Source organism: Granulicella sp. L60 (genome assembly GCF_009765825.1).
GTDB lineage: Bacteria > Acidobacteriota > Terriglobia > Terriglobales > Acidobacteriaceae > Edaphobacter.
In genome coordinates, this window is sequence record NZ_LMUR01000010.1 from 224,450 (window position 1) to 282,120 (window position 57,671).

The window sequence follows — 57,671 nt, forward strand, 5'->3', positions numbered from 1 at the left end:
CCATAACGCCTGATGAAGATGGTATTGTCTTTTGTCTTGATCTCAGTCGTCTCGAAATGATCGAGAGCTTCCGGTACGGCGCTCGTCTTCTGCCCCAAGGCGAACAAAGATTCTGGCGTCGATGAAAAGGCGCTAACAGTAGCAGCGGTGATGACTCCAATTACAGTTCGACGTTCCATTGCATCCTCCTATGGTTCTTTGTGAGATTAGGTGTGCACCGTTATTAGCAATAGAACCGGTGTTTTCAGCGATGACGAAGTATTCTTCACGTCTTGCGGCATCACAACGACTTTTACGAATTGCTTGGATCGACCGGCTCTTGCGGGGATCGCATTGATTCCCCGGAGATTAGACCTTGATTTCCGCGCCGAAAAACTCGCGAATCGCATCTGCAATTTCTTTGCTGTGCGTCTCCAGAGCGAAATGACCAGTATCCAGAAATCGAACTTCAACGTCAGATAGATCTCGACGAAACGCCTCGGCCCCAGCCGGAAGGTAATGAGGATCGTTCTCACCCCATACTGCCAACAGCGGTGGGTTGTAAGTTCGAAAGTATTCATGAAATGCCGGATACAGCGCGACATTCGATCCATAATCTTCGAAGAGATCCAACTGTGGCTCATGCGCCCCAGGGCGAGTCAAGTAGTAGCTGTCGAGACACGAGCCATCGGGAGAGACGAACGTTTCATCGGGAACGCCTTGGAGATATTGGCTTCTGATTGCTTCGGCCGAGAATGCGCTTCGCAGTGACTCCCGGTACTCATCGGTCGGCGATGCCCAATAGGACCGAAGAGACGACCAGCTATCGTTCAGCCCCTCCTCATAGGCATTGCCATTTTGAGAGATGATGAATTGGATGCTTTCCGGGTGCTTCAATGCCAGGCGAAAGCCAACAGGAGCCCCATAGTCAAACACGTACATCGAATACGAGCGCATGTGAATGGCATCGAGGAACCCGTCAATGATTCTGGCAAGGTTCTCGAACGAATACTTGAATGTCGTCGGAGAAGGCATGTCAGACTGGCCAAAGCCCGGCATATCCGGCGCAATCAAGTAGAATCTTTCCGAAAGAAGCGGTATGAGATCGCGAAACATATGACCTGCACTTGGAAATCCGTGAAGCAGCAACAGTGAAGGTGCTTTACTATCGCCTGCTTCGCGATATGCAATCCTGATCCCGTCGACCAAGATCGACCGATAGTTGACCGCGTACATTAACCTTCCTCCAGTGCTCTACTTGAAAGGTTCAGCACATCCAGCGCGCCGCGTATGAACTGGCAAGTTTCCGACGGCACCATAAGTAAGGACCGAAGGCCGTGCTGGCATAATCAATACGCCACAAGTAAATAAGCAATGCTCAGCCCGGAAATCTCAACGCCAGAGCGCAATCAACTGCCTCGCTACGCCTGGAAGATCGGAAGCAACGGCTTGCGGCTGCGGCAGTCCATGAACCGGCAACACAGCGTTGCCTGGCCGTGCCACCAAACCAGCCGAGAGGCCAACACTCTGAGCGCCCATGGTGTCCCATGTGTGAGCCGCAACTAAGCAGATGGCGGAAGGAGGAACGTCTAACAACTCCGCCACCATGTGATACGCCTGAGGAGCTGGTTTGAATCTGCGGACGGCATCGATACTGAATTGCCGCTCAATGAAATGAGAGAGACCTGCATGTTCGAGAGGGCTTCCCTTGGGATCGGGGGGCGAGTTTGTTAAAGTGATCAAGCGGAACCCTGCCTCCTTCAGCATTCGAAGCCCCTCAGCAGAATCTTTATGCGCTGTCATAGACAACATTCTGGTTCGCAGTTCCTCGACATCGCCAGCTCGCACAGGCACCTTGTAAATAGTGCCCAGCATCTCCAACACTCCCTGAGCTAAGGTAAAAAACGTCACGTAGAAGCCAGAGAGTGTGACGGCATCGGAATATAAGACGAGTTGGTTGAACCATTCCCTAACAACCCGACGATCGCCAAAGACACGTTCAAAGAGCGGGCCGATTGACTCGATGTCGATCAAAGTCTCATTGACATCGAAAACAATGATGGATGGTTTGGCGACTCTATTGTCAGGCTGGCCCACGACTGGCTGTGCCAAAAGCGTCGCGCCGTTGAACCCGATCGCCACTGTTCCGAGGGCCGCGCTTAAACCAGTCAATAGTTTGCGGCGTCCAAACGAGAAGCTGTTGTCAGTTGTCATGGTGTACCTCAAAGTGTCAGTGCTTGTGTAACCAGACTGAGCACATGAACAGAACTACTCCGCGCCTAAACAAAAGTCTAGCGAGTTACGGCCCTTCAACCCATATAGCCAGCGAATGAGACCAAGCATGCCGTTTTCGTACCACTGCAGCTGTCCGCTCGAATGTAGAAATATTCATGTGGATGCTTTGCCTAGTGGCGTCTTATAAAGGAGTAAAGCGATGGAGAAAACCGTTGCGATAGTAACCGGCGCAAGTCAAGGGATCGGTAGATCGACTGCTGTACGGCTAGCCAAAGATTTTTCCGTTGTTGTTTTAGCGGCACGCAATGGGGAGCTTCTCAATGAGGTCGCTGCCGAGGTAAGGGCTGTCGCGGCGGAGCCGTGGCCATGCAGTTTGGACCTGAGTGAAACTGGATCACCCAAACAATTGATCGACGGTACATTGGAGCGGTTCGGCAAGATCAATGCGATTTTGAATATTGCCGGAGCGGTTCCGCAAATCGACTTGTTTCAAATGTCCGATGACCAATGGATGAAAGGCACCGAATTGAAACTGCATGGGGCTCGCCGTCTTACACTTCATGCCTGGGAAGCGCTCAAAGCTTCAAAAGGTTCCGTCGTTTTCATTTCGGGGAGTGCAGCATTAGCCCCAAAGCCTGCGTCCGCTGCTGTCGCAACGATCAATGCGGCAATTATTGCGCTCGCGAAAGCATTTTCAGAGCAAGGAATCAAAGACGGTGTTCAGGTCAACAGTGTTGTTCCTGGAGCGGTCATGACTGGCCGACGTCGATCTTTCCTTGAGCATTGGGCTCTTAAGCAGAATCTATCTCTCGAGGAAGCGATGAAGCGCTTCCCAGAAGAGGCTGGAATCGAACGTTACGGTCAGCGAGAAGAAGTCGCTGGCTTGATGGCTTATCTGTTGTCTCCAGAGGCCCATTGGTTGACTGGAGCTTCGGTTCGGATGGACGGCGGCGAAATCAAGGGAGTCTAGACAGATTCAAATTTGCGAGTGCCTCGCACAAGAGATATCTCAGTTCGCTCATAGCTTTTCGGGGGCGGTGATGATCCGGTCTTTTCTAATCGATGAATCCGACATAGCCTCAAGCGAGTGCTCAACCCTGTCCCTTACGCACCCGACTTTGATAGGCGGCGACTTTGACTCTGTTTCCGCAGATGTTCATACTGCACCAGCGGCGCGAGCCTTTCTTACTTGTGTCGTGGAAGTGCAGGACACACGATTCGCACTTGCGGACGCGGGCGGCGTCTACGTTCGAAAACAAATCTGCCGCAGCAGCGGCGATGATTCCCCAGAGATTGTCCGCTCGTTGCAAATCAAAGACCTCTTCCTGTGTAAGGTGGGAGCCCTTCTTGCGAAGTGCAACAGTTCTTGGGTATTTCGTCAGAAGTTCATTCAATTCTGCGATGAATGCGTCAGACGGGAGCGATACCGCTTCGAATCGAGTAACCGCTGCTCGAAGGCGTTCTCGAAACGCGGTGAGATCTCGCACCAACCCATCGCCTTTATCGGAATCACTCCAGCGATGCACAATCGCTTTCTCTCTGCTACCGGTCACGATCCCTGATGCAAACAACCATCTCCCAAGCGCATCACCGTTGGTGAGCAACTCTTGAGGACCGTCATCCAATATGGGCTTGGTATTCAGAAAATCTAACGCAATGTGATTGGCAACGAATAAGAAGCCCTCGATCCAATCTGACTGTCCCTCCGACGCCCTCACCATGATGACCTCCGCTATAAACTGCTACAAGGAAAGAATAACACCTTTATTGAATCTTTTAACGGTGTTTCACAATCTCAATTCACGTAGCCGGTTGTGGTGGCAAGCGCATCCACAGCCCATAACAAATTCGATTCGAGGTTCCGAAATGACGACCTACAAGTATGCAACCGTACGCGACAGGAAGATGTTCTACCGTGAAGCCGGCCCTAAGGATGCAGATACCATCGTTCTTCTGCATGGGTTTCCAAGTTCCTCCCATATGTTCCGGGATCTAATTCCGCAACTGGCCGACAAGTACCACGTCATTGCGCCTGATTATGTTGGCTTCGGCTATAGCGACGCCCCGAGTACCAACGATTTCGCTTATACGTTTGATAATCTCGCCGCCTATACCGAAGAACTCCTTTTCAAAGTTCTGGGTCTAAAGAAATTTACCATTTACGTGCAGGACTACGGTGCGCCAGTGGGCTATCGTATCGCTTCAAAACACCAGGATGCAGTTCAAGGAATCGTGGTTCAAAACGGCAACGCATATGTCGAGGGGATTGGTGCAGCCTTTGATCCGATGAAGCCTTTTTGGGCCAATCGCAATGCAGAGACTGAAAAGCCTGTCCGCGCTCTCCTGACCAAAGAAACGACAATCTTTCAGTACACGCACGGGGTTAAGGATGCCTCTCACATTAGCCCGGATTCTTTCACCATGGATCAGCTCTTTCTCGATCGCCCAGGAAACGATGCCATTCAGCTCGACTTGCTCCACAATTACCAGTCAAACGTCGTGCTCTACGACACCTGGCATGGCTACTTCCGTAGCAAGCAGCCTCGCATGCTCATCGTTTGGGGGAAGAACGATCCCTTCTTTACGGTCGAAGGAGCACAAGCTTATCGGCGGGATCTCCCCGATGCAGAGTTACATCTCATCGAAACCGGCCATTTCGCTCTCGAAGACTCATGCGATTTCATCGCGCAGCGGATACGCGAATTCCTTGGCTGATCTCTAGCCTGTGGTGATTTCCCAGCAACAACAGTTCAGTTGTAACGAGGAATTAGCAATGAACTTACCTGAAGATGCAACGGTGGTTTTGGTCCACGGAGCGTGGGCCGACGGTTCAAGTTGGATGAATGTGATCCTTCCGCTCGAGAAACAAGGGCTGCGAGTAATCGCAGCTCCTATCCCTCTGACTTCTCTTAGCGACGATGCGGAGGCTTTGAGACGTGTCATAGCACGAACACAGGGGCCTGTAATTCTCGCGGGGCACGCTTATGCAGGCGCTGTCATCGCTACAGCAAATGATGACCGAGTGAAAGCATTGGTTTACATCGCAGCACTCGCCCCTGACGAAGGCGAGACAGTTGCTCAGGTGTTTTATCGGGATGAACCACATCCCCAGGCACCTAAATTGGCTCCTGACACTGACGGCCTCATATGGATGCCTGAGGATGGCTTCAGGAATGCATTTGCACATCTAGCCTCCGCCGATCAAGTGGCTTTGTCTAAGGCTGTCCAAAGACCAATTGCAGTGACGTGTATTCAAGAACCCGCTCCGGCACCGGCGTGGAGATCCAAGCCGTCGTGGTTTTTGATTGCTGAGCAAGATCGCATGATTAACCCAAAGACGCAACACTTCATGGCGGAGCGAATGAAGGCTACAACGCGAGCTCTCGAGGTCGATCACGCGCCGCTGGTAACAGCACCGGAAAGTGTGGTCGCGATCATCCTTGAGGCGGCAGCTTCGGTTCTCGTCTAGGAGGTGTGCCGGTTCATAGTTGCTATGGATCGGCTCCGCTACCGCCCGGTTCACCGAGCGTCACGGTGGCATATCGGGCCATGGAAAGGAATTGCGATGGATTGCATACAGGAAAAGCCGGAATCCGTGACTTTACATCAGTCACCGCTGTCGCCGGCGCCAGAGAACTTGGCAGCGCATAATCGCCACTCAGGATCCCTGCCGAAGTGGATGGCGGCTGCCGCAGTCGTAATCGTTGCGGTCGATCTTCGACCGGGTATCGTCTCGATCGGTCCGGCCTTGGCATCGATTAGGCAAGAGTTCGGCCTGTCGCACACCGGCGCTTCGCTCTTGACTGCTGTTCCTGATCTCCTGATGGGAGCATTAGCCTTGCCAACCCCGTGGCTTTCGCGACGGTTTGGGAGAGATCAGGTTCTTCTGACCGCTCTGATCATACTGTGCCTTGCAACTGCGGGAAGGGCCTTCGCGAACACCCAGGCCCAACTGCTCTTTGCAACCGAGGGCGTTGGGGTCGGTATCGCTGTGGCTGGAACCTTGATCGCCGGTTTTATAAAAGCGAACTTTGCTGGGCATGCAGCAATAATGATGGGAGTCTACGCAACTGCATTGTCTGCGGGCAGTACAATTTCTGCCGCAATGACAGGTTGGATGGCGACGCTCACACCAAGCGGGTGGCGCTTCGCGACGGGAGTCTGGAGTCTCCTGGGGGTCAGCGCAGTGGCCATTTGGCTGGTCGTCACGATTCGCGAGAGAGGATTGAAGTCTGCACAGCAACCAAGTGTTAGGAAGGCTCATTTACCGTTGAGAAACAAGACGGCCTGGCTAATCGCCGCGTTTTTTGCACTGAACAATTTCTTGTTTTACGCCCTCATCGCGTGGATAGCGCCAATGTCGCGAGAATCGGGGGCGTCCTCGACGGTTGCGGGACTTTTGCTGGCAAGCTTCACCGCAGCCTTTACGTTAGGGAACCCGGTTTTTGGCTTTGTGAGCAAATCGCACGACCGTCGTATTTGGCTAGCAGTCTGCACGTTATTAGCTGCAAGCGGCCTCATCGGAATAATCGTATTGCCGCAAATAACGCTCTTTTTCTGGCTTCCTCTGGCAGCCTTTGGTCTGGCTGGAGGATTTACCCTTGGCATGACGCTACCCCTCGACAACACTCACAGCGTCGAGGAATCGAACGTATGGACCGCTTTCACCCTAACCTTCGGCTATTTGGTAGCCGCTGCCGGACCCATTCTCGTGGGTGCGATACGCGATACAACTGGGAGTTTTGAAATTCCCTATAAGCTGCTGGCGGCAGTAGCGACTCTAATGCTGGCCCTTACTCCTCTATTAGGACCGCACAACACAGAGCTTTCGTCCGAATTGCAAATCGGCGATGTTGCTCGTTAAGTGCGCGGACTGCGGAATTGCCGCTTTCTACACGTCTTCCTTGAGCCAACCGCTTCTATCGGATCAAGGACAGCTTGGCAATTTGGCACTAGAACGTTGCCGTTGAAGCACATCGGAAATCTCAGTCGTGTTGCGCAGTGTCGTTTTGCTCCGTCGGTATCGGTTCGTCTGGCAAGAGCCGAACGATCCATGGGAAGAGGATTGGCTTCGGCGATACGACCACAGAGACGGCTTTATTCAGCATTGCACACCATTCTGACATACGACTTGGCTGTTGCTTCCGTGTTGCGATTCGTGCGACACACAAGAACCCTAGCTGTCGTTGAATGTCTCTTCACAGGCACACAGATATAGGACTTGCTGCAGGGCTTGGAATGGAATGGGATGGAATCACTCGAGTGTGGCACTCACCAGTGTGCTGGTGTCGAGGATGATCCGTAGACTTATCGAGTTTCATGTACCAGTCGATTGACTTCCTCAACTGTCAATGAGGCTGCCTCGGGCGAGGCGTTCTTCCGTGCCTGTGCGCTCCAGGCCTCAAGCTCCGACACTGCGTTGCTACGCTGGCGCCTCGCATCGAGCAACTCGTTCATCTCCTGCGGAGACACAATGAAGGCCGTGGGACGGCCATGTCTGGTTATTGCGACGGGCTCTCGTTGTGCCGTATCCAGCAGTTGTCCGAATCGGTTTTGTGCTTCTACCGAGGTCATTATGATCATGGGCCTACTCCTTAAACTGGCTAGTCACTCGAATATAAGCCGTGATGGAGTCGAAGTCGGAAACGCAAGAATTGGGACAGGTAGGGAAATTTGCGTAGCTGCGATGTACGCTATTTGTACGTCGGCTAAACGCTATCTCTATGGTCACAGCTAAGTGCTTTATAATGTGACGGCTAGAGACGGGATTGAAACAGCGCCGCCGGCCTTTTATCGTAGCAATTCTATATATCTCTATATATTGTTGAATATAAATGGCTTATAAAAAACTAAGAGGTCTCCATCGAGTGACGCATCAGATCTATCCCCACGTAACTTATTGATTCTAAATGGTGGCCAGAGACGGGATCGAACCGCCGACGCCGGCCCTTTTCAGGGCTGCTTGGCAAAGTATCTAAGCCCCCTAGAATCAGCGTAAGTTGCTGAGCATGGGTAGCTTAGGGCGACGCGCATGTAGGATCACTTAGGACGAAATGGGATCATTTCTACCTTACGATGTTCGGATATTGTTCGGATTTACGTTTTCTTCGAGCGTCGGTATCGCTGTGGAGGATATTCTGATTCGAACCGCCGACCTCTTCCAATGCCTTACAGTAACGAGACGCAACTCATTGAAATCAGTTGGAACAGACCGCTCTCTGCACCACTGATTACACAGAAAAATGCTGTTGTTGGATCCTTATTGGACCCTAAAACAATCCAAACATTCACGTGTAATGGGCTGAGCTCTGAATCGGAGAGCAGGTTGCGCGAAGCGCTCAGGCCTCTGTGTCCCTGCCGTTGAACTGTTTGGTGGAACCATTCTTTGATCTTCGAAAGATAATGCCACCGGGGACTACAAGCGTAATCTCGGTTCCGGAACTCGCAGAGCTAACGAGCGTAAGAGTAGCGCCGATCCGAACAGCTCGTTCTCGCATCCCCTGTAGCCCGAAATGTCCTTCTTTGCCCAGTTCTGCCACAAGGTGGTCGATGCCGATGCCATTGTCCCGTATTCTCATCACGAGATCTCGGGAATAGGCGAGTTCGATTTCAAGTTGGCTGGCTCTCGAATGAATATCCGCGTTACGTATCGCCTCGTAAGCAATACGGTAGACCTCGTCTCGGACGATTGGGTGCATCTTCTGAGTGGGGCCTATTACAGAGAGCGTAACCCTCATCTTGCCTTTGACAAGGCAATCTTCCGACGCTCGCCGTAGGCTCTCGGCGAGATCATTTCCCGGTGTGGTTGAGGTTCGGAGCGAATTGAGAGCCGTTCTTAATTCACCCATGGATTGACCAAGCCACTGCGATAGTCGTTCCATGGCCCGCCGCATGTGGTCGGGGTCTGACGGCTGATCGAGTGCATCGTCCGCGACCATCTTACTGCCCTGAATCGTCTGGAGAAGAGTGTCATGAAGCTCTCGTGCCAGACGAGTGCGTTCTGACAAACGCTCATCAAAGCTGGCGCTCAGGGCTTTGGCAATCTGCCGCATTCGCAATCGGTATAGAGTTCCGAATGCCAGGATGATGGCCATAACGCTTAAAATTCGGAACCAATAGGTTTGGTACCACGCCGGCGCAATGCTGAAGTCCAGAGCGGCCCCCACATCGTTCCAAAGACCATCGTTATTGCATGCGATGACATGAAATCGGTACTTTCCCGGACCAATATCTTCGTAGAACGCTTGCCGTCGAGTCCCCGGATCTTCCCAATGGTCGTCTTTGCCCTCCAGCCTGTAGCGGAAGCGCACCTTTCTCGGCGCAGAAAAACTTAGCGCGGTGTAATCGATCTGCAGTTCACGGGTCAATGCAGGAAGATGTAGGTGCTCTTGAGGTCCATACCTCTTATGATCGGCAATGATTTCTTCGATCTGCACGGGTGGAGGCGTGTCATTTTTGTACAACTTCGCTGGGTCAACCATCTGGACAAGCGTTCCGTTGGTAAACCACAGCTGCCCATTTGGTGCTTCAGAAACCCTGGGCTGAGATGCTCCTCTTCCTGGACTTGCGCCGTCTGAGGAGTCCAAAACATCAATGGCTACTTTCCTGTTCGGTTGTTCCCACCAATTTTGCAGTTCGGCTTCGGCAATCCTCAGAAGCCCACACTGCGTGTAGAGCCAAAAGAACCCACGATTATCTTTGTGTACGGAGAAGATCCCAGAGCAAGGAAGGCCGTTCCGTGTATCGAGAAGGTTTAACCGGCCATCCTTCCACCGGAACAGACCGTTGCTGGTTGCAGCCCAGATTGAATTGCTTGAATCTACCAGCAGACCTTCAACGGTACTTTCCTTCTCCTCACGTGGCAACGAAATGATCTCTCGATGGCCGTCATGATAATGAGCCAACTGGCCCGTGCGAGAACCTATCCAAACGCCGGTATCTTGATCGGCAGCGACCCATCTTGGATAGGGGATATCGCTCAAAGATATCTCTTCGCGAACATTTTGGTTTGCGATTCGGAAAAGGTGGGGTTGACCAAACCCTGTAGCCAAAGCCCAAACACTGTGATCAACGTCTTCAGTGATGGCATTTATCCATGCTCTAGCTGCTAGAGCAGTACCATCTTTTTTCTTGACTTCAAGAAATTGTCCCTGGTCGTAAACGATCAGTTTGTCATCTACGCCAAGCCACAATCGACCGGTATGATCCTCAAATAAAGCTGTAATGTCATCTCCGGGCAGACCATTCCGGCGTGTGATCGCCGACATCTTCCCATCACGAAGAAGGCTCAGTGCCCCCTCTCCTCCAATCCACACAGTACCGTCACCGGAAGCGAGAACGGAACGGATGTCTGCAGAGGGCAGGCCCTCATGCAACGAGATACTTGCAACAGCAGTGTCCCTGAAGCGATCAACTCCTCCGTTTGTCGTCACCCATAAATTGCCTTCTCGATCTTGATAGAAACTGCTAACAGAGTCACCCGAAAGACCGTCTGCGCTCCGATAGTGATCAACGGTTCTGTCATGAACGCGGTAAAGCCCTTGGTTTTGCGTTCCGATCCATAGCGAACCGCTTCGGTCGAGGAACAGGCGCTGCGCCTTAATCGAAGACCCGTCGAATCCCGCGGTCACATATCCGCTCCATTTCCCATCGATGTAATGGAGTATTCCTAGATTTGGTCCTACTCGTTCCAATGCCACCCAAACCGAGCCGTCGGGACTAGCGGCAATATCCATCACTCCAGGATCTACATTTCTATCCTGACTCTTGTTTTGGAAATAGATTGTTGACGAGCCTGATCTCCAACGGCAAAGCACGTACGATCCAATCCACAAATATCCCGCACTGTCTTCAGATAAAGCGACCGCGTAACCCACTGGAATACCGTCTGCTTTTCCGTAACAGTGAAGCTCTTTTGCTGCGACGCGGCATAATGGCCCTTTTCCATCTGTCGCTGCATATCGAGTGACCCAGACAGTTCCCGCATGGTCCTCAATAATTTTGCTGATACCCGCGACTGTACTCGAATATCTTTGCAGTATTCCGTCTTTCAAGTTACTCAGGCCGGTTGCTGTTCCAATCCACAGGCTGCCGTCGCGAGCGGTCAGGAGTGAGGTGATCTTGTCTTGCGGTAAAGACGTACCTGTCGAAGTTGTCCCTGGCACGAATCGGACACCATCAAAGCGGACTAATTCCGTTTGCGTTCCTACCCAAAGGTATCCATCTTTTGTCTGAGTAATAACATTAGGACTTCCCGTGAACGATCCATCCTGCATCCGCCATACTGTGTGGGCGTATTGGGAGATGTGTCGATTGGGATCAAGGGCGAAGAGCGAACTGGTTGCAAAGAGCCACAGAACGCAGAGTTGGATCAATCGCCCATGATGCGGATTCATCATCCTATCAGATTTTTGCAGGCAGCGCTTTTCGAGTGTGCTCATGACCGACCCTAGCTGCTTCTCACCAAAGCCACGCGAACAGCGGATGCTGCAGACTTTCCGCCCGATGATGCTGTCCGAGACAAGAACAATGAGCTATGCTCTGCACTAATTATCCAAACTATAGAGTTTCGAGATTCCGTGATACATCAAAACCTCCAGTCATGATCCTGTAGTTTTCTGCAGGCTCTGCGACGAGGTCAGATATGAAGTATGCCGCGCCGAAGAGCAATGGTAACCGCATGAGTTCGATCATTGGCCTGAAGCTTGTCTACGAGGTTCTTGATATGAAAGTTGACGGTAGTCTCGGCAATTGCCAGCTGATTGGCAATTTGTTTATTACGATATCCATCGCGAATGAGTCGAAGTACGTCCAGCTCTCGAGTCGTAAGGTCACCCTCTCCCAGGTGCTCGGCTAAACGGGCTACTACTTGTTCGGGGACGTGACGCCGGCCAGCATGGACCGACCGAATTACATTCAGGAGTTCGTTCTTAGGCATGCTCTTGAAGACATAGGCTGCGGCGCCTGCCCGTAGCGCCTGTTGAATCTCCCCATCGCTCTCCGATGTGGTTAACATGATGATTCGCGCGCGGGGAAACTCCCCCCGGATCGCTATAAGGGCATCTGTACCGTTCGTTCCGGGAAGCCGGAGATCCATCAGGGTAACGTCAGGTTGATGAAGGCGAAACTCCGTTACGGCTTCGGCTGCATTGACCGCCTGTGCCACAAGAAGCATGTCTTGCTGCGACCCTATGATCGTGGCCAGCCCCTCACGAAAGACCGGGTGGTCCTCTACGCTAAGAATTCGAATTGGTCCGGTCGAAACCATAACAGACGGTCTCCATTCCACAATCTTCGCGGACTTCATTTCTTTCTCTGCTCAGGCCAGGTCGAGAGGTATGGTGCAGATGATTGTAGCGCCAACGTCCGAGTTCAGTTTAGCGTCTGTTGCTGTTGATCGCCACTTCCGCAATCAATGCTCACTACCTGTAGAAGAATACAGTGCGGTCCCTATCGTGATTGAGGTGGTGGTGACGTTCAATTTGGATCATGCTTGTGCTCATTGAAGCAGAAGAAGGAGCCTGCATGACAAATACAGCGGTCAAGAGTGCTATTGTTACCGGCGCGTCCGGAGGAATCGGACGTGAAGTTGCGAAGAGGCTGGCGCATGATGGTTTTGCAGTCACCGTAAATTACGCCGGCAATCCTGACAAGGCAAAGCAAGTTGTCGATGAAATCCAGTCTGCGGGTGGGAAGGCAATCGCAGTAAAAGGTGATGTTGCCAACGCCACAGATGTGGATCATCTGTTCAAAGAAACTTCTACTGCTTTCGGCAGTGTGAATGTGGTTGTCCATTGTGCAGGGATCATGCCTCTCCTTCCGATCAACGGAGACGGTATCGAGAGCTTCGACAAGGTGATCGCGATCAACCTGCGCGGAAGTTTTCTGGTAATGGGGCAAGCGGCAAAGCAACTTTTAGCCGGCGGGCGCATCATCGTCTTCTCAAGCAGTGTCATCGCCAAGTCTTTCCCCGGCTATGGTCCTTACATTGCCTCCAAGGCAGGCGTGGAAGGTCTCATGAGGGTTCTTGCTAATGAACTACGGGGCCGGAACATAACCGTCAACGCGGTGTCGCCCGGGCCAGTGGCTACAGAGCTGTTCCTTAAAGGTAAGAGCGAAGCTCAGATCAATGAATTCAGCAAAATCCCCCCACTGGAACGACTGGGACGGCCAGAAGACATTGCTGACGTTGTTTCCTTCCTCGCCGGTCCCGATGGCGGCTGGGTAAACGCTCAGGTGCTTCGCGCTAACGGCGGTTTCGCATAGCACTGCAGTCCAACGCTGACGTTGCTCGTTCTTGAATTGAACGCATATTTCGCACGGTGGAAGGGGAACAAATCATGAAGAAGATCATTGTCATCACGGGTGCATCGAGTGGCTTTGGCGCATTGGCCGCCCGTGCGCTGGCAAGCGCCGGCCATACGGTTTACGCAAGCATGCGCGAAACCTCGGGCAGGAATGCTCCCCAGGTCAAGGACGCGGAAAAGTACGCAACCGACCACAAAGTGGACCTCCGCACCATCGAACTGGACGTCTCGTCTGAGACATCGTGCAATGCCGCGATCCAGCAAATCATCTCCCAGAATGGGCGGCTGGATGTTGTCGTTCATAACGCGGGTCACATGGTCTTTGGTCCGGCCGAAGCTTTCACTCCAGAGCAACTGGCGGAGCTGTACGACGTAAACGTGCTCAGCACGCAACGCGTAAACCGGGCAGCTTTACCCGAACTTCGCAAGCAGCGGAATGGTCTTCTGGTCTGGGTGTCGAGCAGCAGCGCAGCGGGAGGTACCCCTCCCTACCTTGCTCCTTATTTCGCTGCCAAGGCCGGCATGGATGCCTTGGCCGTGGTCTACTCGCGTGAATTAGCGCGCTGGGGCATCGAGACATCCATCATCGTTCCCGGCGCATTTACCGGCGGAACGAATCACTTCGCACACGCCGGACATCCTGCGGACGCAGCACGTGCTGCGGAATATGACTCCGGTCCCGACGCTGGCTTAGGAGATCAGGCACTCAAAGGCTTTGCCTCCATCGTGCCCCCGGATGCAGATGCCTCCGCCGTCGCGACAGCGATCGTAAAGGTTGTCGATGCTCCCTTCGGCAAACGGCCCTTCCGAGTACACGTTGATCCGACGCAGGACGGTGCGGAAGTCGTTAACGCAGTCTCTGATCGTGTGCGTGCCGAGCTTCTTCGCCGCATCGGTCTTGGGGACCTGCTGGAACCTCGCGTATATAGCGGCCAATCACACTGACCCTATTGTCGGGTCTTCAAGAGAAAGAACATCTATGTCTATTCGCAGCAATATCGTTTCCAGTGGATCGGTGAAGACGCTTTTCTCGCCGGTTCGTGTAGGACCATTGACGCTCTCACATCGTGTTGTGATGGCACCTCTCACGCGGCTACGGTCGCAAATTCCTGGGGATATTCCTGTCGACCTGATGGCCGAGTATTACGGGCAGCGTGCATCAGAAGGAGGCCTCATCATCTCGGAAGGTGCCACGGTATCTATCGGTGGCCGTGGTTATCTTGGAGCACCTGGCATCTATTCCGAGGAACAAATCGCCGGATGGCGAAGGGTCACGGAGGCAGTCCACGCAAAGGGTGGTTATATCTTTCTGCAACTCTGGCATGTGGGCCGCGTGTCCCATGTCGACATGACCAACTGCGAGATGCCTGTCGCACCCTCGGTTGTTCCGTTCGAGGGGATTGTCGTTACCCGTGATGGTTTCGTGCCGCCTTCCCCTCACCGAGCTCTCGGAATTGAAGAGATGCCTAAGCTGATCGGGGAGTTTCGCCAGGCAGCATGGAATGCCAAAGCTGCAGGTTTCGACGGTGTTGAGATTCATGGCGCCAATGGCTACATCCTCGACCAGTTTCTTCAGGACGGTACGAACAAGCGCACTGACTCCTATGGCGGTTTGATTGAGAAACGCGCACGTCTTCTGCTTGAAGGTTTGGATGTAACCGCCGCAGTGTGGGGAGAGGACCGTGTCGGCGTACGACTCTCGCCCAATTCAACATACAACGCGATGTTTGATAGCAACCCTGAGGCAACATTTGGTTATGTGGCCGATCAACTGAATCGTTACGCCCTTGCCTATCTTCACGTCATCGAGCCTCGCGTCAAGGGCATTGAAACAGTAGGCGAAGGTCAACCTCCAGTTGCATCTGCTCTGTTGCGAAAAATTTATAGAGGAAACATCCTCGCCGCAGGTGGTTTTGATCCCGCAAGTGCCGAAGCCATCATCGAGAGAAATGATGCGGATATGGTCGCCTTTGGCCGTTATTTCATCTCCAATCCAGATCTGCCAAAACGTATTCAACTTGGTCTTCCGCTTAACAACTACGACCGTGAAACGTTTTACAACAACGATGCACGGGGCTATACCGACTATCCGTTCTATGACGAGTAACTCATCGACTTCAACGCTACTTAATTCGCAAATGCAAGGAGAAGAAAATGGCAAAGGTATTGTGCGTTCTCTACGATGACCCGACGTCCGGCTACCCTCCGCAATACGCCAGGAATGACATTCCTAAAATCGAAAGATATCCGGACGGACAGACTGTTCCAAATCCGAAACACATAGATTTCGTTCCAGGAGAACTATTAGGCTGTGTCTCTGGAGAGTTAGGTTTACGAAGCTATCTCGAAGATCTTGGGCATACGTTCATCGTTACTTCCGATAAGGAAGGCCCAAGTTCCGTGTTCGAAAAAGAGTTGCCAGATGCAGATATCGTGATCTCGCAGCCCTTCTGGCCCGCCTATCTCACTGCCGAAAGAATCGCAAAGGCGAAGAAGCTGAAGCTGGCTCTGACAGCTGGGATCGGCTCGGATCATGTTGACCTCAACGCCGCGATCAAAGCCGGCATTACTGTCGCTGAAGAGACCTTCTCCAATGGCATTTGTGTTGCTGAACATGCGGTCATGATGATCCTGGCACTGGTCCGAAACTATCTTCCATCGCACAAGATCGCTGAGGAGGGTGGTTGGAATATCGCGGACTGCGTTTCACGCTCCTATGACCTCGAGGGAATGCACGTTGGGACGGTTGCCGCAGGCAGAATCGGTCTTGCCGTCCTGCGTCGGCTCAAGCCCTTCGACGTCAAGCTCCACTACACGGCTCGGCATCGCAGCCCTAAGGCGATTGAAGATGAGTTGGGCCTGACGTATCACGCAACTGCCGAAGAGATGGCCGAGGTTTGCGATGTGATCAGCATCCATGCCCCGCTTTATCCTGCGACAGAGCATCTCTTCAACGCGAAGGTCCTGAATAAGATGAAGCGCGGCTCTTATCTTGTAAACACTGCGCGTGCCGAGATCTGCGATCGGGACGACATCGTCCACGCGCTGGAAAGCGGTCAACTCGCCGGCTATGCGGGAGATGTCTGGTTCCCGCAACCTGCGCCTGCCAATCATCCCTGGAGGAACATGCCACATAACGGAATGACACCGCATATGTCCGGTTCGTCATTATCGGGACAGGCTAGGTACGCTGCCGGAACACGAGAGATTCTGGAGTGCTGGTTCGAGAACCGTCCGATCCGCGATGAATACCTGATTGTGTCAAATGGAACGCTCGCGGGAACCGGAGCCAAGTCTTACGGTGTTGGCGAGGCACCAAAAGGCAAGTAGAAATTGAGCCTATGCCAGAGTCGTGGCTCGTAGTTAAGGGCCGATTCGTTATTGCTGACTTTTCAATCACAGAAACGGAGGCACGATCATGAGTGCAAAACAAATGCCAAACCCGGCGCCACCCTTTACACGCGAGACTGCCATTCTAAAAGTACGTCTCGGAGAGGACGGATGGAATACCAGAGATCCAGAGAAGGTCTGTCTGGCATACACCGTCGATAGTCACTGGCGTAACCGGGCAGAGTTTGTCACGGGCAGGGAAGAGATCAAGCATTTCCTGACTCGAAAATGGCAGCGCGAGTTGGATTATCGGCTTATCAAAGAGTTGTGGGCTTTTAGCGACACTCGCATTGCGGTTCGCTTCGCGTATGAATGGCACGATGATTCCGGCAACTGGTTTCGGTCTTACGGGAACGAGAACTGGGAGTTCGACGAGAACGGCACTATGCATCATCGCTACGCATGCATCAACGATCTTCCGATCAAAGAATCTGAACGCAAGTATCACTGGCCCCTGGGACGCCGTCCGGACGATCATCCCGGATTGACTGAGCTTGGTCTATAGACGACTGCAGTCTCGCCTGAACTACGGTGTCGGCGACAACGTAGTTCAGGTGCTGCCATCGCGTCGCGCTTTTCAGCGCAGCCTGCTTGTCCATTAGGGGCATCTAAGAGGGGGCAACATGAGTGGTATCGAATCGTTACTGAAGCCCGAAGAGTGTGCTTTGCTTCTCGTCGATTTTCAGGCGGGGCTAGCCTTTGGCGTGGAGTCGATCTCTCGCCAGACCATCGTCGATAACGCGGTGGCCCTTGCACGGACGGCTGCGGTCTTTGAGATGCCCATTGTCGTATCGACTTCGGCTTCAAAGGTCTACAGTGGCCCTCTTCTGCCACCGCTGCAAGCGGTTCTGCCTGACATCAAGTCGATCGAGCGACGGAACATGAATGTATGGGAGGATGAGACGGCTCACTCGGCAATCGTGGCGACCAATCGCAGGCGGTTGATTGTGGCTGGGCTGCTTACCGAAGCGTGTGTCTCATTCCCTGTGCTGTCTGCTCTCAAAGAAGGCTATGAAGTCTTCGTTGTCGGGGACGCTTGCGGAGGGCTGACGCAGACCGGTCATGCACTCGCCCTGCAACGAATGGAACAGGCTGGAGCGCAACTCACGAGCTGGATTCAGGTGCTGCTGGAACTCCAGCGTGATTGGACGAGGCACGAAACCTATGAAGGTGCCCGGGCGATTGTAGAAGCAAACGGTGGTGGATACGGTATGGGGCTGGCATACGCGCGCACCATGATTCATCCGGTCTGAGCCGCTTCCGGTTCTGCGCTGTTGCCATCCAGCGATTGTCTTTATGCCTCTGAGCAGCTCTGCTCCCTCTGTGTTCTGGGAGCGAAAGGAAAGGTCACATGGAATCCTTACAGAAACATGTCGTCATCATTACTGGCGGAAGCTCTGGAATCGGACGGGATGCGGCTCTGTCTTTCGCTGCGATGGGAGCTAGAGTCCTTATCACCGGCAGACGGGCAGCAAGTCTGGATGAGGTAGCGAAGGATCAGCCGAATATCGAGACTCTGGTCGCCGACACTGCAGAGCCGAAGGACGCGTCGCGGACGATAGCTCGGGCCATTGAGCTCTGGGGGCGCCTCGACGTTCTAGTCAACAATGCAGGAGCGGGAGCGATCATGCCGTTAGCAGACGTTACGGCCGAACGAATCCTCGACATCTTTGCGGTCAATGTTCTTGGTCCATCATTACTCGCAAAGGAAGCGCTTCCCCACCTGGCAAAGACGAAGGGCTCGATTATCAATATATCGAGCACCTATGGCTCTAAACCAGGCGCCGCACTCTCCCACTACGGGGCGAGCAAAGCCGCACTCGAATACCTGACTCGCAGCTGGGCTTTGGAGCTGGCGCCACTCGTAGTTCGCGTAAACGCAGTAGCTGTCGGCCCGACAGAGACAGGAGCATTGGAGGGCATGATGGGACTTTCAAAACAACAAGCCGAGGTTGTTAAGCAAGATGAAAGAGCGAACATCCCACTAGGAAGACGTGGCCTTCCCGATGATGTTTCCCGCTGGATCGTCTCCTTTGCTGAGCCAGCCTCTGACTGGATTACCGGACAGGTCCTGGCCGTTGATGGCGGGCTCAGCCTGGTTTAGGAATTACAGACGATCAGCTTCTCGAGTAATCGAATTTTTTCCAGCAGAAACAGGAGTGTATCAATGCAAGTGATTAAGAGGGATGGAGTTGCCTTGGCCTATGAGGATCTTAACCCAGGCGCGCCACCAATCGTCTTCGTACACGGATGGAGCTGCGATCACACTATTTTTGCGCAGCAAGCAGAGTTCTTCAGCCGATCGCACCGTGTTATTTCGGTTGACTTGCGTGGCCATGGCAACAGCGATGCGCCGGATCAAGACTATACGATGGCCTCTTTCGCAGATGACCTTGCGTGGTTGTGTGGTGAACTTGCATTGGTGAAACCGATCGTTGTGGGCCATAGCATGGGCGGAAATGTAGCTCTCGAGTTGGCGGCTCGTCATCCAGAGATTCCTGATTCGATCATTTTGATTGATTCAATCTTCTTTCCGCCTCAACCGTTTTGCGATTCACTGCAGCCGGTCGTTGAAGCCCTGGGAGGGCCGGACTACATTACCGCGTGCCGGCAGGCAATGGCGTCGACATTACTTCCCACAGATGATGAAGAAAAGACAAGGATACTGATTAGATCTTTGCCGAAGGCTCCGCAACATGTTCTGATATCCACTCTCAAGAATCATCTGTTGAACTATGATTCGACCTCTGTTGCTGCAGGCTGTCATGTCCCGGTTACCTATATAGGCGCAGCAATCCTGATGGCGGATCTGATTCAACTTCAGAAGCTCACACCACAACTTGTCACGGCTCAGACTTTGGGATCAGGCCACTTCTCCCCTCTGTTTGTACCCGATCAAATCAATACGATGATTCAGACTTTCCGGGACGTCTACTCACCGAATTAGAAAACTGTGAAGTGGGATTGCGACTGGATGTCTCACTGGACCATTGACTAGATCGTGAAGTTGGAGAAGACATCGTATTACGGATTAGATCTATCAAAGAGGAGCTGATTTATGGATTTACACCTTCACGGAAAACGGGCTCTTGTCACTGGGAGCAGTTCGGGAATTGGTGCCGAGATCGCAACAATGCTTGCCTCGGAGGGAGTTAAAGTAGTCGTTCATGGGCGCGACAAAACACGAGCGAAGACAGTGGCCCAAAGGATTGAGAGCGCTGGCGGTCAAGCCGTCGTGGCGCTTGGGGATCTCAATTCGGAAGCCGGGGCTGCGACTGTTGTTGAGGCAGCCCAACAAGCCTTCGGCGGTGTCGATATCCTGGTAAACAATGTTGGCGGCTCTGCCAGTGTTGCGCATCTGTCGTGGTTCGATGCTCCACTCGAGGAATGGGCAGAAAACTATCAACACAATGTGCTCGTCGCAGTCCGTCTCGTCAAAGCTTTTGTTCCCGTGATGCGCGAGCGAGGCTGGGGCAGAGTGATTCAGATTTCGTCGCGGAACGCTATCTCGCCTCATGTACAGTTTGGTGGATACGGTGCAGCGAAAGCGGCGGTCAATAACTTCACTCTCAGCTTGTCGAAAGCTCTATCCGGAACGGGAGTGACATCAAATGGCATCATGCCAGGATTGATTGACACGCCTCAGCTGGATTCCTGGTTCCTTCAGATCGCTGAGAAGCATGCGGGGACGCAAGACCCAAAGGACGGACGGCAATATGTTCTTAAGAATATTGTCCATCAGGCGGTTGATCGATTGGGTGAGCCAAAGGATATTGCGGCTGCGGTTTGTTATCTCGCAAGCCCGCTTAGTGACTTCATGACAGGAACGACGTTCAGAATTGACGGAGGCTCAACGCCGACTGTTTGATGATCGATAGCAATAAGCTGACAAGAGAGACTATCGACAAGATCGAATTCAGGAAAGAGAAACAAATAACGTAGCGGTTGCACGAACAAGGAGATCGTTTTGAATACCACCCATGCAATGCCCATTGCTCCAAGCGAGGCTCTAAGGAAACGATTCGAGATCGCACGCGAGGTGATACTGGAGGCCGGAGCTTTGGCAAACGGTTATTTTCGAAGGATCGGAACCCTTACGGTCAAGAGCAAAGGTTCGCATGACCTGGTCAGTGAAGCCGACGTGAATACAGAGGAGTTGATTCGCAAGAGCTTCGCCGCGCATTTTCCGGAAGACGCGTTCTTCGGAGAAGAGAGTGGTATGACGGACTTCAATCACGCGTCTGGTATCTGGGTTGTTGACCCCATTGACGGGACGCAACCGTTTCTTTGCGGAATGCCGAACTGGTGCGTCTCGATTGCGTTTGTATGGAACGGCACATTAGAGTTCGGTCTAATTTCCAACCCTCCCTGCGAGGAGTTGTTCGTCGGAGGCAAGAGCTTCCCGGCTACAGTCAATGGTGTCCCTCTTCGGACCAATCCCGGCACCGATTTTTCGGCGGGTTTGGTGAGCATCGGCTTCTCACCTCGGTCTCCACACGCCTTTCTTTTTGACTCCCTGACAAAACTCCTCGCGGGCAAAGGCATGTTCTTCCGCAACGGCTCAGGAGCCTTATCGCTCGTGTACGTAGGTGCTGGCCGTCTTTTGGGGCATGTCGAGCCCCATATGCACTCGTGGGACTGCCTTGGTGCAATTGCGATCATCGAAGCGGCCGGGGGCAAGGTGAACGACTACCTCACCGGCGATGCTTTGCGTAATGGAAACCGGGTCGTTGCTGGCGCACCTGGAGTGTTCGACCAACTCGAGACACTTCTCGAGCGTGGAGATGGCTAAACGCAGGCCCGAACCGAATCAAGGAGAAATCATGCTTAAGGGAATTGATCCACTTCTATCCCCCGAACTCCTCAAGGTGCTTAGTTCAATGGGACACCGTCACGAGATTGCCATTGTGGACGCAAACTATGCCTGCGATCCGGGCAAGGTGAATGTTATCCGGCTGGACGGGGTTCCTGCGACCGCAGCGTTGCGAGCAGTCCTTTCCGTATTGCCGCTTGAACGAAATGACCCTGAAGGTTGCTGGCGAATGATTGCCAAGTCCGATCCCGCCAACGAACAACTCATCTTTCTGGAGTTTCAACGGGCAATCGCCGAATTCGAACATGTCGATATGAAGTTGGTTCCGCTATCTACGGCTGACTTTAAAGATCGCGCGCGTGCTGCCTATGCTGTTCTCGTAACGGGGGAAACGCGCCCTTATGGCAATATTCTCCTACGCAAAGGTACAGTGAAGCTAACTAAGTAAGCTGCTGGCGTTCCCTACGGCAACGGTTAGCGTCTTCGTTGGCCATCGCATCACTTGAAGCTGCGCGTGCTCGATGTTGACGTTGTAGCCTACGGCTCACGTTGCCGTAATGGGGCTGCAGATTCCAATAGATAGTGGATCAACTACAAGTATGGGCGCCGCGTGGCGGTTGGCTCTTTTAGATAGAAAGCGCCCTACAAATTTAGTCCTGCCTTCGTCACGGTTGCGCTGGGAATACTTCAGGTCAGAAAAATTCTCCGCTTTTTATTCGCCTAAAAACATCCAGAATGTTCGGATATTGTTCGGACGATTCCTGCCCCCTTTAAGGGTTGTTGCATCCCTTTCTAAATCACAGAGATACATCGCCTAAATGAGCGACGCCAGCCTTCTGAGGGCCAAGCATTCTAGTCTGACTGTATGTACTTGATAATAAGTAGCTTAATGTGGGAGCGCATGGTTGCGCACAAACATAATGGAAACTTTGAATATCCTGTAAGTTATTGATTATAAATGGTGGCCAGAGACGGGATCGAACCGCCGACGCCGGCCTTTTCAGGGCCGCTTGGCAAAGTATCTAAGCCCCTTAGAATCAGTGCAAGTTGCTGAGCCGGGGTAGCTTAGGGCGAAGCGGGTTTAGGATCATTTAGGACGAATTGGGATCATTTCTACCTTACGGCGTTCGGATATTGTTCGGAGGATGCTTTCTGGTATAGCGTCGATGTCGCTGTGAACAATATCTGAATTTGAACCGCTGACCTCTTCTATGCATTACGGCAACATAACGCAACTCTGTGAAACTGCGTGGTAATTTTATTTGGGGCGGACATCTCGGGTCGTTGCTTAGATAGATTCGGCTTGCGCAATTTAATCACGCTCAAGTACAACGATGTCATGATGTGCGCATGCGCTCGCAGAGTTTTTTACTTTTGCTCGGTCTTGTGAGTATCAGCGCGTCCGCTCAGGAAGCGTCCACGATGTATTCGTTGAGCACTTCAGATTCGTACACCTCGGGGACGAAACAGGCCCAGACCTATACCGGCAGCGCGTTGATATCCCACGTCAACTCGGATAACTTCTGTGATCCGCGCACTCTTCAGTTCGGCGTCGATGCAACGGCCGCTGACTCTATCTCGAAGTCGGATCCGGTCGGAGGCGTCCCAACGACGGTTCCGGTGATCGCGGACAATGCCGCAGCCGACGTGATGTGGGGCTTTGGAGGTGGCGCGCCGGCTGGCCCGGCGGTCATCGGACCACCCGTCAAAAGGACAGATAACTTTCTTTCCGCATCGGCCAATTACTACATCAACAATAGTCTCGGAGTCGGGCTCGAGCAGATGTATGTGGGAACCTATCAGCGGTACATCACGCACTGCAACAGTCAGCGAGCCAACACCTTCTTCGCCTCCGCGAGCGTCGGATTGGGCTACGCCGATCAGCGCTTGTACGATACGGTGAATCATACCCGCTCGGCGGTGTTCCCTATTGCTGCACAGGCCACTTGGTTCAAAAAACCGAGGGACGGCAACAATCCAAATCCAAAGAGCGGCACTGTCCAGCCTCCGCCGGTCATCGTATCCGCTCAGGTGGGTTATACGCCATTTCTAAATGAGCTCCACGATTATCAAATACACGAAGAGGCGAATGTCGTCTTTCCGACCGAGTTCTCACATTTGACGGTAGTGCTGCAACAGTCGGATACCTACTTGAACAACGCGCCCGCGACCTTCAGGAGGAACTACCAGACATACGGCATCCAGCTTTCGTTTACCTTTGGGACAACACCGGCCCAGGCTGCTCCGCCTGCTCCGGGCGCCTGCTACACCGCAGACAAGTCCAGCCACATGTTCTGCTACGCCGCCCAGACGCAATCGGCGTGCGTGGCTCCGGCCATCTTTAGACAGGGTGGCAGCTGCAGTCAGTCTGGAGTTCCGCTGTTTCAACCGGGCCCCTGATGGGACCATATCCACTGGATCTTACGCTCAACAATAACTTCGACTAACTCCCACGGCCGGATTGTCCTGGCGATTACTTGTTGATTGGGACTCGAGGTAGGAAAACAGAAGAGGAAATACGGTGAATTACTGGCGCATGCGCATGCGGAAGGGAAACGGTGGCGAGGATATGTTTCGCCAATGTGTGTCGAAGGAGATTGCTGCGATCCACTATACCCCTGTTGAAAGTGTCGATCTTGCGCAATTCTCGGAAGACGACGTGCCCGAAGCTTGGGCTGAACTCGAATCCGCTCAAAGTGGAAGTCTGCGTAAGTTTGCCTGGCGAATTCGCGGTGGCGACATGATCTATGTTGCGGAATCCTATCCGTCACGCATCGTCGCTGTTGGCCGCGTCCGAGGAAGTGACCGCATCAGTGCCTATCGATACTGGGCTGACACGCCCATCATGGATGAGGATGGACATCCATGGAGACACACAGTCTCAGTCGAGTGGGAACAGCTTTTTAACCCAATCGCCTATCCAAAGCCGTGGGCGACCCAAGCAACGGTGCTGGACTTGCCGCACTCGGAAGTAATGAAAATCAAATCCCTCCTGCGTCACGAAAGGAAGGCGCTGCAATCTACATCCAATGTGAGCACGAACGAAAACGACGGGGCACCAAGGACGGAGGTGGATGAGGAGATTCAACGTCGACTTATCGAGAGCACTGGCTATTCGCGTTATTCGAAGGAGGCTATTAGGGTCATCGATCGAAAACATGCCAAGTTATGCAATCAATTTACAGAATGGCTTGAAATGACGCAGCGGATTGTCTGTCAGGTGGAACGACGGCACATCGATGTGACCTTTCGCTTGAAACAGAAGACTATATTGGTGGAGTTCAAGATCGCATATCGGTTAGATCCGAAGCCGGCCATCCGCGAGGCTCTGGGACAGATACTTGAGTACAACTTTTATCCCGACCGCAAGCTCTTCGATCATTGGATACTCGTACTGGATTGTGCGCCTACACACAACGATCGTGTCTTTCTTGAGCGCCTTCGGGACTTGAATCTCCCATTGTCGTACGGTTGGCTCGAAGAGGGCAGCTTTCGATTTTCTGGTGATTGCCCCCTCTTCCGTCCTGAATATGAATAGTAGTGGCCTCCCGTCAGTTCAAGATGCGGGTTTGGCAAGGCGGCTCCATTCAGATTCCACGAGTCCTATTCGTGAGACAGCAACTGAGACTTGATGAGCGACTCGTTGAGCATGGGATGGCTTGAGTTCCGAAATCCACTTGTATTCTGTGCCGTCGATGCTTGTGAAACTCCACGTCGCTCCACGTTCCTGAGCAGTTACTCGTTCTTGGGCGATGGGGGCGAACTCAACCATCTTAATAAGAAAAGGGTTGAATTTGGCCAGTAAAAGCCGGACTTCTGCACCGTCGCGAACGATTATTACAGATTCACCGGTTTCGCTCGATGGGGTCAAAGGCAACAGAGGAAAAAACCGCTTTGCTTTCAATCTGACACCATCGCAAACTGGTTGAAGGCAAACCCAGTAATCAGTCACTTCGACGGTTTCCTGCATCCGAGTTGCCGAGATGATTGTTCCCAATGTGAGATAAGGCTTGGCCTTCTCATACATATGCCTCACCGACATCAATAACGCGAGATTTGAATCCCCTACTTTCTCGAAATCTGAGCTTGCAAGGTGGTTTGTCAGGATTTTCGCTGTCTTTTTCTTTTCTCCGATGTGAAGTGCGGTGAGAAATTGTCCATGATTCTTTTGTATGATCAGCAATTCATCCTTGCCAATGCCAAGATCTAAGAGTTGATCGAAGCCGTTCCTATATTGCTCCTTCGACAGATCGCTGTCAGCAGGAGGATGAGAGGCGTTCCTAGCAATCCTATCCTCGAGCCAAACTTTGAGTGGTGGGGTGTCGAGGAAGTCGCCGATCCGAGCGTCTTCCAAGATGCTTCCGATCTCTGAAGCGATGAGAGGAACGATTTGTTCGCTTGCTCGCTCGGGACAAACAAGTATGCTTTGCGTGACAAAAGCTGGATCCAAATCGGGGGGGAACCGGCTTAGTAGTTGGTAAGCATTGCGTCGTATCGCAGTGATGCTGGCCATCGCCGCATTAGATAAGAGTCCCCTCGATATCTCGGAAAATTCTCGAATGACTGCTGTGGGTATTTCATTTGGTTTAAGAGAACGCTGAGTTCCTTCTGGCGTTCTATTAAGGCTAGGCTTTCCATAAACTGCGATCCTGGTGCCGGTGCCAGACAGATGAATGTTGAAATTATCAGGAGTGACTTGAGGATTCAATGAGCCAAGTTCTTTGCTGATATCTGTAGCGACTTGGGCCAAATCTAGTTCGCCTGTGTAAACCACGATCAACCGAGCTCTTCCATTGTGAGAGTCGCTGGAAGATGTGACCAGCTCGCGAATCAGCTCCTTCGTTTTGGCCCCTGTCGTATCTCCAAAAAGAACCCAATCGAATATGAATACGTCCGCCACTGGAGCGAAGGCTCGTACGACATCGTTCAATTTAGGAATTTCATCTTTGTCGGGACGAATCACAGAACAGACAATCCCGAATTCCCCAAACTTGTCGATTATTTGTTTTCCATCCAGCCTGTGGGCACTTGCCGTCGAAGACTCAGTTAATGATTGTGAAGACGGTTCTTCGCTGGGAGCCGCGGAGGGTTTCGGTTGGGCATCCACCCGTTCTAACTTGGTCTCATCTTTATCGGCCGCCTGGCGGCCAGGATCTTTAAGAGCCTTTGCCTCAGTGGGCTCAGCTGAACGCTCGAGTGCGTCTAAGAAAGCTTGATCGTCGACCACTATGACGGTTGAAAGGAAATCCTGAACAATTTTATTTGAGTGTTGCGCGAACACCGTCCCCGACATCGATCTCTCCTAATTACTCTGCTTTACGGGTTCAATGCGAAATGTAGTGCCACTACCTGTCTGGCTCTGGTCGAGCGACAACTGATAGTTGACCTTCCTAAGGATCTCTCTTGAGATGAATAGTCCCAGCCCCCTGCCACCAGGCTTGCGTGTAAATCCACTTTCGAAAATGGCCATAGCGTCGCGTGCGGTAACGCCTGGTCCATTGTTGGAAACGAAGATCGCGTCATCGCGAAAGTCTAATCGTATCTCACGCTCGCCGGATTTATTCGATACCCAGAAGATGGCATTATCGACCAAGTTTACGAAAACTGGATAGAACGAGGATGGGAATCCGTGCAAGTTTGTTTGGAGAAACGCCGGTGTGGCGACCAATTCCACTTTGTGCCTTTCGAGGCGTCGTCCAAACAGATCTTGCAGAAATTTAGTTATATCGGACCCGCTGAAGTCGATCTCTTTTCGATAGAGTCGACGTTGCAAAGGCGTAAACAATCCGAGAAACCCATCTATATGGTCAAAGTTAGTCCGGAGGTCGTTGTAGACGCCCGTGAGACCGTCATTGGCGTCCGACCAAGATTTCAGCCGGCGCAACCCTGACCGAATCGAACGAATGCTGGTCTCGAATTCGTGGTTGATAACGTTTAATGCCATGCCGATTTGGGTCAGCTCAAGATCAGCTTCTGCCTGCTCTCGCAAACCTAGCAAATCCTCTTGCATGGCTTCATTCATGAGGTTCATGCCGACGAAACGACCATCTTCATCGCGATCCCAGTGCATGGTGCGCAGATCGTCCTTTATGACACTTAACGAAGCGATTCCACGTTCCGAGACCAACGCTAGTTCCGATTCAATAGCTCGACGGGTATCCGTCAAATCGTCATCTTCCACCTTTGAGAGATCGGAACTTGCCAAGTTACTTCGGGTACTTTGAATAGCGTTTTCAACTTCGCGCGTGATATCCCGGGAAGCTTTTATGACTTCTCGACTCAAAGTTTTGAGAGCCTCTGTTGTCTCTCGGCGCTCGACAGATGCAAGCCGCTCTGTCTCAGCAATGCGTTCACCAATTGATCGCTCGAGTCGAACTCTCACGGTGAGGTCAAGTTTGGCTTGACCGGCCATATCACTGACTGTCTCGGAAATTTGATTTTCAGTCTGGGCAAACACTTCCGATTCAAGGCGTCTCGTCTCTTGCACAGACGCATCCCAATCACGTCGTAGTTGTCTGCTAAGACCAACACCGTTCGGCTTCGAGACTCGAAAATCTCGACGGAGGCTCTGGAGATGTGTCTCCGCTCGTGACTCTGCTTCTAAGATCATCCTGCTTGCCTGATCTCGATCATCGTGGGCTAGACTCGCTGAGATATCAGTCCTTAAGCGTTGTAAAAGTTCGGAAGACGACTGCTCAGGTTTGCGGTCGCCGACCTCCTTGAAGAAGAGCTTCAGCCTTTCCGCCAGAGCTTTACGTTTGCCGGTAAGTTGTTTTTCTGCACGTCGGCGAGCACGTTCTAAACGATCAAGTTCTGATTTACGCTCTGCATAACGTTCTGCACCTGGACTTCCTTCCCGGAAAAAGTCCGCAGCGATCTGGACAAAAAAGTTCATGAGGATCGCTCTGAATTGGCGATACGCCTTATTCTCACGAAACCCTTCACGTCCGGCCTTTTCGTTTAGCTGGGGGTTCGTGCCTGAAGCTATCTCTATGACGCCGAAGATTCGCCGATAGGAAAAATAATAATAGCCCGCACTCTTTGTACGATTTTTCTCAATATTGAGAAAGTCGTAGTCCGTGTCGCCGTACGGCAAAATGCGGACATTATCTTTGTAGATATAGAGTCCGCCAATCTGATTCAACTTATTACTAATGACTGCCCACTCGTCTGGCGGCAGGGTACTTTCGCGCGATGCTCCCTGCACGTATGCGACGCTAATCGCGAAAGCCCCACAGTCGGTGGTTTTACCCTGAGCTTCATCCCATGCAACTACGTGCTCTTTGTACTCTTCTCCATACACGCTCACGGTTCCTTTGAACTGACCAAATTCGTCGAAAGTTCCGAAAATATGATGGTCCGCGTTTAAGAATTCGTCTGGCGTGAAGAAGCTTTGTTCATCGATAAGTTCTTCAGAGCTGTCATTGGTTTTGTGATCCCTGAAGGCAGGGTGAATCTGCGGTGGAGGATGACCGGGCGTCATCGTATTCGTAAAACCCAGAAGCATTTTTTTCAATGGAGAAGCAGTGTCATTTTCCCGCGCTCCGTCGATTGCAGCCGTCAAAGAGAGATCCGCGGGCATTACAAAGAATTGCGTCCCGCGTCCCGAGCCGCTCAGTCTTGGCTCGCCTAACTCTTGGTCGAGAGCCTGAGGGTCTACTACGAAAGCTTTTAATTCCTGATGGATCTTCGACCAAGTAGAGGGCGATATCTGATCTTGCAATGAATCTAAATTCGTTCTGACGTCCGCGATCATGTCGTTTATGTCGCTTACGGCAGGTAATCGACCAGGAGGAAATGTGCGTATTGGGATCTGAATTTCATCTAGATTAATTCCGGGGCACTGGAATAATGTCCACTGAACAAATGCCGCAGTAATTTCAGTTGGATTGTCACCGGCCGCCGGCCGAGTGAGAACCAACGCTTGAGGACCGATAGCAGCGATGGCCAAACGCCCGATGCCTTTCTCGCCCAATATAGGCCGAGAAGGCTTCGCTGGATCGACACGGGGCATGCGCATCCCGTTCGAGACCGCGGCAACTTTACTTTCTGTCCCGAGAGTGAGCCACCTCTCTTCGAATTCATCACGCGACATTCCAACTCCATCGTCGCGGAGGATGAAGAGCCCATCTGAACGATAGAAATCAACCTCTACACGATCTGCATAGGCGTCATGGGCATTCTTGAACAACTCGTTGATTGCCGTAGGAATGCCAGCGATCTGCTGACGACCGAGCATATCGAGAGCGCGTGCTCTCGTTTTGAAGGTAGCCATTAACCTCTTCCCGTACCATTCAAGGTTGTGGTGAACGCTCTCCCCAAACTTTTCGCTAGAAGGACTGGAACCGCATTCCCAATCTGCTTCGCCATGGAATTTAAACTTCCCGTGAACTCAAAAGAGTCGTCAAAAGTCTGGAGCCTCGCGGCTTCGCGAACACTTATAGCTCGAGCTTGAGTCGGATGTCCGAAACGTCCATTCGATAGGGATATACAGCGAGTAGTTAAAGCACTCGCTGGTGCGTCCCAACGCAGGCGCCCATACACATCGGTGTGTCCTTTATGTTGCGCGTGGCAGGTCAACTGAAGATCTTCAGGCCAATCTCGCCTACCACCTCCGATAGGGGTTGCTCTGATTCGTGCAAGGTTCAAGGGAGAGAGTTTGGCAGCCCTATGATTGGGAACACTTGAGTGCGTCTCGCCAGCTTGAATGGGTGGCAAATCAGAAATCCAAGCGTTCACGGTCGAAAACGAAGCGAGTTCGGCACCAGGACCATGCGATCTTTTGGGGAGCGATATATCGCCCAGCAGACTTGCCAATAGAACGAACCGGCTCCGCTTTTGAGGAACACCATAGGAGCAGCAGTCGACGGTTCCCGCTGCGACGGAATAGCCCATTTTCGTCAAAGTTCGAAGGAATTTGGGAAGAGGTCCGGCAGTCGACGAAATAGTCTGAATGCCCGGAACATTCTCGATCAGTACAAAGTCGGGACTGTATGCCTTAACGAAACGTCCGAAGTGCGTAAGTAAGGGAATGCGTTCATCTTCATCGTTCCGCTGCCCATTTTGCTGTGAGAATGGCTGGCACGGCGCACATCCGCTAAAGAGGATCGGATGGTCCTTTGAACGCCACTCGGAGACTAGGTTTTCGATAGAGCAGGTCTCGAAATATCTCACGTCACGCTTTACAAACTTTGTTGTCGGAAAGTTGCGCTGGAACGTTTTCGAGGCTTCGGGGTCGAAGTCGAGTGCGAAGACGATATCCATTCCGACGTCACGCAAACCTGCGCTAGTCCCCCCGCATCCGGAAAAGAAATCAAAAACCTTTATCTTCTTCGCTAATCTTTCTCGAGCAGTGACTGGCAAAATTTAGGCTCCTCAAATGTCTTGCCACTTATGTCAAATTCTAAAGGTTATCATGTCAAGGGGATACAGTGAAGATTCGCGACGCCTCAGCGCAGTAATGAGTGGCACTTTGCTGGAAACATCACATCGGCTCGAACTCATTGCTCCTATGAAGGATCTCTAAGGAAGCGCTCAAGACGTTTTGCGAGCTGCTCCGCGTCCTTGATTTCACACTGCCAGATCGTGACAACGCTCCATTTCGCATCCTTGAGAGCTTGTTCGACACGCAAATCTCGCAAGACGTTCGCTTCGAATTTTGTCTTCCAGAACTCTGTTCGGCTTTCTGGCATAGTGGTCTTTGGGCAGCCCTTATGTCGGTGCCAGAAGCATCCATGAACGAAAATGACCTTACGTTTCGCCCTGAAGACGATGTCTGGGCTGCCTGGTAAATCGGAGGCATGAAGCCGATATCTGTATCCCAAGCGGTGAACGAGACTACGGACCAAAAGTTCGGGTCGACTGTTCTTGGAACGAACGGATGCCATCATTGCCGATCGTGTCTGGCGGTCAACCCGGTCTGTCATGACTGGCGTTGCGAGCTCATTCCTTTTGCTGCGACCACAAGCGGGAGCGGAGCGGCACTTTTGCTCGTAAGCCGATCAAAAGGAATGCTAGTGTAGTTTTCCGAGCGTCTATTACCCATGAATTCTCCGTTCAACCCCACTCCCAATATTTTGCATCGCCAACAGATCACAGGTATACCCAGTTTAAGATTAGCGAGGCACCTCATCATCTGTCGCGACATACCAGGCGACGTCTTTCGATTGAAAGAGATCAGGATGCCGAGAGGTCAAGTGAGAGAGCACAATCTTTGCGATGCGGACGCTATGCTCGACTTCGTTCTCCCATTCGATGTTAGCAAGACCGTCGCCATGAGTGGGGTCCAAGCGAGTTGTGCGGATAGCGAGTACAAGACTTGACGCGATGAGGAGCGCAGGCCCTAGTTTTTGGTAGTCGACTTCTCGTCTGTATCCGCCGGCACGAGAGCCGGGATTAGTGGAAGTCATGCGACGTTACCTCCAGCCCTCTTGTCGGTAGAGCCCTGATTCTAGAAGCTCTGATGTGAATGGTGTCATCTTCATTTTGAAGTGGTCCTTCGACCGAAATGAACTTCGCGTTCGAGATCGCGCTACGGTTCCGTTCAAAGAACTCTTTCGTGACAATCACATTGAAGATGTCTGTCTCGTCTGAGATGGACATGAAGACGAAACCTTTTGCTGTGCCGGGTCGTTGTTTGACGATGGCCAATCCCGCAGTCTTCACGAACTCTCCATCCCGTCGCCTCCTCAACTCAAAGGCTGTGAGATGTCCCTGCCTATTGAGCTCTTGCCTACGGAAGTACATCGGATGGGGGCCGGTAGTCACACTTGTTCCTGCATAATCAGCGACCAGCCTTTCTTCTGGAGTCATCTCTCGCAGCGGAAGGCTTCTGCTATCTTCTCGTAGCCATTCACTTTGTTGCCGGAGTAATGGGCCTTCCAGTTTCCCGGCACGCTCAACTTGCCAGAGTGCGTCACGGCGATGCTCCACTCCTTCAATGCTGTTCATCGCCCCCACCCGTGCAAGCAAAGCCAGTTCCTTACGATTCAGGATGGGAACACGCAACACCAAATCCTCGACTGAACCGAATTTTCTCGTCTCCCGCTCACGTATGATGGCATCCGCAGCCTGGCTACGAAGTCCCTTCGCGTAGCCCAAACCCAGTCTGAGCGAAAGTGAATAGTCCGGCTCACGCTCCAATGTGCATGCCCACTCTGAAACCTGAATGTCGATGGGCTTCACACGAAGTCCGTGTCGTCGCGCATCTTCGATCAACACAGCAGGACTGTAAAAACCCATCGGCTGGTTATTGAGGATCGCGCAGGTAAACGCGGCTAGGTACTTCACTTTCAGATATGCAGAAGCATATGCAATCAGAGCAAAGCTCGCAGCATGCGATTCAGGAAACCCATATAGCGCGAACGAACTGATGTTCTGAATGATGTTTGCCTGAGTTGCTACGTCGATGCCATTGGCAGTCATTCCAGCCCGAAGCTTGCCTTCGAGATTCTTCATCCGTTCCCAAGAGCGACGCATTCCTACTGCCCGGCGGAGTTCTTCTGCTTCTGCACCTGTAAAGTTCGCGACCGTCATCGCCATGCGAAGCAGTTGTTCCTGAAAGAGTGGTACTCCCAGGGTCCGCTTCAAAACGCCTTCGAGGGACGGATGAGGGTAGGTGACCTCCTCTCTCTTCTGGCGTCTGCGCATATAGGGATGCATCATCTTGCCTACGATGGGACCAGGGCGAATGATGGCGACCTGCACTACCACGTCGTAAAACTTCTCTGGCTTGTTCCGAGGTAGCGACGCCATCTGTGCGCGGCTCTCGACCTGGAACATGCCGATCGTGTCGGCACGCTGCAGCGTGCGATACACATCGGTGTCTTCGGGCAGATTGGCAAGATCAACAGGGTCACCATAGTGCTCGGGGATCAGTTCGACACAGTCTTTGAGCACCGCCATCATGCCAAGGCCAAGCAAATCGACTTTGATGATGCCGAGATCGGCGCAATCTTCTTTGTCCCATTGCACGACGGTACGGCCCGGCATCGAAGCCCGTTCCAGAGGAACCACGCGATCCAGTTGCCCTTGGCAGATAATCATGCCGCCAGAGTGTTGTCCCAGGTGACGCGGAAGATCCTGGATACGCATACAGAGTTCGAGGTACTTCGCGATGCGCGGGTGTTTTATGTCGAAGCCTGCATTACGGAACGAGTGCGCCATCGTGTCTGTCGGTCCGCGCCACTCGAAGTGGCTCACGAGGCTTGACAATCTCTCAAGGGATTCGCGATCAAAGCCAAGCGTCTTGCCGACCTCTCGCGCAGAGGACTTTCCTCGGTAGGTGATGACGTTGGCGCACATTGCTGCTCCCAGTTCGCCATAACGTTGGTACACGTGCTGTATCGCTTGCTCGCGTTTCTCTTCCGATGGTAGGTCCAGATCGATGTCCGGCCACTCGCCACGGCTCTCGCTCAAGAATCTTTCGAAGAGAAGCTCCATTCCAACCGGATCGACTGCCGTAATCTCCAGCGCATAGCAAACCGCAGAGTTTGCCGCACTGCCGCGCCCCTGAATGAGAATGTTGTTTCGTTTGCAGAAGCAAACGATATCCCAGACGATGAGGAAGTATCCGGCAAAACCGAGCTTTGCGATCAAGGCGAGTTCATGCTCGACTTGCTTCTTGGCACGTTCGAGGAGGCCCGCATTGCTCTTCGATCCATAGCGCTTAGCGACTCCTTCCGAGACACGTTTCTTGAGAAAGCTGTCCATCGTCTCCCCATCTGGGACTGGATACCGTGGGAATTCATATCCCAGATCACCTAGCTGAAATTGAAGACGGTCAGACAGCTCGACTGTGTTTGCGAGCGCACAGCGCACATCACTAAACAGCGTTCCCATCTCTGAGGCGGAGCGGAGATGGCGCTGGCTGTTCTCTGATAGCAATCGGCCAGCCTTGTCGAGTTGCGTGTGGTTCCGGATGGATGTGAAGAGATCCAAAATCTCGCGATCATAGGCGTGCGCGTAGCGTACTCCGTTCGTAGCCAGCAATGGCAACTTTAAGGAACTAGCAATCCGGATCGCCGCTTGATTTCGCCACTCTTCTTCACGCTCATGGTGGCGCTGCAATTCCACATAGACGTTTTGGGGACCGAAGACGCGCACGAGACGTTCCACCAGGTCGCGCCCAGCTTCTTCGCCGCCTCGCGATAGAGCGGCCGCAAGCGGACCCTCATCCCCGCCCGTAAGACAGACCAGACCACGCGAGTAGTCCTGAATCTCTTCAAGCTTTGCCGATCCATCTCCCTTGGTTCGCTCGCGCATCTTGAATCGCGTGATGAGTTGGCAGAGATTCTGATAGCCCTCCCGCGATTCACACAGGAGAGGCAGTCGGGCAGGCTCCCCGATGTACTGATGAGGGAGCCATATCGGCGGTGTGAGACGAGTGCCGAGGTATGGAACTCCGATCTCAGCTCCAATGTGAGCCCGAACGTTGTTTCGCTTCGCGGCGGTGTGGAATCGGGCAGAGCCATAGACCCCGTTATGATCGAGCAGCGCCACTGCCGGCATCCCTATCTCGACCGCCCGCTCGACTAACTTTTCAGGCTGCGATGCTCCCTGGAGAAAGGAGAATGCGCTCGCACTATGGAGTTCAACATAACCGTTAGTCATAGAGAGCCGCCATCTGCCAGCGATTTCTCACTCTGTCCCGCATCAGGCAGCAACACAGGATCGAGCCGTCCTCGCCACGCGCAGTAAGGTCCCACTGTTCAAGCCCATAACGATCTCGATTCCACCACTCACCGCTCGCAAACCACGGCCCATAAAGATGTTCGACCACGTAGCGCCGAGTGCGGAACCGCAAGCCCTCTGGCCTCGCATCCTTCAACATGACCATGACGGGCTCAGGCGGCCGTAGTTGTCGCAGCGAGACTCGTGAGATTGCGGAGATGCCCATGCTGGTATGGCCGGATGGCAACGCGAAGCGCTCAACGCGAAAGCTGCCGGGGAGATGTTGGTCGGGGAGAGCAGGAGCCCCAACGTTGCCCTCGCCCACAAGAGCAGACAGACGCGCCAGCGTAATGTCGAGTCGGCCGGCCTCCGGCAACTGCGGGGAGAAGAGTCCGAGCTGAACTTTGCTCGTCGAGCCAGGTTCGGCACGTAGCGCGATGGCTACGAATGCGGCCGGTGGGGGGTGCCCCTCCAGGTCGAGATGAATCAACTTAATCCAGAGCTCCTTATCATTCGTCGGTAGAGCCGGACGCACCGTACGCTCGTGAATGCCTTTACCTTCCAGTTCTAAGGTGACCGTCACAGAGGCTAACGCGAGAACACGTGCTGATACACGAGTGATGAGTTGGTTGAGCATCATCCTGATCCCAAAGAGGAGCGACTCAAGGATATGCAGCGGTGCATCCAGTTCTAACCGGTCTTCCAGTCGAAACGGAGGTTCGATTGCCTGAAAGAGATGCGGCAGAGTGCCTGACGCCATCTGCTGAAGGCGTTTACCTTCCTGACCCATGCGGGAGATCAGCTGTTTCTCAGGAAGCGCCGCTAACTGCCCGAGTCTGTAAATGCCCCATGATGCGAAGGTTTCCAGCTGAGCGGCGGACACAGCGAGTACAGTCAACGGCAAAGATGATAAGGCAGCCGCTTCCTCGCCCGGATTCACCATCTGGACGGAGGCCCGTCGCGAAAATCCCTTCGCAAAAGATAGGGCCGCGTGGAAGTTCCTGCTGACTGCAATGTTCGCAGACAATCCAAGGGCACGAATCTGCATGAGCAGGCTTTTCGCTAACTCCTCAGGAGGGCCGAACAAGCTGCGCGTGCCCAGGATGTCGATGCCGCCTACGAAGGCCGTGTCTTCGCTCAGGTCTTCGACGCGGGGTGAGAAGTTCCCGGCAACTTCAAGCAATGCCGCCTTTGTAACGGTTTCTATTGCGATCGAGCGGCGCATAATGATCGGCTTTGCGAAGGTCTCGATTTCGACGCGTGACATGCCGTGCTTCATGCCGCTCAATCGAGCCTTGGTATTGAGGGAGCAGGCCTCTTCGCCTGGAGCTTCGCCGCTCATGACCACGCAAGCTGAACCGTGCAAGTCAGAGCGATGCCGTAGGAGAGCCTGTGCGGGAAACTCCCGCAAATAAAGACAGGCATAAAGAGAGGTCTGGTTCGTCATCGCTGACCTGCCCAGGAAGTACGATTCTGCCAGCAGGCTATATTGGCGTTTTGTGGAGGTTTACGAATCGGAAGAACATTGCTGCCTCGCTCTTGAAAGCGGTGCCGTGCCACTTCTGCTCTAGGCTGTGTTCCGGTAAACACTGTTGCTTCATTGAGGACCATCTCCGCGGGATGCAAACGTAACAGAAGCTCCGCGCTGCTTTTGGCAGACACATGCTGTGTCAGGAGAATGATGCTCGACTGTGTTCGCTCTGCTGCTACCCGGTAGCGATGCCACATCCCCAACTCGACACGCGACACGAACTCCGGTGCGATGCCTCCCAGGTCAAGCACGATGGCACCGAATCCCCCCGCTTGCAGGATCAGGTCGGCGCTCTTCAAACCCTGTTCGATCCTTTCATACGGGCTGAGCACAGAGCGTCTCTGAGGTGCCGAGATAGCGAGGCGCGAGGCGGGGGCACAGGTTACCTGGGTGGGACGTAACTTTCGTTGCGATTCAGCACACCGTGGACTTAGCGGTTCTCCCTGGAGCAAACCACTGACAGCATTCGAAAGTCCCTTGGCTTCCTGTCGAGGATGAGTCCCATGCCCACCGCCGTGCAAACCTCTCTTCGGCTTCGAGGGAATCAGGTACGCATCCGGGAGTGCAAATTCGCGGACCGGTTCCAGATGAGAAATCTCAGTAACGCCGCAACGTACCCAAAGCAGCCGGCGTAGATCGATACCCGCCGCAGCCGCAGAGGCTGCGTCGAAAGAGTCCGATACATCGATCCAGGCTGCAACCTTCCCGCTTTCGATGACTCGCGCGACCAAGGAGTGCGCCAGGGAGGTTCTTCCAGAGCAATCCGGACCAGTGACCTCGCTCACGGCGCCGACCGGAAACCCTCCCTTGAGGACGGAATCCAGCGATTCGATGCCCGAAGAGACGACGGGGCGTACCATCCTCGCTGCTGGAGTGAGGGCAGAAGGTATCTTGTTAGCGAGGGCACTTTCGACTTGAATCCTGACAGCTGCGGCTGATGACATGGCGAGTACCTTTCGCCAAATATTCGCCTATCGGAGATCGAGAATGCAAACATCGGTGCCTCCAGAATTGTGCAGTTGGCGATCTAAGTATCTGATTCTTATTCTTTATCTTTAATTTTTGTGGCTTCAGGCAATTCCTCAGGTCTTGCACGGATACCGACATTCATGAACCGATCCGGCCTGGTCTGGCGAGCCCGCTATTACTCTGATCGTGGACCATTTGGCCCCTCCAGATGCCACTATGTTTCATAGCATCTGAAGGTAGAGTTATGTCGCAGCTCAAACTGTACTTATCTTCAAGGTTCCCAAATGCCTAAGAAGCTCCTCCCAGAACGAACTGCCGACTTCATCGAGTCGATGGAGTGCCTGCCTGTCGCGGAGGTGCCAGAGGGGCCAGAATGGACCTACGAGCTAAAGCTTGATGGCTACAGACTTGAAGCGGTGCGAACCCAAAAGGAAATTACTCTTTACTCGCGACGCAGGAACATCCTGAACAAGAAGTTTCCTTATGTCGCTGCCGCTCTGAAGGGTCTTCCCGAGGGTACCGTCGTCGACGGGGAGCTGGTTGCGTTGGGCAAAGATGGTCGGCCCGACTTCAACATGCTGCAGAACTTTCGCTCTGCGGAAGAGAACATCACCTACTACGCTTTTGACATTCTGGTGCATAAGAACCGGGATCTTACCTCGCTCCCTTTGTCGGAACGTAGAGAGATATTGCGCACGGTAATCAAACCCGCCAAACACGTTGCTCTTTCTGAAGTATCCAATCAGACAGCAACGGAGATGTTGAAGTTCGTCCGATCGCACGGTCTTGAGGGTATCATCGCCAAGCGATCCGATAGCGTCTATCAAGCTGGTCTGCGAACCGGGGTGTGGTCGAAGCACCGCATCAATCTCGGCCAGGAGTTTGTTATCGGCGGATACACTCCGGGTACACATGGCTTCGACTCCCTCGTCATCGGGTTCTATCAAGGAAAAGATCTGCATTATGCCGCGCGCGTGCGTGCCGGGTTCGTTCCCGCAACGCGGCGCACAGTCTTCGAACAGATCAAAGGGCTGGAGGCGTCCAAGTGTCCCTTCATCAATCTGCCGGAGAAACAAGCTGGGCGTTGGGGACAGGGGCTCACGGCGGACAAGATTAAGGAGTGCGTCTGGCTTAAACCAGAGGCGGTGGCGCGGTTCGACTTTTTGGAATGGACGGGCGCGGATCATCTGCGACATACAAAGTTTGTAGCCATGCGCGACGACAAAGACCCGCGCAAGGTCGTCAGGGAGAATTAGCCATGTGTGGACGATATAAACGACGTTCTGACAAACAGCGGATCGCGGAGACATTCGCAGTCGCAACGGGGCTAGATGAGACGTTTTTCGATCCCGGCGACGATTTCAGCCCGCAATCCATGCAGCCAGTCGTTTACTTGAATCAAAATGGCGAGCGACAGATCGAAATGATGCGCTGGGCGTTCAAGCTGCCCGATCGGCCAAGACCGCTCTTCAATGCGCGTTCCGAAGGTATCGAACATGCGAAGTTCTGGAAGGATGCCTTTCTCAAAGGACGTTGCATAGTCCCAGCAGATGCGATCTATGAATGGCAGGAAGTCGAAAAAGGCAAGAAGAAACCGAAGTACGAGTTCGTCATTCCCGGCCAGGAGCCGTTTGGAATGGCTGCCGTTTGGAAGCTTTGGAAGAATCCCAAGACGGAGCTCTGGGAGCGGACCTTCGCTGTTCTGACTGGCGAGCCAAATGAGTTGATGGCTCCGATTCACGATCGTATGACCACGTTTCTGGAGCCGCGCGATTACACAGAATATCTCGCACCGACCGAGAGGCCGCCTCTCCACCTGCTGCGTATACTCCCATCGGACAAGATGAGAGCCACGCTCGTAGGAGAGACGTCCATCACCAATCAACAGGTAAGTCTTTTCGATAGCCAATGAGTGAACGCTTTTATGTCAACTCGTGAGGCGATGAAACCCGAGGAGAGATCGCATCGGAAGGCTCCGGAATATGTTCTGCCTCCCGGATTGCCTTTGCTTTCTCCTTTCTTTCTTCTAAACGCAGATCTTCTCCGAAACCCGAGGGTTCAGGCCCATAGAAAGCACCTCCACATGTCGCACAGAAGAGCTCGGGACCTTCGGTATAGACGCCGTTGTCAGCTTCCCATACGGTCTTCGCGCTACAGTGAGGGCAGTAATACGATGTCAGCGTCCATTCCTCTGTCCGCCGCGATCCGATCTTGATCTCACACTTCATTCGAATTACCTCTTTCTAGAACCATACTTTCCAACATATCTAATTGTTATTGGCATCTACATCGTCTTCACAGGAGAAAAGGGGGGAGGCTATCTCAGCGCCGCTTTGAAAATTACTCAGACCCACACCCACAAGACGGAAGAGCTGTCGGGGTCCAAGATCGACGCGACGACAGAGTGCTAAACCAATCGTTGCTAATTCTTCGCAGGAAGACACCGGTATTGTAAGAGACAGATTCCGGGTCAGCGAGATGAATTCTTTGGTCTTCAGCTTCAGGCCAACAGTTTTCGCTCCTCGTGCATTTTCCCGCGACGCCGCCCAAACCTTTTCGGCCAGACGACGGATGTGAACTTCGCATTCCTCCAGGGGAAGATCGTCCGGAAAGGTGTCTTCTGCGGAAATCTGTTTGCGCACACGATTCGAGACGACGGGATTGTGGTCGATCCCCCGCGCCAGTTCGTAAAGACGCGAACCATAGCGTCCGAAATGCTCTTCCAGCGTAAACATTTCCATCGCGTAGATATCGCCGACGGTTTTGATGCCGACCTGGGCCATGCGGCTCTCCGTAACTCTTCCTACACCGGGAATCCGACCCACTGGAAGCGGAAGCAGGAATGCTTGTACCTCGTGCGGTTGAATCACAAATTGGCCATTCGGTTTCTTCCAGTCGGAGGCGATCTTTGCGAGAAACTTGTTTGGCGCCACACCGGCTGAAGCTGTGAGATTTAACTGCTCCCATATCTGTCGGCGGATCGTCTTTGCGACGAGCGTTGCAGTCGGCAGGTTCGATTTGTTCTCTGTCACGTCGAGATAGGCCTCATCAAGCGAGAGTGGTTCGATTGCGTCGGTGTGTTGTTGAAAGATCTCTCGCACCGCTTGTGAGGCGGCTTTGTAGCGCGTGAAATCAGGGGGAACAAAGATAGCTTCCGGGCATAGCCGTTCGGCGCTGATTGCTGGCATTGCCGAACGTATTCCGAACTGCCTCGCTTCATAGGAGGCCGCACACACAACAGATCGTTTGCCCTTCCATGCGACAACCACAGGTTTGCCGCGTAGGTGCGGATCATCGCGCTGTTCGACTGAAGCGTAGAAGGCGTCCATGTCTACATGGACGATCTTGCGCTGCATTGCCGTTCCGCTGATGAGCTGTTCAGGTTGAGGCATTGAGTGTTCGCCTTATATTCGCCTATTATAGGGAACGTGCTGACTAGTGAGCAATCTATTTGTGATCTTCCATGTGGCCTCGGTTTGAGAACTGAGCTGAGCCTTCGCAATCAGAGGTTCGCGACCATTCATGGATTTCTCTATGAGAGTACGGATGGAAAAGTGCCCAGCATCATCTTCGGACGTGGCGAGGACGGCCGGCATGGAAACTTTCATCCGCTCGCGTATCAGAGGATTTGCAACAATCCCCAATGGGCACGGCGCCTTGGGAAAGTTCACACTGCTTCTAAACGCGCATGGCCTCGTTCTAATTGGCATTGGAAAGAGCTGGACTGCGCGAACAGCTCCGATGCTCTGCTCATGAATATCTTTTGTCACCCAGGAGTGATGGAGAGCGGAGGGATGCGAGCAATGCTCGGAATCGAGCCGAATAAGGTCCCAGAATTTGGCTATAAGCCGCGCACACCTGTGCTTGGCAACAGACGCGACAATACCGAGATCGATATGAGACTAGGGGATCTGTTGGTGGAAGCGAAGCTCACGGAATCGGACTTTCAGAGTGCCAGGGTAGGTTTGATCTCTCGCTACCGCGACCTGGAGACGGTCTTTCATATCGAAGAGCTGCCTTCGATGAATGGGAGGCATAGCAGCTACCAGTTGATTCGAGGTACGCTCGCGGCGCACGCCACCCAAGGCGCGTTTTGTGTCTTTTGCGATGCTCGCCGCCCTGACCTGGTCGAATGCTGGTACAGAGTGATGAGGGCTGTGCGTCAATCTGAGCTTAGGTGCCGTCTCAAGCTGCTGACATGGCAAGAACTCGCCGTGGCCCTTCCGGAGGATCTTCAGCAGTTCATGGTTGCCAAGTACGGCATTCTCCCTGCCCTGTGAAATGCCTGTCTCGTAGAAGCTACGCTACGGTGTTCAGTGGCATGGAGAGAGTTCTATGGACAAAGCATGGAGGATGCCTCACTTTCCTCAACAGGAAGCCGATACGCGTTGTGAATCCGGATGCTATTCGGCCGTGAGAGCATGCTCTGCACAGTCAGATCAGCACTTGGCGCGATCCTCATCCTTGGCGGTGCAAGCTTTATCGCCAAGAATTTTCTGATTGTCCTCGCTCCGCAGTATGACCTCCCCTACGTGATTGCGCCCATGTTCCTGGCGATGGACTCCCTGACGTTCTGGTCGCTAATCAAAGGAGTTGATCGCGCGCGGTGGGATGCGCGAGGGACCGGATGTCAGCGAGCGCAATCATGGATGAATTGGCTTGATATGGCCAGCTAACACTGCAGCCAATAGTACGAGAAGCCGGTTACCTTCCATGTGGAAATGCGTCGTCGACAAGTGATTTGGGCGATCGATCACCAACTGACACGTAAGTGAAGAACGGCACAATTATTCCCGGTTTTCGAAAACGGCCGTTTCAATGAAGCCGAAACCTCAACAGAACACTACCCTTTATCGTGCTTAGGGCGGTGCTTGTGATTTGTCAGACCCGCTTTTGAGGGAGTTTATCTTTGATTTTCTGGGAAATCCGCACCAAGGGTAGTCTCACGCCAGGTGTCCAAATCCTTCTTAACCGACTCGAGCTTCTTGTAGACCAGGTCGAGCCCAGGCTTGCCAAGCACCAACCGAAGCGGGGGATTCTCCGACGTGATCGCGTCAATGATCGCCTGAGCCCCGCGAACCGGATCGCCTACCTGCTTGCCACTGTTCGCTTTGCTGGCACGACGCCGTGCGCCGGCTGTCTGATCGTAGTCGTCGATGACGGTCTTCGACTCCTGGAGCGACCGCCCCGACCAGTCCGTCCGGAAGGGTCCCGGCTCAACAATCATTACCTTGATTCCAAGTGGCGCAGTCTCGATGGCCAGACTTTCGGATAGGCCTTCCACTGCATATTTCGTCGCGTGATAGTAGCCTGTCGCGCCGAAACTGACCAGTCCTCCGATCGACGAGACATTCACGATATGGCCGCTCTCCCGCGCCCGCATACCGGGCAGCACAGCCTTCGTCAGCTCCACCAGTCCGAAGAAGTTCGTCTCAAACATCTCCCGTACGGCAGCATCTTCGCCCTCTTCAACCGCGGCAAGGTAGCCATAGCCTGCGTTGTTGACGAGCACGTCAATGCGGCCAAACTTTTGCTCGGCTTGCTTCACTGCATCCTTGAGTTCTGAGATCTTGGTCACATCCAGAGGCAGCGCGAGCGCCCGATCCGTGTGTCCATCGACAAGATCGGCGACCTGCTCCACTTTGCGAGCAGTAACAACGACGCGCTCTCCGCGGGCAAGCACAAGTTTTGCGAGTTCCCGTCCAAAGCCGGTCGAGCAGCCGGTAATAAACCATACAAACGATTGATCCTGAAGCATCAGTATCTCCTGGAGCTTAAGATGCTCGTCCCCTCCCTTAGGGTTCCAGACAGCGGTCAGCAGTCCATAGGGCCCAGCGTCTGACTGGATGCATCTCAAGATTTGGGCGGTACCTCTGCCTGCGGAGAAGTGACGATGAAGTTGATGACGGTGGGTACGAGTTCGCTGGAAATGGCTGTTGAACAAACCGGGCCAGACAATGGCGACCCGATCGTGCTACTGCACGGCTTTCCATATGACCCACGTTGCTTCGACGGGGTAATCGAGAGGATCGACGACGGAACGCGCCGAATTCTTGTGCCGTATCTGCGCGGGTTTGGGCCGACGCGGTATCGCTCTGCGCACAGCTTTAGATCAGGGCAACAGGCGGCTTTGGGGAACGACGTCCTCGAACTTCTGGATGCGCTGAGATTGGACCGAGCCACGTTGGTAGGCTACGACTGGGGTGGCAGGGCGGCGGCGGTAGTGGCGGCGCTGTGGCCGCACCGGGTGCGGGGGTTAGTTTGCGCAGACGGCTATCCGATCCAAAACATCAGTACGTCGTCGATGATGCCCGGCGACGTGGAGTTGGAGCATCAGCAGTGGTACCAGTGGTACTTCAACATGGAACGCGGGCGCGCAGGGCTGGAAAAGAACCGCAAGGCGATCGCCGAGAAGCTTTGGCGGCTATGGTCGCCAGGCTGGTTCGATGCGAAGCTCTTTGAGCGCGAGGCGCAATCTTTCGAGAACCCGGACTTTGTTGCTACGGCGATTCATTCCTATCGGCACCGGTACGGGAACACGCCGGGCGACCCGGCGTTAGAGCCACTGGAAAGGAAGCTCGCAGAGCAGCCGAAGATTACGGTGCCGACGATTGGATTCCAAGGTGAGAACGACCGTGTGAATCCGCCTTCGACGTCTGAGGGAAAAGAAGAAATGTTCACGGCGCACTACGAGCGACGGCTGCTGCCACGGGTTGGGCATTGTGCGCCGCAGGAGGCTCCAGAGGCCATGGCGCAGATAATCGAGGATGCCTTGCGGTTGACCGGATCTCTCGGCTAGCCATGTTCCGGCAGACCCGTTCTTTGAGTGTTCCCTTGTCGGTGCTAATTCTTTTTGGCTCGCATGGGGAGAAGCACCATCGGAACACAAAGTACCATAAACACACAGGGAACTATGAACGCCTGACGCGGCTTGAACGCTTCGGTGGCCAGAAACGCTGTAAGCATCATGAGAGCCCAGATCGCGAAGCGAATAAAGCGTGTAATCGTACAGCTTGCACTTTGCATGATTACCTCTTTGTGCGTCCGGGGCCGATGCGAACCTGGATGTAGTCGTTAGTTACTAACACCCAAGCCGAGATGAGGGTGGAGACGATCCCCAGAAGTACCCCGATTAACAGTGTCGGCCAGTGCTCCATACAACATCAGACGTAGTGAAGTGCGAATAGACGCAGAAAAACCCGGATTCTTCGTCCCGGCCCTGCCGATCTTTGAGATGTTATTAGGAGGGCCGCGACTCCCGCTCTAGAAGGACTTGCCAGTCCTAAACCTCCTTTTTTATATGCGGCTCCGTCGCTCTAACATATCCCTGTGAGCAGCCGACGCTGTCACTTCTGAAAACGGGGCCGTTTTCGGCAACTTCGATATTCAGTGTCGATACGACTGGGAATCTCGACGGGTTATATGGACGTCGCGCCAATCTGTCGCCGTTGCAATTAACCAGAGGACAACGTACATCGGTGGGTCGATGTAAAGAACAATGGGCCGGAAATGCTGGGGTAGTGCTTTCAGTGTCCATAAACACAAAGCCCGCCGAAATCGGCGGGCTTCATAATTAATTGACTCGTTGCTATTTATTACCCTTCGCTACTTGCTTCAAGTCACCGATATTCTCTCGGGCTTGTCCCTTGGCTTGGTCGAACTTTCCTTTCGCCTGAGTGTTGGGGTTTCCGGTCATTTTGCCAAATTCTTCTTTTACCTTGCCGCCGGTCTTTTGTGCTGCGCCCTTCATCTGATCGCTATTCATCACTTCACCTCTGTAGGCCGCGCTACGCGAACCATTAATTATTTCTGATGCGGATCGGCAGCGTGCAGGTTACCTATCGGCCCAGCTGCGTTGCCACCCAGCTGCCAAGCTGCACTCGAATGCCAAAAAAATGCCGAGCGTCTGTACTCAAATACAGGACAGAAACCATTGCAAGCAAAAAAGATAGTGTCATCTTTGTAGCCTCCTTATTGGTAACGAAAATCCATGGACAGCCGCGTGACTGCAAGGGAAAGTTTGATGGAGAAGCAAGTCTGGCAAATATATTCGTCAATAGGAGCGTTTCAGTAAACGGACAGGCGAGCACGTTAGATATTCGGGCCCGAAGAGGCCTGAATTGCCTTGGGCGATGAAGCAGAATCAGGGGCTTTCTCAAGAGGTCCTTAGTCTGACTGCAAGGGAAAAAGCGTGGTCTGATCGACAGCTGAAGCTACTTTTCGCTAAAGAGTAAAGCTATCGATCGGATACAATTTTGGGCATGGAGCGGAAGTCGAACCCGATGCACCTCGCGACCTGGGCCATTTGGGGAGCCGCAATAGCGGCGAGTGCTTGGTTCCTATCCTTTGTGCCTATTCCACGACTTCCGGCAAATGGGTGTGGAATCTGGGCTACGCTGTGGACGAATCGACTTCGGTTTATGGCATTCTTCGCGCCTTTCCTAATCGGCTTGCCGATTTGGGGATTGGCTGAAAAGCGTCTCAGGCAGGGCTTCCTGGACGATGTCTGGAGTGAAGAGGAGCTTGCGTCGGTGAGAGCAATGCTCGCTCAACCTATATGGAGGTGGGGAGGGTTAATGGTGGTTGCAGCGGCTGTTTTCTCCCTCACGTTTCACACGCGAACAAACGCTGGGTCCTTTGTTTACATTCTCCTTTTACCGCTCCAGACTGCGACACGCTTGCGACAGATGTTGACCCCGAGCTTAGGCAGCAAGGACGGCCTCATCGATTGGCAGAACTTCAAACCGATTCGGTCTGAGCACTGGGGTAGGCCAGTGAATGGGAATGGGCTGCCGAGCTGACGCGCGCATACCTTAAGCCACGAGAACATTGAGACCCGATGGAACGTTACGGAAAGGTATCTGATTGCCGGAGAGCGTCTCAACGAAGGATGAAGTGTTCCGCCACCAGACGGCGCAGTTCTTCGAAGCAACGACGGACGCGATCTTCTTCCTAGATCGAGATTGTCGATTCACATTCCTGAATTCTGCTATGTCATTACGGCAATGTAACTCAGCTCATTGAAACTGCACGATACGAACCGCAATGTAACGCTACCAAACGCACATATTTGTCCCGTTATTGGACTCCTAATGGACCCTCGACCTTCGGCTACCGGTTTCAGGCCGCAGACTCATTAATTGATCCTTCGCTTGTCCGTTTTTTTGACTATCGCTCTTTTCAGCCTGACAAGGATGCCCCTTCCTAGTAAGCGGTTTAGCGGTGCTAATTGTCAGCTTGCTTGATAACCATCTGTTACCAAGCCGCCATAGCAATCTCGACTACGTGCGTGAGTGTCTTTCGCGAAGCGCCATCTCTTGATTGGAGGGCGAGGCCGTGAAGGACTGTGGAGAAATACGTAGTCAGGGCTGCGACGGGAGCCGTCGTTGGAACGTCACCATCACGTTGCCCTAGTTTTAGTCGATCCAGGATGGATTGCGATATCTGGCGACGTATGGACAAGAGGTGATCCTGCACAGTTTTACTCTCCACTGGGCAATTGGTAGCTCCCAAAATCAATAAGCAACCTCCAGGCGCGTCTGGCGCAGAAAACGCGCCCACGGCCGCGTGCAGCATCGCACCGATTGCTTCACGAGCATTGGCGCCCGTTGTAAGGGCGGCCGTCGTACTGAATCCTGCCGTTTGGCGGTAAAGCTCGACTGCCTCTAGGAACAGCTGCTCTTTGCTCCCAAACGCCGCATAAAGACTTGCCTGCGTAACTCCCAATTCTGCGCGGAGATCGGACATCGAGATGGCGTCGTAACCGCGCGACCAAAAGAGGCGCATCGCTTTCTCCAACGCCTTCCCTCGATCAAATTCACGGGGTCGACCTCGATCCCGTCTAAGACCATTTGCACTCTTTATAGATCGATTGGTCTTTATATTTGCCTTTTCACGATTTGCCATGTATGTATTTATAGACCAGTTGATCTGTAAATGGAAGCGCTGGCCAATTCACTACCTCAAATCAGGAGTTAACCATGAGCCTCAGCGACCGCAGTACCAGTCCGATATCGTTTCCGCCAACCTTCGAGACCCACGAGATCGAAACAAACGGCGTAACAATTCATACGCGTGTAGGAGGTAAAGGACCGGCAGTAGTTATGTTGCACGGTTTTGGCACAACCGGAGACATGTGGATTCCAATGGCTTCCATACTTGCAACCAACCACACCGTCATCGTGCCGGATTTGCGTGGACTTGGACTTTCTTCCAAAGCGCCTGGAGGGTACGACAAGAAAACACAAAGCGAAGACGTGGCAGGCGTGATGGATGCGTTAGGTGTGTCCAGCGCGGATTTTGTGACGCACGACATCGGAAATATGGTTGGCTACGCTGTTGCTGCCACGTCCCCGGAACGTGTGACCCGCTTCGTTCCCATCGACGCCCCTCTTCCCGGAGTAGGTCCATGGGAACAGATTGTGCAGGACCCCCGCATGTGGCAATTCGGTTTTGGTGGCCCTGACATGGAACGACTCGTCGCTGGTCGAGAACGCATCTATCTCGACCGTTTTTGGAATGAGTTCTCCCTCTATCCCGAGCGATTCGATGAAGCGAAACGCCGGCACTATGCCGCACTTTATGCGATGCCCGGTGCAATTCGCGCAGGCTTCGCCCAGTTCGCAGCTTTCGGACAGGACGCGCTTGATAGCAAGACGTATCTCGCCAAGGGCAAGCTCTCCATGCCTGTTCTCGCGATCGGTGGCGAAGCAGCATTCGGAACGATGATGGCGACAGTGATGCGTGTGGCTGCCGCGGATGTGCAGGAGGCTATCGTCCCAGACTCTGGTCATTGGATTATGGAGGAGAATGCAGTCGCGACCATCAAACTCGTCACTGACTTTCTGAAATCGTGAACTTGCGCCCATTCCGCGTCATGAGTTACTGCGGGCGTCGAGGTGGTGAAGAGCCAGGTAGGAGCTGGACTGCTGGCCGTGAGTTAGTTCACTAGCCGGACGGACGCGTGCTACTGGTTCCGTAGAAATCGGCATCGACTTATGGGGCGAAATCCTGAACGACAGACCTCTGATCAGCCACGGTCGAGGTCTGATCAACCTGCTGAACAAACTACTCACTTGAAAAGACATGCCTATAGCCCCGGAAACCTGCGGGTGCGGAAAGGTGCTGAATCCCCATTTGCTCGATTCATTGGGTAGACGTAGTCTAATCACAGCAATGCGTATTTTCCGCCAATTCGGTGTGTTGGTCCTGCTGCTGGTGTCGTGCCTGGCTCCGGCGATGGCCTGCATGGTTTCCAGCACGGAGATGAGCACCGAAGAACGTGCCTGCTGCCGCATGATGAAGAACCAGTGCGGGCAGATGGACAATATGCCCGCGTCGCATGGCTGCTGCCAGAAGACTCCCCCGAGTGTTCACGATAACGCGCTCGATACGAAGGCGGCGACCTTACATCCGATTGTGGCCCCTGTAATCTGGTTGGCTGCTTTTGAGATGGTGAATAGGCCCGTAACCGTCATTGGATGGGTCGAACCTCCCGACTACTCTCCTCCGAAGTCGCCGCATTCGACCATTTCCATCTTAAGAATCTAGTCGGTTCCTCTCTCGCACTCTACTTTGCCGAGCGCGCACGCCTGTCTGTGTGTGTTCGGCAAATGCCTTGAACTGCATTTGAGATTGGAGTTTCCGTATGAACGTGGTCTCTTTGACCGCCACGCTCGTATTGGTCACCGCATTTTCTGCCTTTGGGCAGACGCCGGTGACGAGTACGCCTACGCCCCTGTCCCAGCTTCTAGCTGAGGCCGGAGCAAACAACCCACAAATCTCCGCGGCCGATCACGGCGTGCGAGCCGCCCGGCAAATGGCGCCTCAGGTGGCTACGTTGCCGGACCCGAAGTTTACCTACCAGCAATTGAGTGTGGGCAGTCCGAAGCCGTTTGCCGGATACACCAACAGCGATTTTGCGTACATCGGTGTCGGAGCATCGCAGGAATTACCGTATCCAGGAAAGTTGCGGGCGCGGAGGGCAGTAGCCGAGCGCGACGCCGACACGAAACAAGCTGAAGTAGAAGTAACGAAGACCAGCATCGCCGATGCGGTAAAAGCTGACTATCTCCAGTTGGCCTATCTGCAACAGACACTCGGCATCCTGCGGCAAAACGAAGCTGTTCTTGACCAGCTTATTCAGGATGCCACCGCACACTATCAGGTCGGCCAGGGGATGCAGCAGGATGTTCTGCAGGCACAGGTAAATCGGACGAAGATCGTGAAAGAGATCACGATGCACCATAAGCTTATGGGGCAGACACAGGCACATCTCAAAGGCCTGCTCAGTCGTGACCAGGGATCGCCGGACATTGTTACGGAAGACGTGATCGAAACTCCGATCAAACACACCTCCGATGAATTGCTTGCGATGGTCCGGCAAAACAATCCCCAGATCCAGGTCGATGCAAGCTCCATTCGGAAGCAGGACGCGCAGGTGGCGTCTGCCAAACGCGAGGGGAAGCCGGACTTTGAAGTTGGCTATGTCTACCAGAATACCGACCGTAAGTATCGGGACTACTACATGCTCACCTTCGATGTGCGCTTCCCTCGCAAGGGGCGGGTGAACGCGGAGATCGCAGAAGCCACGGAGAAGCGCTCAGAATCGCAACAAACTTTGAATGCCCATCTGCAACAGCAACTCGCAGAGGTACAGGAGGGGTATGTCAAAGCTGCGAGCGATGAGGAGCTACTGAAGGAATATCGGGATGGCCTTATCCCACAATCCGACGCCGCCTATCGTGCGACATTGAGCGCCTATGCGTCGAATCGCGAGCCGTTTATTCATATCCTCTCGTACTTCACCGACCTTTTGAGTCTGAAGCTCGAATACGCGCAGACACTTGTGGATCATGAAGCTGCTTTGGCCCACCTCGAAACTCTGACAGGAGCGACATTGCGATGAACAAATATATCTTGAGGACCTCACTTGTTTGGATCATCGTCCTGGCAGCGATTGCAGGGATCCGGGCCTACCGCACTCATGCGAGCAAACAGCCAACTGCAATGAAGACGGCGATGTCCGGGGAGATGCAGCCTGTTGCCTCTGGCCCGCCTGCTACTGCGGATGAGCCAAAGCCGTCCATGCCGGATATGCCAGATATGAAGATGGATGCTCCGCTCGTTCCCATACAGCTCACGCCTGAACGAATGCAGAGCATCGGCGTCCAGACTGGCACAGTCGAATACAAACAACTAAGCGACGATATACGCGCGACCGGCACGGTGGACATCAATGAACGTCTTCTGTCTTACGTGCAGGTGCGCTTTCCTGGCTACATCCGCAAGGTGTTCGCCAACGCCACCTATCAATACGTGAGAAAAGGCGAGCCGCTTTTCACGATCTACAGTCCCGACCTCGTGGCTACTCAGCAGGAATATCTACTGGCACGGCAGAACCAGAAGACTTTGGGCGCCAGCACCGTAGACGGAGTTGCTGCCGGAGCCGAGACGTTGTCAGTCGCAGCAGAACAGCGTTTGGAGCAATGGGAAGTTCCGCAAAGTGAAATTGCCAAGCTCAAGGTGACAGGCAAACCTGTTACCGACCTCACCATCAACTCGCCGGTTGAGGGATACATTACCGAACGAAATGCTCTGCCCAATATGTATGCCGAGCCCTCGACCAAACTTTACACCGTTGCCGATCTGTCGCATGTGTGGGTCTACGCCCAGGTCCTCCAGGACGACATAGGCCGCATAAAACCTGGCGATACCGCCCAGATTACTGTCGATTCGTATCCGGGCCGCAACTTCTCAAGCCAGATCGAAGAGATCCTGCCACAGGTGGATATGGCGACGCGCACGGTTCGTGTGCGGCTGGCAATGGCGAATCCGGGACTCAAACTGAAGCCGGGCATGTTTGTGAATGTCGATCTGAAGACCAGCCTGGGACGCCAGCTCATTGTTCCTGCGTCGGCTGTCTTTCAATCGGGCACACGGCAACTGGTGTTCCTCAATTACGGTAACGGCAGTCTTGAGCCAAAAGAGATCACAATTGGTCCCCGCGTTGGCGACGACTTTGTGGTTCTCAAGGGACTGAAGGCTCATGACTCGATCGTGACATCAGCCGGCTTCCTCATCGACTCGGAAAGTCAGCTACAGGCCGCAGCGGGTTCCTTCGTGCCACCTGCTCCGGGTGCCGGAGCGAGCTCTCCAACAGCGAATGCACCCGCTGCTTCACAGGCAAACATCGACTTCACCACCGATCCCAATCCGCCACAAAAAGGCAGCAACGTCTTTCGGGTGAAGCTCACAGGCGCAGATGGAAAGCCTGTTATAGGAGCTGACGTTACGGTCACGTTCTATATGGCTGCTATGCCGGCGATGGGTATGTCAGCAACGAACATGAACACGAAGCTCCTCGATAAAGGCAACGGAGTGTACGAGGGAAGCGGTTCTCCAGGATCCGGCGGCACATATCAGACCACCATCTCCGCTCAGAAAAACGGTCAATCGATCGCAACCAGGCAATTGCGTGTGAACGTCACAGGAGGCATGTAATGCTTTCAAGGATTATTGATGTTTGCGCTCGGAATCGCTTCATCGTCTTCACCGGTGTGTTGCTGCTCACACTTGCTGGAATCTGGTCGTTGCAGCATGTGCCGCTGGACGCACTACCGGACATCTCGGACGTGCAGGTAATCGTTCATACAGGTTGGGCGGGCGAGCCGCCCGATGTGATCGAAGACCAGGTGACTTATCCAATCGTTACCAGCCTTCTGGCTGCCCCGCATGTCAAGGCGGTCCGAGCGCAGACCATGTTGGGCGACTCCTACGTCTATGTAGTTTTTGAAGACGGTACCGACCTCTACTGGGCACGCTCGCGTGTCATCGAATATCTGCAGCAGATCAGCGGACGGTTGCCGGAGAACGTGCATCCTTCGATCGGCCCCGATGCGACAGGCGCAGGCTGGGTCTACGAGTATGCCATCGTCGATAAGAGCGGTAAACACAGTCTCGCCGACCTGCGTAGTTTGCAAGACTGGCACTTACGGTATGCGTTAGAGACCGTGCCCGGAGTTGCGGAGGTCGCCAGCATCGGCGGCTTCGTTAAGCAGTATCAGGTGCAGCTCGATCCCAACAAATTGCTTGCCTATGGCGTCCCTCTTTCTACCGTCATCGACAAAGTGAAGATGAGCACGAATGAGGTCGGCGGCCGCGTTCTTAACCTGAGTGGCGCAGACTATATGATCCGTGGTCTCGGCTATCTGCGTTCGCTGGACGATCTCGCCACCGTTGCCGTAGGCAGCAAAAATGGGACACCCATTCTGATCCGCGATCTGGGGACGGTGAGCTTTGGCCCGGATATTCGCGAAGGGGTTGCAGAGTGGCATGGAGATGGGGAAACTGTCGGCGGGATCATCGTCATGCGCCAGGGCATGAACGCTCTGAACGTCATCAACGGAGTCAAGCAGAAGCTGCGTGAGATAGCGCCGTCTCTACCACCTGGCGTTCAGATCATGACGGGCTACGATCGTTCTGATTTAATCGATGCATCGATCAAGACATTGCAGCGCGATCTTCTCGAAGAAGCCGTCATCGTCAGTCTGGTCATCATCATCTTCCTGTTTCATTTTCGGTCCGCGCTCATCGCAATTGTCGCGTTGCCCATTGCGGTGCTGATGTCTTTCATCCCGATGTACTGGCTGGGCGTGAGCTCGAACATCATGTCGCTGGGCGGCATCGCGTTGGCCGTTGGTGTGCTCGTCGATGCCTCCATTGTGATGGTCGAAAATGGCTATCGTCATCTTTCGGAACGGCAGGAAAACGAAGCAAACCCGGTATCAGAGCCCGAGCGGCAAAGCATTCTTATCAACTCGGCCAAGCAGGTTGGTCCGGCACTCTTCTTTTCGCTGATCATCATCGTTGTCTCCTTCATGCCGGTCTTCCTGCTCGAAGCGCAGGAAGGGCGCATGTTCCGCCCGCTGGCATGGACCAAGACACTGGCGGTAGGCTCCTCCTCCATCCTCGCCATCACCCTCGTGCCTGTCCTGATGGTGATGCTGATTCGAGGGCGGCTCAAGCCGGAGAATGCGAATCCAATCTCCCGTGTCACGCAGGCGGTTTACCTGCCTATCCTCAAATTCTGCTTGCACCATCGTTGGCTCACCATCGGGGTCAACCTGATCTTTCTGCTGGTCACATTTCCGCTGGCAACCCGTTTGGGCAGCCAGTTCATGCCGGCACTATTTGAAGGTTCCACTCTCTATATGCCGACAGCTCTTCCCGGCATCTCCATCGAGCAAGCGAAGGTGCTCCTGCAACAACAGGATCGTGTCCTTCGCAGTTTTCCGGAAGTTGCCAGCGTATTCGGCGCTGTCGGTCGCTCGGACAGTGCAACCGACAACGCGCCGCTGGATATGTATGACACGACGCTCATGCTCAAGCCGCGGGAACAATGGCCCACAGGGATCACCTACGAAAAGCTCATTCAGCAGATGGATGAGAAGCTCCAGATTCCGGGGCTATCGAATACCTGGACAAGTCCGGTCGAAAACCGACTGGATATGGAACTGACCGGCATCAAGACGCCTTTGGGCATGAAGGTGCAGGGGCCGAATGTGGACGGCATTCAGCAGTTGGCTTCTCAGCTTCAGACGGTGCTCTCTGGGCTTCCGCAGGTGCGATCCGTCTTTGCCGAGAAGGTCGCGCAGGGCTTCTACGTTAATGTCGAGGTCAAGCGAGAGGAGGCTGCCCGCTATGGTCTTACGATCGCGGATGTTCAGACGGCGGTGTCGTCGGGCATCGGCGGACAGAACATCGCGGAGAATATCGAAGGTCGCGAACGCTATCCCATCAATGTCCGCTACCAGAGAGATTTTCGCGACAATGTCGACAAGATGCGTGGGGTGCTCATCGGCACGCCTTCGGGAGCGCAGATTCCGCTCGGTCAGGTAGCGAAGATCTCCTTCACGCATGGCCCTGCCATGATCCGGGATGAAGACGGCGCGCTGACCGGATACATCTACATCGATCTCAAGAACTCCGATTACGGCGGCTTCGTTGCACAGGCGAACAAACTGATTCACGACAAACTCGCCTTGCCAGCCAATTACACCTTCCAATGGTCGGGAGAATATGAGCTTGAATTGCGAGCTAAGCAAAGACTGCAACTGATTCTGCCGGTCGTCTTCTTTGTGATCTTCCTGTTGCTGTACCTGGTCTTTCACTCGGTTGCCGAAGCGCTCGTTCTCATCTTTCCAACCATCTATGCGATGAGCGGAGGATTGCTCCTGCAATGGTTTCTCCACTACAACTTCAGCGTCGCCGTGGCCGTTGGTTACATTGCTCTCTTTGGAATCGCGGTAGAGACAGGTGTCGTCATGGTTGTTTATCTCCATGAAGCGCTCGAACACAAACTGGAAAGCGGAAAGCCGTTGACCAACGCTGACGTGGAGGCCGCCGCCATTGAAGGCGCAGTTCATCGTCTGCGGCCAAAGCTGATGACCGTCTGCGCCGTGCTTGCCAGTCTCGTTCCGATACTCTGGGAATCCGGCATAGGCTCCGACGTGATGAAGCCGATCGCTGCGCCCATTGTGGGTGGCATGGTTACCTCCACCATCCACGTCCTGATCCTGGTGCCTGTCTTCTTCGTGATGATGAAAGAACGAGCGTTACGGAAGGGACATCTGCAGCCCCGTACTTCAGAGAGCAGTTAGTAGAGGGGGGAGGCCCCTGAGGGGGCCCCTTCTCCCCTCACACCGCTAAGCATTTCCATTGCCTCTGGAGATCACGGGATGCCAATGAGCAGACCACCGCTCATGCCGATGGATTGCTGGTGACCTCTTGCAAAGCTGTAATCGTAAGCGGGCTCAAGATACCATCCGAAGCGGTGCTTTTTCTTAGGCCAGAACATAAAGTCTCCCGCCACCTCTCCAGCTATCGAGTTGCTCGCCTTTCCACTCTGGCTGAGGTGAATCCACTCGGGACCGACGCCCAGCATGAACTCGGCTGTCCGGGACAGGGCCCACGGTTTCTTGAAGAGCAGGTCGGTGTCCCACTCCGTCGAATTGCGGGTATAGAAAGGCGACACGCCCGCTTCAATTTCGAGCCAATTCTCTATGGGCGTAATCTCCGCTGCAAGGTTCGGCGCGAACGTCGCCGCGCCTCCGTTGAAGTTCCAGCTTGTGGAGGCGCCAAGCTCAAGAATGGCGACAGGGTCTTTATCCTCATCGGCCGCTTGTGGATGAGCTGACAATTTATCGGGGGAAGGCTGCCCAAGAGCGGGCAGAGACAGAAACAGGCACGCTCCAGCGAGCGTGAACGAGCGTATACGCATATCAGGTCTCCAAAGTGACGTTGTGTGTTTCCGCGCCAAGGGGCGCAGCTGACAAGCTAAGAGGAGACTGCAATGCGGGGTGGTTGAAATATGGGCGAGCGCGGGCCAGGGGCAGGGGTCGGCGATTCAGCCCAAACACCTGTGGTCACCGTATTCACCAGATCCAAGACAGGACTTGCATTCGGGAGCCCGCGAAACCCACAACACGAGCAGATTCCGTTACAGGTATCCGGAGTGGCAGGTAGCGGGTGGTTGACATGAGATTGGTGTGAAGAAGAGGCAGCAAAGTACGGTCCATCGCACAGATCGCAATGCGGCGAGTGAACTGCCAGGCAAGCTACCACCGCGCACAATAACCATGCGATAACGCAGGCTCGTGTTTTGGTGGGACGATCCATGCTTCTTACGATAAATCCTGGCTGGCCAGATCACCAGCGGCCACTCCTCTAGTCAGAAGATCCGCGATGAGCGATTGCACCCTTTCACGTCCGTGATCGCAAACAACTGCTCGCCCTGTTCATCCGGCAAGAGATGATAGTCCCGGAAGATAGTGCTTATTTCTTCGCTGTCGCCACAGGGTCGGGAATGTATGTGTAACTTCCGGTTATCACTTTGAAGTTCCCATCGTTTGTTTGGTAATAGATACATGCAACTTTGGGATTATTCGCGCACGCCCCGCTCATCTCATTGCGCGCATTGATGTGACTGCAAACCTCACCTCCAGCCCAATTGCAGGTGTCATATTTGGCAGTGGTGACATTCCCTGGCACATCACATCGAATATGGAAGAGGTTCTGATCTCCGATCAGTTTATTGTCATTGACGTTTCTAGGATCATCTCTGTTTATCTTGCAATTACCAGAGACTTCTTTCGCTGACGCTTCGGGAGCCGCGACCTTGCATGGAAATGTGTAGTTTTCTACCTGCCCGACCATAGTTGGCGCTGAAGTAATGTCTCCGGACGGGCACTTGCAGGTGAATTCGTATAGCTTCGGAGCCAATCTCGCGATCCGGGGCGTTGCGCCTCCAGCGTCCTTCACTGCGCCGGTAGCAACTTCCTTGTACGAAACAGAAGTGCATTGCTCTGGTGCAGCTTTGAATTCAAAATCGTGTCCGGAAACTTTCTCCGCGATCCTCTGACTTGCATCCTGAGGCGTTTCGATTTCGCGAGATCAAATGTTCTCATAAGGCGATGTAGGCAATAAGGGTAGTCCGTTGGGACAACCGCGCCCTCACCAAAGGACATAAGCTCGTCCAAGGTTCATGTAACTGTGCAATGCGATTGAAGAGATGGAGCAGTTGAGGCCCGCTAGGAGCGTGAGGATGTGAACCTTACATTGGCTCTGTGCCTGCTATCCCCGCTATCCCCCTTTGGGGGATCTGTATATTCGGAGTTGTTGACTTCTCCCAATCCTTTATTGGCAAGCTTTCGGAAAAGAGAATGTTAAAGATGAAGACTGCATTTATTTCCCTGCCGGCCCCGGGTCATATTAACCC

48 protein-coding genes, 1 tRNA gene and 1 pseudogene (2 of these 50 running past the window's edge) are annotated in these 57,671 nt (G+C 53.5%); 28 read left to right on the forward strand and 22 right to left on the reverse strand.

From position 1 onward, the window contains the following. From GSQ82_RS04240 to GSQ82_RS04250, 3 genes are all read right to left on the reverse strand, one after another. On the reverse strand, positions 1 to 179 hold the 5' portion of the coding sequence (locus tag GSQ82_RS04240; RefSeq protein ID WP_158790764.1) for an alpha/beta fold hydrolase. 808 nt of this gene lie to the left of the window's left edge; only the first 179 of its 987 coding nucleotides appear in the window; its start codon is at positions 177 to 179; its stop codon lies off the left edge, out of view. A gap of 169 nt (positions 180 to 348) precedes the next feature. Then, the gene (locus tag GSQ82_RS04245) at positions 349 to 1,215 is read right to left on the reverse strand and encodes an alpha/beta fold hydrolase (RefSeq protein ID WP_158790765.1); all 867 of its coding nucleotides are present in this window, start codon (positions 1,213 to 1,215) and stop codon (positions 349 to 351) included. A gap of 156 nt (positions 1,216 to 1,371) precedes the next feature. Then, on the reverse strand, positions 1,372 to 2,193 hold the full coding sequence (locus GSQ82_RS04250) for a haloacid dehalogenase type II (RefSeq protein WP_158790766.1): 822 nt from the start codon (positions 2,191 to 2,193) through the stop codon (positions 1,372 to 1,374). 220 nt (positions 2,194 to 2,413) lie between these two features. On the opposite strand from GSQ82_RS04250, the gene GSQ82_RS04255 reads away from it, so the two are divergent. Further along, positions 2,414 to 3,184 (forward strand): SDR family oxidoreductase, encoded by a 771-nt coding sequence (locus GSQ82_RS04255; RefSeq protein ID WP_158790767.1) that lies wholly within the window; start codon positions 2,414 to 2,416, stop codon positions 3,182 to 3,184. A gap of 121 nt (positions 3,185 to 3,305) precedes the next feature. Here the strand turns inward: GSQ82_RS04255 and GSQ82_RS04260 are convergent, their stop codons facing one another. After that, the gene (locus tag GSQ82_RS04260) at positions 3,306 to 3,935 is read right to left on the reverse strand and encodes an ABATE domain-containing protein (RefSeq protein ID WP_158790768.1); all 630 of its coding nucleotides are present in this window, start codon (positions 3,933 to 3,935) and stop codon (positions 3,306 to 3,308) included. A gap of 145 nt (positions 3,936 to 4,080) precedes the next feature. On the opposite strand from GSQ82_RS04260, the gene GSQ82_RS04265 reads away from it, so the two are divergent. The 3 genes from GSQ82_RS04265 to GSQ82_RS04275 all read left to right on the forward strand — a co-directional run bounded on the left by GSQ82_RS04265 (position 4,081) and on the right by GSQ82_RS04275 (position 7,078). After that, the gene (locus tag GSQ82_RS04265) at positions 4,081 to 4,929 is read left to right on the forward strand and encodes an alpha/beta fold hydrolase (protein ID WP_158790769.1); all 849 of its coding nucleotides are present in this window, start codon (positions 4,081 to 4,083) and stop codon (positions 4,927 to 4,929) included. Positions 4,930 to 4,939: 10 nt separating this feature from the next. Further along, a complete protein-coding gene (locus GSQ82_RS04270) occupies positions 4,940 to 5,683 on the forward strand; it encodes an alpha/beta fold hydrolase (RefSeq protein ID WP_254061419.1) in 744 nt (247 codons plus the stop codon). Between the two features lie 96 nt (positions 5,684 to 5,779). Further along, a complete protein-coding gene (locus tag GSQ82_RS04275; RefSeq protein WP_216847012.1) occupies positions 5,780 to 7,078 on the forward strand; it encodes a CynX/NimT family MFS transporter in 1,299 nt (432 codons plus the stop codon). A 443-nt stretch (positions 7,079 to 7,521) separates the two neighbouring features. On the opposite strand, the gene GSQ82_RS04280 is transcribed toward GSQ82_RS04275, so the two are convergent. The 3 genes from GSQ82_RS04280 to GSQ82_RS04290 all read right to left on the reverse strand — a co-directional run bounded on the left by GSQ82_RS04280 (position 7,522) and on the right by GSQ82_RS04290 (position 12,481). Continuing rightward, positions 7,522 to 7,797: a type II toxin-antitoxin system Phd/YefM family antitoxin gene (locus GSQ82_RS04280; RefSeq protein WP_158790770.1), complete on the reverse strand. Its 276-nt coding sequence runs from the start codon at positions 7,795 to 7,797 to the stop codon at positions 7,522 to 7,524. Between the two features lie 755 nt (positions 7,798 to 8,552). After that, on the reverse strand, positions 8,553 to 11,654 hold the full coding sequence (locus tag GSQ82_RS04285; RefSeq protein ID WP_158790771.1) for a sensor histidine kinase: 3,102 nt from the start codon (positions 11,652 to 11,654) through the stop codon (positions 8,553 to 8,555). 197 nt (positions 11,655 to 11,851) lie between these two features. Further along, positions 11,852 to 12,481, reverse strand: a complete 630-nt coding sequence (locus GSQ82_RS04290; protein WP_158790772.1) for a response regulator transcription factor — start codon at positions 12,479 to 12,481, stop codon at positions 11,852 to 11,854. Positions 12,482 to 12,738: 257 nt separating this feature from the next. Between GSQ82_RS04290 and GSQ82_RS04295 the strand changes: the two genes are divergently transcribed. The 11 genes from GSQ82_RS04295 (at position 12,739) to GSQ82_RS04345 (ending at position 22,171) form a co-directional block, all read left to right on the forward strand. Beyond that, the gene (locus GSQ82_RS04295) at positions 12,739 to 13,479 is read left to right on the forward strand and encodes an SDR family oxidoreductase (RefSeq protein WP_158790773.1); all 741 of its coding nucleotides are present in this window, start codon (positions 12,739 to 12,741) and stop codon (positions 13,477 to 13,479) included. A 74-nt stretch (positions 13,480 to 13,553) separates the two neighbouring features. Beyond that, entirely contained in the window at positions 13,554 to 14,465 is a 912-nt protein-coding gene (locus tag GSQ82_RS04300) for an SDR family oxidoreductase (RefSeq protein ID WP_158790774.1), read from the forward strand. A 34-nt stretch (positions 14,466 to 14,499) separates the two neighbouring features. Further along, positions 14,500 to 15,627 carry an alkene reductase gene (locus tag GSQ82_RS04305; RefSeq protein WP_158790775.1) on the forward strand — a complete coding sequence of 376 codons (1,128 nt, stop codon included), beginning with the start codon at positions 14,500 to 14,502 and terminating at the stop codon, positions 15,625 to 15,627. A 47-nt stretch (positions 15,628 to 15,674) separates the two neighbouring features. Next, entirely contained in the window at positions 15,675 to 16,850 is a 1,176-nt protein-coding gene (locus tag GSQ82_RS04310; protein WP_158790776.1) for an NAD-dependent formate dehydrogenase, read from the forward strand. Between the two features lie 88 nt (positions 16,851 to 16,938). Then, complete coding sequence (locus GSQ82_RS04315) at positions 16,939 to 17,415, forward strand: nuclear transport factor 2 family protein (protein ID WP_158790777.1); 477 nt, start codon at positions 16,939 to 16,941, stop codon at positions 17,413 to 17,415. Between the two features lie 118 nt (positions 17,416 to 17,533). Continuing rightward, positions 17,534 to 18,163, forward strand: coding sequence for a hydrolase (locus GSQ82_RS04320; protein WP_158790778.1), 630 nt, complete (start codon positions 17,534 to 17,536; stop codon positions 18,161 to 18,163). Positions 18,164 to 18,261: 98 nt separating this feature from the next. Further along, complete coding sequence (locus tag GSQ82_RS04325; RefSeq protein WP_158790779.1) at positions 18,262 to 19,014, forward strand: SDR family NAD(P)-dependent oxidoreductase; 753 nt, start codon at positions 18,262 to 18,264, stop codon at positions 19,012 to 19,014. Positions 19,015 to 19,077: 63 nt separating this feature from the next. Continuing rightward, a complete protein-coding gene (locus tag GSQ82_RS04330) occupies positions 19,078 to 19,857 on the forward strand; it encodes an alpha/beta fold hydrolase (RefSeq protein ID WP_158790780.1) in 780 nt (259 codons plus the stop codon). Between the two features lie 111 nt (positions 19,858 to 19,968). Then, the gene (locus GSQ82_RS04335; RefSeq protein WP_158790781.1) at positions 19,969 to 20,778 is read left to right on the forward strand and encodes an SDR family NAD(P)-dependent oxidoreductase; all 810 of its coding nucleotides are present in this window, start codon (positions 19,969 to 19,971) and stop codon (positions 20,776 to 20,778) included. Between the two features lie 99 nt (positions 20,779 to 20,877). After that, positions 20,878 to 21,702 carry an inositol monophosphatase gene (locus GSQ82_RS04340; protein WP_158790782.1) on the forward strand — a complete coding sequence of 275 codons (825 nt, stop codon included), beginning with the start codon at positions 20,878 to 20,880 and terminating at the stop codon, positions 21,700 to 21,702. Positions 21,703 to 21,733: 31 nt separating this feature from the next. Continuing rightward, on the forward strand, positions 21,734 to 22,171 hold the full coding sequence (locus GSQ82_RS04345) for an RbsD/FucU family protein (protein WP_158790783.1): 438 nt from the start codon (positions 21,734 to 21,736) through the stop codon (positions 22,169 to 22,171). A 511-nt stretch (positions 22,172 to 22,682) separates the two neighbouring features. Here the strand turns inward: GSQ82_RS04345 and GSQ82_RS04350 are convergent. Further along, a tRNA-OTHER gene (locus GSQ82_RS04350) sits at positions 22,683 to 22,752 on the reverse strand. 393 nt (positions 22,753 to 23,145) lie between these two features. Between GSQ82_RS04350 and GSQ82_RS04355 the strand changes: the two genes are divergently transcribed. Continuing rightward, positions 23,146 to 24,123, forward strand: a complete 978-nt coding sequence (locus GSQ82_RS04355) for a hypothetical protein (RefSeq protein WP_158790784.1) — start codon at positions 23,146 to 23,148, stop codon at positions 24,121 to 24,123. Positions 24,124 to 24,244: 121 nt separating this feature from the next. After that, entirely contained in the window at positions 24,245 to 25,261 is a 1,017-nt protein-coding gene (locus GSQ82_RS04360; protein WP_158790785.1) for a hypothetical protein, read from the forward strand. Between the two features lie 18 nt (positions 25,262 to 25,279). Here the strand turns inward: GSQ82_RS04360 and GSQ82_RS04365 are convergent, their stop codons facing one another. The 9 genes and pseudogenes from GSQ82_RS04365 to GSQ82_RS24930 form a co-directional block, all read right to left on the reverse strand. Further along, on the reverse strand, positions 25,280 to 27,016 hold the full coding sequence (locus GSQ82_RS04365; protein ID WP_158790786.1) for a response regulator receiver domain: 1,737 nt from the start codon (positions 27,014 to 27,016) through the stop codon (positions 25,280 to 25,282). A 9-nt stretch (positions 27,017 to 27,025) separates the two neighbouring features. Beyond that, a complete protein-coding gene (locus GSQ82_RS04370) occupies positions 27,026 to 29,998 on the reverse strand; it encodes an ATP-binding protein (protein ID WP_158790787.1) in 2,973 nt (990 codons plus the stop codon). Continuing rightward, complete coding sequence (locus GSQ82_RS25565; protein ID WP_216847013.1) at positions 29,998 to 31,086, reverse strand: DNA cytosine methyltransferase; 1,089 nt, start codon at positions 31,084 to 31,086, stop codon at positions 29,998 to 30,000. The genes GSQ82_RS04370 and GSQ82_RS25565 overlap by 1 nt, the downstream gene beginning before the upstream one ends. Before the next feature lie 146 nt (positions 31,087 to 31,232). Beyond that, on the reverse strand, positions 31,233 to 31,649 hold the full coding sequence (locus GSQ82_RS04380; RefSeq protein WP_158790788.1) for a very short patch repair endonuclease: 417 nt from the start codon (positions 31,647 to 31,649) through the stop codon (positions 31,233 to 31,235). A gap of 189 nt (positions 31,650 to 31,838) precedes the next feature. Continuing rightward, positions 31,839 to 32,132 (reverse strand): hypothetical protein, encoded by a 294-nt coding sequence (locus GSQ82_RS04385; protein WP_158790789.1) that lies wholly within the window; start codon positions 32,130 to 32,132, stop codon positions 31,839 to 31,841. Continuing rightward, positions 32,119 to 35,334: a DNA polymerase III subunit alpha gene (locus GSQ82_RS04390; protein WP_158790790.1), complete on the reverse strand. Its 3,216-nt coding sequence runs from the start codon at positions 35,332 to 35,334 to the stop codon at positions 32,119 to 32,121. The genes GSQ82_RS04385 and GSQ82_RS04390 overlap by 14 nt, the downstream gene beginning before the upstream one ends. Beyond that, on the reverse strand, positions 35,327 to 36,841 hold the full coding sequence (locus tag GSQ82_RS04395) for a DNA polymerase Y family protein (protein WP_158790791.1): 1,515 nt from the start codon (positions 36,839 to 36,841) through the stop codon (positions 35,327 to 35,329). Before GSQ82_RS04395 ends, GSQ82_RS04390 begins: the two co-directional genes overlap by 8 nt. After that, a complete protein-coding gene (locus GSQ82_RS24925) occupies positions 36,838 to 37,224 on the reverse strand; it encodes a hypothetical protein (protein ID WP_254061466.1) in 387 nt (128 codons plus the stop codon). Before GSQ82_RS24925 ends, GSQ82_RS04395 begins: the two co-directional genes overlap by 4 nt. Positions 37,225 to 37,554: 330 nt before the next feature. Beyond that, positions 37,555 to 37,869, reverse strand: a pseudogene (locus GSQ82_RS24930) (recombinase RecA); the annotation flags it as partial. A gap of 309 nt (positions 37,870 to 38,178) precedes the next feature. On the opposite strand from GSQ82_RS24930, the gene ligD reads away from it, so the two are divergent. Both ligD and GSQ82_RS04410 read left to right on the forward strand, forming a co-directional pair. Further along, complete coding sequence (gene ligD / locus GSQ82_RS04405; RefSeq protein WP_158790793.1) at positions 38,179 to 39,150, forward strand: non-homologous end-joining DNA ligase; 972 nt, start codon at positions 38,179 to 38,181, stop codon at positions 39,148 to 39,150. A 2-nt stretch (positions 39,151 to 39,152) separates the two neighbouring features. Beyond that, positions 39,153 to 39,806, forward strand: a complete 654-nt coding sequence (locus GSQ82_RS04410; protein ID WP_158790794.1) for an SOS response-associated peptidase — start codon at positions 39,153 to 39,155, stop codon at positions 39,804 to 39,806. Between the two features lie 355 nt (positions 39,807 to 40,161). On the opposite strand, the gene dinB is transcribed toward GSQ82_RS04410, so the two are convergent. After that, the gene (dinB, locus tag GSQ82_RS04415; protein WP_216847014.1) at positions 40,162 to 41,286 is read right to left on the reverse strand and encodes a DNA polymerase IV; all 1,125 of its coding nucleotides are present in this window, start codon (positions 41,284 to 41,286) and stop codon (positions 40,162 to 40,164) included. Positions 41,287 to 41,448: 162 nt separating this feature from the next. On the opposite strand from dinB, the gene GSQ82_RS04420 reads away from it, so the two are divergent. Further along, positions 41,449 to 42,174 carry a hypothetical protein gene (locus GSQ82_RS04420; RefSeq protein ID WP_371417165.1) on the forward strand — a complete coding sequence of 242 codons (726 nt, stop codon included), beginning with the start codon at positions 41,449 to 41,451 and terminating at the stop codon, positions 42,172 to 42,174. A gap of 141 nt (positions 42,175 to 42,315) precedes the next feature. Beyond that, on the forward strand, positions 42,316 to 42,570 hold the full coding sequence (locus tag GSQ82_RS04425; RefSeq protein WP_158790796.1) for a hypothetical protein: 255 nt from the start codon (positions 42,316 to 42,318) through the stop codon (positions 42,568 to 42,570). 227 nt (positions 42,571 to 42,797) lie between these two features. Here the strand turns inward: GSQ82_RS04425 and GSQ82_RS04430 are convergent, their stop codons facing one another. Further along, positions 42,798 to 43,652, reverse strand: coding sequence for an oxidoreductase (locus tag GSQ82_RS04430; RefSeq protein ID WP_158790797.1), 855 nt, complete (start codon positions 43,650 to 43,652; stop codon positions 42,798 to 42,800). 135 nt (positions 43,653 to 43,787) lie between these two features. Between GSQ82_RS04430 and GSQ82_RS04435 the strand changes: the two genes are divergently transcribed. Further along, positions 43,788 to 44,693 (forward strand): alpha/beta fold hydrolase, encoded by a 906-nt coding sequence (locus GSQ82_RS04435; RefSeq protein ID WP_158790798.1) that lies wholly within the window; start codon positions 43,788 to 43,790, stop codon positions 44,691 to 44,693. A 789-nt stretch (positions 44,694 to 45,482) separates the two neighbouring features. On the opposite strand, the gene GSQ82_RS04440 is transcribed toward GSQ82_RS04435, so the two are convergent. Together GSQ82_RS04440 and GSQ82_RS04445 are read right to left on the reverse strand one after the other, a co-directional pair. Beyond that, on the reverse strand, positions 45,483 to 45,659 hold the full coding sequence (locus GSQ82_RS04440; RefSeq protein ID WP_158790799.1) for a CsbD family protein: 177 nt from the start codon (positions 45,657 to 45,659) through the stop codon (positions 45,483 to 45,485). 1,490 nt (positions 45,660 to 47,149) lie between these two features. Then, positions 47,150 to 47,692 carry a TetR/AcrR family transcriptional regulator gene (locus GSQ82_RS04445; protein ID WP_158790800.1) on the reverse strand — a complete coding sequence of 181 codons (543 nt, stop codon included), beginning with the start codon at positions 47,690 to 47,692 and terminating at the stop codon, positions 47,150 to 47,152. 182 nt (positions 47,693 to 47,874) lie between these two features. Here GSQ82_RS04445 and GSQ82_RS04450 point away from each other — a divergent pair, with 182 nt between their 5' ends. From GSQ82_RS04450 to GSQ82_RS04470, 5 genes are all read left to right on the forward strand, one after another. Then, entirely contained in the window at positions 47,875 to 48,750 is an 876-nt protein-coding gene (locus tag GSQ82_RS04450; RefSeq protein WP_158790801.1) for an alpha/beta fold hydrolase, read from the forward strand. A 319-nt stretch (positions 48,751 to 49,069) separates the two neighbouring features. Then, positions 49,070 to 49,444 (forward strand): hypothetical protein, encoded by a 375-nt coding sequence (locus tag GSQ82_RS04455; protein WP_158790802.1) that lies wholly within the window; start codon positions 49,070 to 49,072, stop codon positions 49,442 to 49,444. 97 nt (positions 49,445 to 49,541) lie between these two features. Beyond that, positions 49,542 to 50,801 (forward strand): TolC family protein, encoded by a 1,260-nt coding sequence (locus tag GSQ82_RS04460; protein ID WP_158790803.1) that lies wholly within the window; start codon positions 49,542 to 49,544, stop codon positions 50,799 to 50,801. Next, entirely contained in the window at positions 50,798 to 52,396 is a 1,599-nt protein-coding gene (locus GSQ82_RS04465) for an efflux RND transporter periplasmic adaptor subunit (protein WP_158790804.1), read from the forward strand. The genes GSQ82_RS04460 and GSQ82_RS04465 overlap by 4 nt, the downstream gene beginning before the upstream one ends. Further along, positions 52,396 to 55,554: an efflux RND transporter permease subunit gene (locus GSQ82_RS04470; RefSeq protein ID WP_158790805.1), complete on the forward strand. Its 3,159-nt coding sequence runs from the start codon at positions 52,396 to 52,398 to the stop codon at positions 55,552 to 55,554. Before GSQ82_RS04465 ends, GSQ82_RS04470 begins: the two co-directional genes overlap by 1 nt. 71 nt (positions 55,555 to 55,625) lie before the next feature. Here the strand turns inward: GSQ82_RS04470 and GSQ82_RS04475 are convergent, their stop codons facing one another. Next, complete coding sequence (locus GSQ82_RS04475; protein WP_158790806.1) at positions 55,626 to 56,174, reverse strand: hypothetical protein; 549 nt, start codon at positions 56,172 to 56,174, stop codon at positions 55,626 to 55,628. A 1,450-nt stretch (positions 56,175 to 57,624) separates the two neighbouring features. Here GSQ82_RS04475 and GSQ82_RS04480 point away from each other — a divergent pair. Next, a protein-coding gene (locus GSQ82_RS04480) for a glycosyltransferase (protein WP_158790807.1) crosses the window boundary here: on the forward strand, positions 57,625 to 57,671 show its start. The gene runs 1,210 nt beyond the window's last position; only the first 47 of its 1,257 coding nucleotides appear in the window; its start codon is at positions 57,625 to 57,627; its stop codon lies off the right edge, out of view.

Coding starts and splice junctions, on each gene's coding strand:
- GSQ82_RS04245 (WP_158790765.1), bottom strand. CDS start 1,215: ATGTACGCGGTCAACTATCGGTCGATCTTGGTCGACGGGATCAGGATT.
- GSQ82_RS04250 (WP_158790766.1), bottom strand. CDS start 2,193: ATGACAACTGACAACAGCTTCTCGTTTGGACGCCGCAAACTATTGACT.
- GSQ82_RS04255 (WP_158790767.1), top strand. CDS start 2,414: ATGGAGAAAACCGTTGCGATAGTAACCGGCGCAAGTCAAGGGATCGGT.
- GSQ82_RS04260 (WP_158790768.1), bottom strand. CDS start 3,935: ATGGTGAGGGCGTCGGAGGGACAGTCAGATTGGATCGAGGGCTTCTTA.
- GSQ82_RS04265 (WP_158790769.1), top strand. CDS start 4,081: ATGACGACCTACAAGTATGCAACCGTACGCGACAGGAAGATGTTCTAC.
- GSQ82_RS04275 (WP_216847012.1), top strand. CDS start 5,780: ATGGATTGCATACAGGAAAAGCCGGAATCCGTGACTTTACATCAGTCA.
- GSQ82_RS04280 (WP_158790770.1), bottom strand. CDS start 7,797: ATGATCATAATGACCTCGGTAGAAGCACAAAACCGATTCGGACAACTG.
- GSQ82_RS04285 (WP_158790771.1), bottom strand. CDS start 11,654: ATGAGCACACTCGAAAAGCGCTGCCTGCAAAAATCTGATAGGATGATG.
- GSQ82_RS04290 (WP_158790772.1), bottom strand. CDS start 12,481: ATGGTTTCGACCGGACCAATTCGAATTCTTAGCGTAGAGGACCACCCG.
- GSQ82_RS04295 (WP_158790773.1), top strand. CDS start 12,739: ATGACAAATACAGCGGTCAAGAGTGCTATTGTTACCGGCGCGTCCGGA.
- GSQ82_RS04300 (WP_158790774.1), top strand. CDS start 13,554: ATGAAGAAGATCATTGTCATCACGGGTGCATCGAGTGGCTTTGGCGCA.
- GSQ82_RS04305 (WP_158790775.1), top strand. CDS start 14,500: ATGTCTATTCGCAGCAATATCGTTTCCAGTGGATCGGTGAAGACGCTT.
- GSQ82_RS04310 (WP_158790776.1), top strand. CDS start 15,675: ATGGCAAAGGTATTGTGCGTTCTCTACGATGACCCGACGTCCGGCTAC.
- GSQ82_RS04315 (WP_158790777.1), top strand. CDS start 16,939: ATGAGTGCAAAACAAATGCCAAACCCGGCGCCACCCTTTACACGCGAG.
- GSQ82_RS04320 (WP_158790778.1), top strand. CDS start 17,534: ATGAGTGGTATCGAATCGTTACTGAAGCCCGAAGAGTGTGCTTTGCTT.
- GSQ82_RS04325 (WP_158790779.1), top strand. CDS start 18,262: ATGGAATCCTTACAGAAACATGTCGTCATCATTACTGGCGGAAGCTCT.
- GSQ82_RS04330 (WP_158790780.1), top strand. CDS start 19,078: ATGCAAGTGATTAAGAGGGATGGAGTTGCCTTGGCCTATGAGGATCTT.
- GSQ82_RS04335 (WP_158790781.1), top strand. CDS start 19,969: ATGGATTTACACCTTCACGGAAAACGGGCTCTTGTCACTGGGAGCAGT.
- GSQ82_RS04345 (WP_158790783.1), top strand. CDS start 21,734: ATGCTTAAGGGAATTGATCCACTTCTATCCCCCGAACTCCTCAAGGTG.
- GSQ82_RS04355 (WP_158790784.1), top strand. CDS start 23,146: ATGTATTCGTTGAGCACTTCAGATTCGTACACCTCGGGGACGAAACAG.
- GSQ82_RS04365 (WP_158790786.1), bottom strand. CDS start 27,016: ATGTCGGGGACGGTGTTCGCGCAACACTCAAATAAAATTGTTCAGGAT.
- GSQ82_RS04370 (WP_158790787.1), bottom strand. CDS start 29,998: ATGGCTACCTTCAAAACGAGAGCACGCGCTCTCGATATGCTCGGTCGT.
- GSQ82_RS04380 (WP_158790788.1), bottom strand. CDS start 31,649: ATGACAGACCGGGTTGACCGCCAGACACGATCGGCAATGATGGCATCC.
- GSQ82_RS04385 (WP_158790789.1), bottom strand. CDS start 32,132: ATGACTTCCACTAATCCCGGCTCTCGTGCCGGCGGATACAGACGAGAA.
- GSQ82_RS04390 (WP_158790790.1), bottom strand. CDS start 35,334: ATGACTAACGGTTATGTTGAACTCCATAGTGCGAGCGCATTCTCCTTT.
- GSQ82_RS04395 (WP_158790791.1), bottom strand. CDS start 36,841: ATGACGAACCAGACCTCTCTTTATGCCTGTCTTTATTTGCGGGAGTTT.
- ligD (WP_158790793.1), top strand. CDS start 38,179: ATGCCTAAGAAGCTCCTCCCAGAACGAACTGCCGACTTCATCGAGTCG.
- GSQ82_RS04410 (WP_158790794.1), top strand. CDS start 39,153: ATGTGTGGACGATATAAACGACGTTCTGACAAACAGCGGATCGCGGAG.
- dinB (WP_216847014.1), bottom strand. CDS start 41,286: ATGCCTCAACCTGAACAGCTCATCAGCGGAACGGCAATGCAGCGCAAG.
- GSQ82_RS04425 (WP_158790796.1), top strand. CDS start 42,316: ATGCTCTGCACAGTCAGATCAGCACTTGGCGCGATCCTCATCCTTGGC.
- GSQ82_RS04430 (WP_158790797.1), bottom strand. CDS start 43,652: ATGCTTCAGGATCAATCGTTTGTATGGTTTATTACCGGCTGCTCGACC.
- GSQ82_RS04435 (WP_158790798.1), top strand. CDS start 43,788: ATGAAGTTGATGACGGTGGGTACGAGTTCGCTGGAAATGGCTGTTGAA.
- GSQ82_RS04440 (WP_158790799.1), bottom strand. CDS start 45,659: ATGAATAGCGATCAGATGAAGGGCGCAGCACAAAAGACCGGCGGCAAG.
- GSQ82_RS04450 (WP_158790801.1), top strand. CDS start 47,875: ATGAGCCTCAGCGACCGCAGTACCAGTCCGATATCGTTTCCGCCAACC.
- GSQ82_RS04455 (WP_158790802.1), top strand. CDS start 49,070: ATGCGTATTTTCCGCCAATTCGGTGTGTTGGTCCTGCTGCTGGTGTCG.
- GSQ82_RS04460 (WP_158790803.1), top strand. CDS start 49,542: ATGAACGTGGTCTCTTTGACCGCCACGCTCGTATTGGTCACCGCATTT.
- GSQ82_RS04465 (WP_158790804.1), top strand. CDS start 50,798: ATGAACAAATATATCTTGAGGACCTCACTTGTTTGGATCATCGTCCTG.
- GSQ82_RS04470 (WP_158790805.1), top strand. CDS start 52,396: ATGCTTTCAAGGATTATTGATGTTTGCGCTCGGAATCGCTTCATCGTC.
- GSQ82_RS04475 (WP_158790806.1), bottom strand. CDS start 56,174: ATGCGTATACGCTCGTTCACGCTCGCTGGAGCGTGCCTGTTTCTGTCT.